Source organism: Niabella hirudinis (genome assembly GCF_051201075.1).
GTDB lineage: Bacteria > Bacteroidota > Bacteroidia > Chitinophagales > Chitinophagaceae > Niabella > Niabella hirudinis.
The window spans coordinates 1-49982 of record NZ_JBPEHJ010000018.1 but is presented as its reverse complement, the minus strand read 5'-3'; the positions used below and the strand labels follow the sequence as shown (position 1 = coordinate 49982).

Below are 49982 nucleotides of genomic sequence, written 5' to 3'. Positions count from 1 at the left end.
GCCCGCTAAGATACGCAAGGGTTGCAATGGATCCACTAGCGCCATCCCTTCGTTGCGGCCTTTGCGAATTCCCCGCGCACTTTGCGTTAAAAAAAAACACATCTCATTCCATTACTCACCCCATTTGCGGAGCAATTTCAACCGCAAGGCCCGCTAAGATACGCAAGGGTTGCAATGGATCCACTAGCGCCATCCCTTCGTTGCGGCCTTTGCGAATTCCCCGCGCACTTTGCGTTAAAAAAATAGTCCGAGAAATGTTATGCACTCCATATTGCAACGGATCCCGATATTGGACAACAACAGGTATCACTTTCCTTTCTTCCAGTTCCACCATTTCAGTTTATCCGCTTCCCGCATATATGAAGCTATTGCGCCAAAATAAACCGCTCACCGGAGTCATATAATTCATTTTTTACATAACTTTATACCAACGGTCAGGAAAAATAATTGCTCGTTGGTGAAACTATTCACCTAAAACTACCACTATGAAATCACCTAATACCTACCTGCAATTTGTACGAACTGTAAAAAGGAAAATATTGCAGAGCCGCTACCAGGCAGCAAAACTGGTAAATCATGAGTTACTTTTATTGTACTATAGCATTGGGCATAGTCTGCACGAAAAAATGACCGCTGCCAATTGGGGAGATAAGGTGCTGCAACAAATCGCGATTGATCTACAGAATGAATTGCCGGGACTGCGTGGCTTTTCCTACAGAAGTCTGAAAAATATGCGGCAGTTTTACAATTGCTATCAGACTGCAGTAATCGGGCAGTCTGTAACTGCCCAATTACCGAACCAATCTGAAAAAAGGCTACACGCTACTTCTTCCAAAAAGGAAATTGGGCAGTCATTAACTGCCCAATTGGATTCCTCATTCATTAACACTGTTTTTACGGCACTTAGCTTTACACACCATATCTTACTTATAAACAAATGTAAGGATGCGGAGGAACGTATCTACTATATGCATCAGGCTGCAGCCCATCATTGGACCGTGAGCCTGTTGCAACATCATATCGAAAGCAATCTTTACCACAAGAAAGGAAAACTTCCTAATAACTTCCAGAAAGCGCTACCCAAAACAATAGCAGCAAATGCACTAAACACTTTTAAAGACGAATACCTGCTGGATTTTATCAATATCACACCGGAGGATGATGAACGCGTGTTTGAAAACAAGATCATTAACAACATAAGACAATTCATTCTATCCCTGGGAACAGGCTTCTCCTTTATGGGCACACAGTACCGGCTCGTAGTAGATGAGGAAGAGTTTTTCACCGACCTGCTTTTCTTCAACCGTGTGCTGCAATGCCTGGTAGCGATCGAATTGAAACGAGGCAGGTTCAAACCCGAATATGCCGGCAAGCTTAATTTTTACCTGAATCTGCTGGACGATCAGGTGAAGCTGCCGCATGAGCACGCCAGCATCGGCATCATTCTGTGTAAAGAAAAAAACAATAAAGTTGTTGAGTATGCTTTTAAAAGCATGCGCAAGGCGATGGGCGTTGCTACCTATACAACCCGTAAACAACCGCCTTCCCGGTTAAAAAAAATACTACCGGATGCAGCCTCCCTGAAAAAATTATTATAGAACACATACGACGACCTTTTCTAAATAATGAAAACCCATCCTGACATACAGCTGTCACTTCCCCGTTTTAGCTTTGATCCTCCAAATAAAAAATCCGTTATTTCATAACAACTATTTCACCTTAATTAAACAAAGTTTTTATTTGGTTTATTAGTTTTTTGAAATTACTTTTGAGCCGGGGCAAAAAAACCAGGTTACCTTTTTTCAGGAATTGTATTAATCAGACATGCGCTTTGTCAATAACTACAACACTTTAAGAAAGTAATCACCAGCGGTGTCGCACTAACAAACGTTTGAGCCACAAACATCTCAAAAAAAATTTGGAAGTAGTTTCGAAACACCGTTAACTTTGCTAACACTGTTAGGTAAATTTGTTTTTTATGAGTGTAGCAGAGCGAAAACTGAGGGAAAAAGAAGTGATCCGGAAAAAGATCATTGACGCAGCGTTGCAGCTGGTAAAGAATGAAGGCTGGGAGTCACTGTCCATACGGAAGATAGCCGATGCTATTGAATACAGTGCCCCTGTGATCTATGATCACTTTGCCAACAAGGAAGCCATTCTTTTTGAAATTTCGCAGGACGGTTTTAAACTCCTGCTGGCAAACATTCATAAAGCCATTTCAAAAAAGGAATCGCCACGAGAGGAATTGAAGGCGTTGGTGGATACGTACTGGAAGTTTGCGCTCAAGAACAGGAGTTATTTCAAACTCATGTTTGGTGTGGGGATGCCCTGTTGTGGCGAGGGGAAAATGAAAACAGAATTTGGAGCCTTACAGGATATAATTTATGAAATCATAAAAAAAATAATCATTGAAAAGAAAACCAATATTGAATCCGCGTGTTATAAAACGCATGCATTTTGGTCGGCAATACATGGTTTTACTTCAATCATGATCGCAAGAAGCGCCGATGTTCCGCAAACAATGAACGTATCGGTACTCGATCAAATGGTAGTGAACATTATAGAAAATCTTTAAGCCAAAAAAGACGACAACTCAAATAGTAATTATTTTTTAGTGCATTCCCCTTCGGGATGACAACGGGCAATGGTTGCCATTCCGTAATACGCGGGAACTGCGCGTATAAACAGGATCACTGGCCCCGGCAATACCCTGGGCGCCTTTCTCCGGTATGTACCCCGGCAGGATTTATATTTCTTTGACTCAAAAAACAACTCTACAGATGAAAGCAAACAACCATACCATCCACGCAAGCATTATTGTACCCGCGCTTATTGCGCTTTCTATATCGCTACAGAGCTGCACCAGCGGCTCCGCCAATCCAAGCCAGGCCGCCCAGGCCCCCGCACTGCCGGTAATGGGCACCCCGGCATCACCCGTAACCGTTTACCAGGAGTTTTCCGCCTCGCTGGAAGGCAAGGTAAACGTAGAAGTAAGGCCACAGGTAGACGGTTACCTGGAGAAGATCTTCGTAGACGAAGGCGCTTACGTAACCGCAGGTCAACCGCTGTTTAAGATCAATGCACAGTTGTACAATGAAGCCCTGAACAACGCACGCGCCAATGTACTGGCCGCACAGGCCAATGTACAAAAGGCGCAGGTTGACCTGGACCGGCTGAAACCACTGGTAGATAACGCCGTGATCTCCGATGTGCAGCTAAAGACCGCAAAAGCCAACTACAATGCCGCAACCGCAGCGCTGGCGCAGGCCAGGGCCATGGTAGGCAACGCGCAAATCAATGTAGGCTATACACTGATTAAAGCGCCGGTGAACGGTTATATCGGAAGTATTCCGTTTAAAACCGGTAGCCTGGTAGGACGTGGTGAAACACAGCCGCTTACCGTACTCAGCGAAGTGAACACGATGTACGCCTACTTCTCCATGAGCGAGCCCGACTTCATTGCCTTTAAAAATAAATACCCGGGTGAAACCATTGAGCAAAAGCTCAAGAACGTGCCTTCTGTTGAATTGCTGCTGGCCGATAATTCTGTTTATCCGCAGCAAGGAAAGATAGAGCTGGTTCAGGGGCAGTTTGACAAAACCATCGGCGCCATCAACTTCCGCGCGGCCTTCCCCAACCCCAATAAAATATTAAGAAGCGGCAATACCGGTAAGATCCGCCTGCCGCAGCTCTTTAATGAAGTATTGGTGGTACCACAGGAAGCCACATTTGAGATCCAGGATAAAGTATTTGTATTTACAGTAGACAGCAGCAACAAGGTAACCAGCAAACCCATTGCCGTTTCCGGTAAAACCTCCTACTACTACTTTGTAAACAAAGGACTTTCCAAGGGCGAAAGGATCGTGCTTTCCGGAACCGGTAATTTAAAGGACGGTGTACAGATACAGCCGCAGGTAGTTTCGGCCGACAGCGTGTTAAAGGCCAATCCAATTTAACGGGTTTACAGGGCTGCCCGGACAGTCGTCCACACGTCATTTCGACTGAAGCGAAGCGAAATGGAGAAATCTCATCTCCTGATATTGTGCCAGAGATTTCTCGGCTCCACTTCGTTCCGCTCGAAATGACGATGTACCGGCTTTTTGATCAACCCTCCCAACAACGCTTATTTTTTGCGGAACAGCACACCGCTGTAAAAGCAATACCCTGATAAAGCAGCAGTCCCTGCCGCCTGGGGATCTTTTACCTCAATTATTTACGCACAGCATACTTACAACTCGATATCATGCTAAAGAAATTTATACAACGACCCGTATTATCTACGGTTATTTCCATCATTCTCCTCTTGCTGGGTATCCTCTCCCTTTTTGCGCTTCCGGTAACCTTATTCCCGGATATTGCGCCGCCCAGCGTGCAGGTGACCGCCACCTACCCCGGTGCCAACGGTGAGGTAGTAGCGCGTTCCGTGGCCACTCCGCTGGAAGAAGCCATTAACGGTGTGGAGAACATGACCTACATGACCTCCAACTCCAGCAACGACGGTACCATGACCCTGACCGTATTTTTTAAACAGGGCACCGACCCTGATATTGCTTCGGTAAACGTGCAGAACCGCGTTTCCAAAGCCGTAAACCAGATCCCGCAGGAAGTAGTGCAGTCGGGCATCTCCACCCAAAAGGTGCAGAACAGTTTTATCATGTTTACCGGGCTTTATAGTGAAGACAGCGCCCAGTATGACGAACTGTTCCTGGAAAATTATCTTAAGATCAACGTGATCCCTCAAATACAGCGGATCCCCGGTGTGGCACAGGCACAGGTATTTGGCGCTAAGGATTATTCCATGCGGATCTGGCTGAAACCGGATCGCCTGGCGGCTAACAATCTTTCGCCACAGGATGTACTGGCAGCGGTTAGAGATCAGAGTCTGGAAGCAGCGCCCGGCCGGTTGGGACAAAACAGCGATGAGGTATTTGAATATGTGTTAAAATATAAGGGCAAGCTAAACCAGCATGAGGATTATGAAAACATCGTGGTAAAAGCAAACCCCAATGGTTCGGTATTAAAGCTGAAAGACCTGGCCCGCGTGGAGTTTGGCGCCTTTACCTACAATGCCAATAACCGCCTGAACGGGAAACCGGTTTCCGGCTTTGCGATCTTACAAACCGCCGGATCCAATGCCAATGAGATCCTTACAGAAGTAGAAAAGCAACTGGGAGAACTGTATACCACCATGCCCAAAGGCATCAAACCCGTTACCATGTACAACTCCAAGGAGTTCCTGGATGCCTCCATTCACCAGGTAAGGGAAACATTGATCATCGCCTTTGTACTGGTGTTTATTGTCGTGTTTATCTTCCTGCAGGATTTCCGCTCCACCCTCATACCGGCCATTGCCGTGCCGGTGGCCATTGTGGGAACCTTCTTCTTCCTGCAACTATTCGGCTTTACCATCAACCTGCTTACGCTGTTTGCGTTGGTGCTGGCTATTGGTATTGTGGTGGATGACGCCATTGTGGTAGTGGAAGCCGTGCACGCAAAAATGGAGCATAAGGATATGCCGGTGCGCAAGGCCACGGTACAGTCCATGAACGAAATCTCCGGTGCCATTATTTCCATCACATTGGTAATGGCCGCGGTATTTGTACCCGTTGGATTTATGCAGGGTCCGGCCGGTGTGTTTTACCGGCAGTTTGCCTTTACCCTGGCCATCGCCATCCTGATCTCGGCGGTAAATGCCTTAACATTAAGTCCTGCATTGTGTGCATTGTTCCTTAAAAACCCGCATACACCGGGCGAAAAAGGACATCTGCACGAAAAGAAAGGATTTATGGCCCGCTTCTTTACCGCGTTCAATGCCGGTTTCCGTACATTAACGAACCGGTACATCGGCAGCTTGAAGTTCCTCATCCGCAGGAAATGGGTAGCCATTGGGGCGCTGGTGCTCATTGCCGGCACCAGCTACTGGCTCATCAAAAGAACACCTTCCGGGTTTATTCCTACAGAAGACCAGGGCTTTGTACTGTACGCGGTAAATACCCCTCCGGGAAGTTCGCTGCACCGTACGCATAAAGCAACAGAAGCAATTGATCAGATCATTAAAAAAGAAGAATCCGTAAACAATCTTTGGGTAGCCGATGGATTGAACTTTATCAGTAATGCCTCCGCCTCTCCTTATGCCGCAGGTTTTATCCGGCTGAAGGATATAGACAAACGTGGTAAGCTCACAAACCCGGATGCCATCGCTGCGGCGCTTACCGGCAAGGTAACCTCTGTAAAAGATGCCAATACCTTCTTCTTCAACTTCCCTACCGTACAGGGTTTTGGTAACGTGAGTGGATTTGAGTTTATGTTGCAGGATCGTACCAACGGCCCGCTGGAAAAGCTGGGCAATACGGCCGGTGCCTTTATCGGCGCGCTGATGCAGCGTAAAGAGATCGCGTATGCCTTCACCACTTTCGCCGCCGGCAACCCGCAATATACCATCGAGACCGATTTTATAAAAGCCAAACAGTTGGGCGTATCTGTAAGCGAACTGATGCAGACCATGCAGATCTACTTTGGTAGCAGCTTTGTATCCGACTTTAACCGGTTTGGTAAATACTACCGCGTAATGGCGCAGGCGGATATTCCTTATCGTAAGGACCAGTCTTCATTGGATGGCATTTTTGTAAAGAACAACCTGGGCGAAATGGTGCCGGTTAAAACCCTGGTAACGCTCAAGCGCGTATTTGGCCCGGAAACCGTAACCCGTAATAACCTCTTTAATGCCGTTACCATTAACGGGGTACCCAAACCGGGCTTTAGTACGGGGGATGCCATCCGCGCTATTGAAGAAACGGCGAAGACGGCCCTGCCCAGGGGTTACTCGTATGAGTGGACGGGTATTACCCGCGAAGAACGGAGTGCCGGAAGTCAGCAGGTATACATCTTCCTGCTCAGCATCATCTTCGTATACTTCCTGCTGGCCGCACAATATGAAAGTTATGTGCTGCCCCTTGCGGTGATCCTTACCGTACCGGCGGGTATACTGGGTGTGTTTCTATTTATCGGCTTTGCCGGACTGGAAAATAATATTTATGTACAGATCGGGTTGATCATGCTCATCGGGCTATTGGCCAAGAACGCCATCCTTATTGTAGAGTATGCGGTACAGCGGCGAAGGAAAGGAATGAGCTTGGTAGCCTCGGCGCTGGAAGCCTCAAGGCTGCGCCTGCGCCCGATCCTGATGACCTCCTTTGCTTTCATCGTGGGTATGTTGCCGCTGGTGTTTGCAAAAGGCGCCTCTGCCATCGGTAACCACTCTATTGGTTACAGTACCGTAGGTGGGATGCTTACCGGTGTAGTGCTGGGTGTGTTTATCATTCCCGTGTTGTATATCATATTCCAGTATTTGCAGGAAAAGATCGTATCAAAAAGAGCGGAGGATGATGAGGACTGGGAATTGTAGTTCGACAGGCTCACTACAATAAGCGTCATCCTGAGCCTGTCAGCCTGAGCCTGTCATCCTGAGCCTGTCATCCTGAGCCTGTCAGCCTGAGCCTGACGAAGGCTGACAGGCCCGCAACATTCATCTTCCATGTTATCACAAATCAACTATGAATTATTTAAGTATGAAAAAAAGATATTCCCTACAATACCTGCTGCCGGTGATCGCAATGCTTGTTACCGCGGCATCCTGTAAAGTAGGACAGGCTTATAAACGCCCGGAAGTGGCGCTTCCGCAGGACTTTCGCGCGATGGCAACGGCGGATACCAGCAGCATTGCGGATGTGGAATGGAACCGGTTCTTTACAGACCCGGCCCTTCAGACGCTCATTAGCAAAGGCGTTGGTTATAACTACGACCTGCAAATTGCACTGAAGCGCGTAGCCGCATCTGAGCAAACTTTAAAGCAGGCCAGGCTGCTGCAGCTGCCGCAGCTTAGCTTTAGCGTTACGGGGCAAACCACCAATCCGTCTAACAACAATGTAAACGGGTTGAGCGTGGGCAGCTTTCTTAAAAAGCAGCATGTGGAAGATTTTAATGCCGCGCTTACTCTTACCTGGGAGGCCGATATCTGGGGCAAGATCCGCCGCCAGCAGGAAGCGACCATGGCCGGTTACCTGCAAACCTACGAGGCTTCAAAAGCCGTGCAGACGCAGATCGTAGCCAGTATTGCCCAGGGCTATTATAACCTGCTGATGCTGGATGAGCAACTGGGCATTGCAAAAAAGAACCTGGCATTAACCGATAGTACGCTGAACTTTACCCGCCTGCAACGCAATGCCGGTGAAGTAACCACCCTGGCGGTACAACAGGTAGAGGCTCAAAAGCAATCCACAGCCCTGCTTATTCCGCAGCTGGAGCAAAACATTGCCATACAGGAAAATGCATTGAGCATTTTAACCGGCAGCTTGCCCGGTCCTGTGGAGCGCAGCAAAGGTCTTTTTAATTCCGGTGTGCCGCAATGGTTAACACCGGGTATTCCTTCTGCCGTACTCAGCCGCAGGCCGGATGTGCGGGCTAAAGAAATGGAACTGATCGCCGCCAATGCTCGGGCTGGTATTGCCCAGGCCAATATGTACCCCAGCCTGTCCATTACTGCACAGGGCGGACTAAACTCCTACCTGGCTAATAACTGGTTTAATATACCGGCATCGCTGTTTGGCACATTGCTGGGGAATGTGACCCAGCCCATATTTCAGCAGCGGCAGTTAAAAACGCAGCTGGAAACGGCCAGGATCCAGCGGGAACAATCGGTATTGGAATTCCGGCAGTCGGTATTGACGGCCATTGGTGAAGTATCCGACGCACTGGTGGCTACTGAAAAATTAAAGGAGCAAAAGACCATTGCTACGGACCAGGCAGATACCTTAAAACTAGCCATTAAAAATGCGCGCCTGCTGTTTAAAAGCGGTATGGCCAATTATATAGAGGTACTCTCCGCGCAGTCCAATGTATTGCAGTCGGAGCTGAACCTGGCCAACATACACCGTTTGCAGCTGAGTGCCGCGGTAGATCTTTACCGTTCCCTTGGCGGTGGATGGAAATAGTGCAGCACATTTCCCTTACCCTCTTGCGCCCTTTGCGTAATCATTGCGCCCTTGCGGTAAAAAAAGGAAAATGTTTTGCATCCAAAAACAAGTGTTATGCAAACAACTGATATTAATAATAAGCGAACAAGGGTGGTGCTCATCGCCATCCTTGGCTTACTCACCGCTATTGGTCCGTTTTCGATAGATATGTACCTGCCGGGTTTCCCGGCTATGGCAAAGGACCTGCATACCTCTATCAACACCATTGCCTATTCCCTGTCCAGTTTCTTTATTGGACTGTGCGTGGGTCAGCTTATCAGCGGGCCGTTGCTGGACCGTTATGGGAGAAAACGCCCATTGATCATTGGACTGGTTTTATATATTGCCGCATCCATTGGTTGTGTGCTGGTGCGTACACCGGAGGCGCTGATCGCATTACGGTTTATACAGGCATTGGGTTGTTGCGTATCCATGGTAGCACCCCGCGCTATTACGCGTGACCTGTTTCCATTAGAGGATAACGCCAAGGTATTGTCCCTGCTTATTTTGTTATTAGGTGTATCCCCTATCCTGGCGCCTACTTTTGGCAGCTATGTGGTGGCTTATTACAAATGGCAGGATGTATTTATTATACTGGCGTTGATTGCCGCTGCCACGCTGGCCGCAGTGATCTTCCAGTTTAAGGAAAGCAAGGCGCCGGATACTTCGGTATCCTTAAAACCACGCCCCATCCTTAATGCCTTTGGCAGTGTGCTTAAAAATCCGCAATTTTTTACCTATGCCTTTGCAGGCGGCGTATCCTTTGCGGGGCTTTTTGCTTACCTCTCCGGATCACCGTTTTTGTTTATGGAATATTTTGGAGTTTCTAAAACTGCATACGGTACCATCTTCGCTATTATTGCCGCCGGGCTTATCGGCAGCAGCCAGTTGAACGCGGTGCTGCTGAAAAAATATTCCAGTGAGCAATTAGTGACCGCATCGATCCTGTTGCAAACGATCATCGGGTTTGTGTTGCTGGCGGGTATTACCACCGGCATCCTGGGGTTGTATGGCACTATTGCCGTTATCTTTCTTCTTTTCTGTACCCTGGGCATCAGCTCTCCCAATACCGCGGCGTTGAGCATCCTGCCTTTTAGTAAGGAGGCGGGCAGTGCATCGGCACTATTGGGTGCGCTGCAAATGGGACTGGGTGCACTGGCGGCGGCGCTTACCGGTGTGTTTGATAATAAAACACCCGCGCCCCTGGCCATTATTATTGCCACCAGCGGGTTGCTGGCATTGGTGGTATTACTGGTAGGACAAAGAAGAGTAAAACAAATGCCTGCGGAAGCAACGGCAGATGTAGCAACAGAGCAAGAGGAAGAAGAAATTTGCATCATCGCATAGTTGGTAAGTATATAGAGAGCAGATTTGTTTTTTGAGTGTATCTGTGCAACCAGCGGGCTTTGTTCCCGCTGGTTTTGCTGAGCGGATCCCGGTGAAAACCGGGAATAGTCGAAGCATCTCCTCCCTGATGCCGGACTGCCCGTAATTGCGAGCCCCTTCCGCTCTCTCCCGGCGCTCCCGGCCTGTGCTTACTCATCATTTCGGGCGCAGCCGAAAAATCTTTACGCCATCATTATTGTTAACAAATAAATTTCAAAATTTCCTTTGCAGGGATGATTCCGTAAAGATCGCTCCGCTACGGTCGAGGTGACGATGATCTTTCTTGCCTGAGCGTAGTGATGTTGATTTTCTTAAAGGAGGAGCGTCTACGAAGCGACAACATTCATCCTTACGGGTCACCCTGAAGATATCATCCCGGACTTGTTCCGGGATCTGTTCCCATTTCAGGATTAGCAAAATTTATGTATAGATGCTGAAACAAGTTCAGCATGACAAAAGAATGATTGACCCAACTGGCGCCGGCCTCACCGACCTGTGCTTATGCGTAAATATCCACGCCGCGGGATTGGATATAGGCGGCTTCCAGCAGCTTCATTAAATAAAACCATACGGAAAACTCATCCATCTCCACGCCCAAGGCGCGGTCCGTAACGCCGTGGTACAGCGCCATGTGCATGCTGGATTTCCACTCATCGCAGGTTTGATACGCAAAAAATTGTTCTATTACTTTGCGGATGTTGCCCTGCTCCTTTTCTATAAAATAGCTGGCAAACTTTTTTTGTCCGGGTAGGGCTTCGTCTGCAAGGATGCTTAAATCTGCCTGCTGGTCTGGCTCCAGATCATTGGTATAAATATAATGCGCGGCATCAATGACCGAACCGATGGCCATGAACGCGCAACAGAGCTTAAAAGGAGGTATTTGGGTTTGCCCCTCAAACTGCTCTATAAACAGAAAGAGATGTAAAAGCCATTTGCGAAACTCGTGTATATCCCCGGCATGGTAAAAACAAAGGGCAAACACGCGGTACGGATTGGTGGTGGCCTCCAGGCACCAGCTTTCTGTGTGAAAGGGGTCGGTTGTTCTTAGGAATTGCATACGTTATCGTTTTGGGGTGAAGGAAAAGACCTGTTAGGTCTGTTTGCCGCGGTGGGCAGACCTAACAGGTCGGGCCCGGTTTTAGATCGCCATCTACATGCAGCACCTCCCGTACATCTATTAAATGCGCGGCTTCCATTAGCCGGGTGAGGTGCAGATACAGGTTTAATAAATGAAGGGTATGGTCACTGGCATAACCGGAGAAGGCATTGCTTAATACCTGCTCCATGCTTTGCTGCCACGCCTCTGTGTTTTGGTATTTAAAAAAACGATGGAATACCAAATAGGGATTTTGATACTCCTTTTTCGATAAGGTTTTGGGCAGGTATTCCCATTCTGCAAAAGCAGCGCCGGGACGGGTATAGAGCCGCTTATCCATAAACTGTTCCGGCTTCAATTGCAGTTCACTGGTTTTGTTTTGCCGATAAAGCGCCCGTGCAGCAAGCATTACGGAGTGGATGGCTTTAAACAGATCCAGCACCGATGCGGGTGATTCCTTTTTATGCACTTTATTACGAGCGGCGGATAGCAATACCTGCCGGATGGTTTTGCGATAGGAACCGATGTCTGTAAAAACGAAACATTCTGCAAATACCTGGTACGGATCTGTAACCACTGTAAAGGCCCAGCAATGGGTTTTAAATGGATCATTTTGTGTTTTGTTTTTCATCTGTTTTTTGTTTTGGGGTGATTTTTTTGTTGTCGTTTCGAGCTTGTCGAGAAACCTCAACAAAACCCTTTAACCTTACTACAACTACATGATTTCGGAGGGGTCCCTCCCTGCTTGTGGGCGGGAGCAGGACGGCATAAGGCCGAGGAAGGCGGTCATAATTTCCCCGGTGATGGTGGCTATTACCGTAATGGTGGTTACGGTGTTACCAGCAGGATCATAACCTACGGGCGTGCCTGCATCCCATACCCGCTGCAGGTGGGTGCTGCGTGGCACGGGCGCTGGTGGCTGCTGGTACGCATCCCGTATACAGGCTACAATTTGCGGTATGGAAATGGTAAACTTGCCGGTAAGCGGGTGGCGCGGCACTTTGTAATAATGCCGCTCTAAAATATGCGCCAGCACTTTGGCGCTGAGGTACCAGCCCTGGCGCAGCAGCTTTTTCTGTTTTTTTACCGGCAACTGCCATATAAGCCCTTCCTGCAATTGTTGCAGCCAGGTTTGGGTATCTGCCAGCAGGAACAACACTTGCAGCCATTGTGCTTCATTAAATACGGTGTTGGTGTTTGGTGCGGGTGTAGCAACGGCATTGTTCATAACAATAGGTTTTTGGTTGGGCACCGCACAAAAAAAGGCGTGGTGCTCAACTTACCGAACTGAGGCCGTCGGAGACCTGTACACGGATAAGAGAGCCCACGCCTAGGTCGTGAGCTATTCTGCTTATCATCCCGTGTACTTGAAAGTTCCGACGTTTCAGTTCGAGATTCAAAGCGAATGCTTCAAATAATTTTTATGAAGTAATCGCAAAAATAATGTCATTTATCAATAACAATTCAAATATACAGAATTTGTGTTATGACACAAATTATTTTTTAATATTTTTTTTGACCTTCATTTTATTAATGGAAAGTCAAATCGATAAAGAACTTATTGCAATTGGAAAAAGATTGCACCAATTAAGAAAACACAGGAACCTTACCCAACTTGATCTTGAAGTGGCTTCTGGCATCCCTAATGCTGATATCAGTAGAATTGAGAACGGGAAAAAAAATATTGAACTAATTACCCTAATTAAATTTTCAACAGCCCTCAAAGTAAAACTAATAGAACTGTTCAATTATGACGGAAAGCTTCCGAAATAATTCTTACTCCATTATCTTTCATCCAAAAGTTTCTTTCCGAAAAGGTCATATTGAAAAAGGATAGAAATAAAAAGGACCAATTAACCCGTCCCCGACTTTCTATTGCTTTGCTAGTTGTTCAATATACTTTGATGCGCCATCTTCAAAAGCTGTTATATTTCTTCCAAAGAATTGTTTATAGTTTTTAATTAAATCTTCGTAGATCTTAGGATTGTTATCGTCTTTAAAATTTACAACTTCTATTTCAGTATCGACATCAACCATCCTAGACAAAAGTTGTCTCATTTCAAAATCGGCTTGAGGCAATGAGTAACCGATAAAAACTATTTTTTTTGCCTCTGAAAGTTCAATTCCTGCATTCTGCCAAATTATTTTATATTGAGGGTTAGATAAATCTTTCAGAAAAGTCGGCATTATAAGATTAGCAACAAGATAGTGAGACTTTTGCTTCCCAAAATTCCCGTCGCAATGTCTGCAAGTTGGTTGCGCAATACTTGCATATGGGTCCATTGCTATTTTCTCATTAAACTTAACATAAATTCTTTGGCACTTAGGACACTGCAGCCAATTTAAAGAACCGTGAAGTTTTAGAAATTTTACATTGAAACCACCTTTCCCTAAAATCTCAAGCCCTGGCTTTACTGAATCGTCAAATTCATCGTAAGAACTTATATAGCAACAATAATCTACAACTCCCAAATCACTTTGATCTCTAATTTTGTTGTAAAGCGAATTATCCAAAAGTATGTCCCAGTTAGTACTAATTATTGAAATCGGGTCAATTGTCCTGTAACATTCTTGTCTTGATTTGGATACTTGTACAACATAACGAGCGAACTCATTAATGTAATTCTTATCTGACTTTTCAAGCAAAAACTGAAGCGTTAATCCAATAAGCTCAAATACTAATTTTCGTTTGTTTGAAATTTCCTGAACACTTAAATTTTTAAATGTTGTATTGTTGGCGATACAGCTATCTAAAGGGGTAAAAATATCTTCTAATGGAATAGTTTCTTGCAGTTCTGTTGGAATGCAAAGAGTATCATTTAAGAATTCTACAAATTCTCTAATTTTATTTTCCTTGAAAACCTCTGGGTTAGAATTGTGTACGTCAAATATTTTCTTTACCAGTTTCTCTTGAGATGGTGCATTTGCTTCAACGGAAAATCCTGCTCCAACTACAAATACCGTCTTGTTTTTTTTTCGTTTTGTCATTTTTATAAAATATCCCACTTAATTTTGCTACCAATTCTCCGACTAGCGCAATTACCAGACGGACCTAGTCATTTGTAAACTTTCCAACACGACTAGCTAGTAGCTTTTATTTGTTAAAAATGCATTTATTCCGCGACCATTTTGGCATTTGCTCTTTAGCAGCTTCAATTTTCTCCAAATGGTTATTGGCCAACATAGTTAATCTTTTCAATTACGAAAAAATACATCTGATCGAATAAAAGAATTAAATTTCACTCAAACCCCTCCGTTCTACGTTTAGCAACACTTTGTCAACGGTTCGTGCTTGCAGCAGTCGTTAATTACGTTAGCCGACTTGGGATTCCGCATATTGACCTTTGATATTCGCATGAAAGAATTTTCCAAATGATGCTGCAGATTTCATTTCATAATAAACACTATCCGGAACATCAAAATACTGCCACACAACTCCACTTTTAAATTCGATTTCTAAAGTAGAAATACTTGGATCAAAACCAAAACTGGTTATCATGCTCGATTCAACATATTCTCTAATCATAGTTAAAACTTTTGTTGTCTTATTCTTGTTACTACTATTTTGTAATTATCATCGTTAAGTGGATGCTGCTTTGTCCAGCCTTCCACCAATTTAGGATCCTCGCTTGTTGGTCTCGGGCTATTTAATTTGATTCTCACTCGTGAAGGAATTTTAATAGCCTCGCCAACGATAATTGCTTCTCCTGTCCGTAAAGAAGGTAGCAAATCGATCAGACTATTCAAATTGTCGGGCGCAGAAGATTTTACAATTGACTGATCTCCCGAATTAGTAAGCCGTAAAGCAATGAAAGTTCCTACTTGTGCCAAAATTGTTTCTGAAATTTCAGATGGCCTTTGTGATATCACTAATGCGCCTAAACCAAATTTCCTGCCTTCTTTAAAAACTTGTTCAACTGCTAATTTTGAATAGCTGTTGTTGTCATTTTTACTAAGGTAAGTATGTGCTTCTTCGTATGCTAGCAATAGCGGTCTTTGCTTGCCTGTATATGCTTCGTTTCTCCCCCAAAACATACTATCGTAAACAAACCGTGTAATTAAACCAACAGTAATATCTAATACCTCAAAGGGAACTCCGCTCAAATCCAATATCGCAAGTTTGCTATCGCCTCCTATCCAAGCATTTAATAAACTACACAAGTCCTTTGTACCAGCAACTCCCTTAAATTCTCCTGGATTGAACAGAAAATCAAATCGGCTATCTTTTAATCGCGACAGGACTTTCTTTTCATAGGAATAATATTCACTATGTTTGGATTTAAATGGCGGTTGGTTATTTACAGAATAGGGTTCAAATTTGGCCGGTTCTAGATTATCATAGTTACCCTCATCTGTTTGTTTAGCAGTTGTTTTGTTTTGGTCGTCTTTATTTGCAGATGTAAAAGTTGCATTTAACCACCAATTCATCCTCCACCATAGCTCCCTTGAGCTAAACGGTATTGGAGAGTCTGAGGTTATAAAATTTTTGTCTACTGTTCCTGAAACCAAAACACTATTATCCTTTTTCAGAGTGGTAATTAACTCTCTAAACAGCCTATATTCTGGTCGTTGATCATCAGTCGGCTTTGCTCCTACAAGAAAATAGGCCAACTCATCAAAGTTCATTAACCAAAAAGGAATGAACAGTGGATTATTTTCATCATTAATTTTAAATACCTTAGCATCAGGAAACGCAGAAGCATATTCGCCATGTGGATCAACTAATACAACTCTTGAACCACCATAATCATCGAGAATTGCTTTAAGAACACTAACAGTCGTATTTGATTTTCCGCTTCCTGTTGAACCCAATATAGCACTATGACGTAATACTAATTTATGAATGTTTGTGTAAACCGAAAGATTTTCAGAAGATGAATGCTTTCCTATTTCTATTGAACCTGCATCTTTCTTACCATAAATATCAAAAAGATCTTTTTCGATTACCAAATGTACTTCATCGTTTATCGTTGGATATGTTCCAACACCTTTTTCAAAATCATCATCCCCGATTTTTTCTCCAACAAGCTGAACTGTCAAAAATCTTGAACCAAAATTGTATTTAAGTTGAGAATCTTCCAACTTATTCGGAGTATTACTAACAGAAGAAACAATTCCATAAATACAAATGTTTCCAATTGGCATTTTCACAAAAGTGCCAATTTGTCCAATTTTATATAATCTACCATTGATAATAGGTGCAGCAGAAGGAATGTCATTAGAAACTTCAACTTCTACAGTACTTGAATCAACACGGATTATTTTCCCCAAGTATGTAACTTCGCTTGTCATTTTGTAATCGTTTCTATTGCTTCTTTTTTACCTGAATTTGTAATTAAAAAATTAGCAAGCGCATTAAAATCTCCTAATATAAACTTATTTTCAGTTTGATTCCAGTAATGATCAAACTTCTCTGCAGGTGACTTGAGTTCCGTTTTTAAAAATTCCCATTCTCCTAAATTCCCATTGATAATTGCTTTAGTCGGACCAAAAACATTTAAATTCATATAGGACGACGTATGCCTGTGAAGATTCTCAACTTCTGCGTCTTGGAAAAAGAAGACCAATGCTGTAAGCCGATTATTCTGTCGTAAGCAATTAAAAATAATCTCGTTTATATGTTGATCGGAAAAAGAGTAACCAGTAAAAACAAATAGCAATTCTCCGCTTAATAAATAGTTTTTTAACCTGTCAAAATATGCGATAAACGGCTGCTTTTTTGATGAGTCGTATTTTTCCTTTGAGGGATAAATCACTAACTCATTTTCCTCGTCCTTTATGTTGTCTATTTTACCAATTCTTATTACTTTTTGAGATTTAGTTTTTGTGTCTTCTTTCCAAAACCAACTTAAAGAACCGTGAATTTTCCAAAGTCGAATCCAGTTCTGTGTCAAATCGTTTTTAGTTACAAACTGATCAATACTTTCTTGCCAAAAAAAGGGTTCGTACGAGCCAACGAAACCATCAAAGTATGGAATTTGACTTGCCTCCAAAGATTTTTCAATTATTAAATCATAATTTGTAGTAAAAACCTCTTTAGAAAAATCTCTGTTTAATAAACTTAACCATGCGAAAAATTTCTTGGTATTGTCAATATCTGCAATAGCTTCTTTTTCTGCAATGATGTCATAAATTACGGTACAAATTTCTTTATCTAGTTCTCTTGCTCTTTCTCCGCTTACCTTAAGATACTCTTTTTTCGATTCGCCAGTTAATTCTCTTATTCTTCTAATTTGGTTTAAAATATCTTCTATGTTAACTTTCCGTGGCCGAAGCGTTGGTTCTAGGTCAGCTTTTATTATTTTGAAATTTTTCAGCTGCTCCCCTTCCAATTTTTCTTCAATTCCTGTCGTCAACTGCTCAACGTTAGGAATTTTCAATGCACATGAAGTTCCTGCGCCAAAGAAGAAGCCAATATTCTTTGAATAAGAAAGTTGTGTTTTAAGTTCCCGTATTTCTCTAACTAAGTTTATTTTGTCCATATGGTTATCTGTTTACTGATTGGAGCAGTAAGGCGCCCGCTTGGTATGCCAATTAATAAACGCTTATAGTCGTTTGTAAACGCCTAAATACGAATACGCCATCGCTTTTATTGTTTAAAATTTTATTAGTTCCGCAACCGTTCTGGTTTTTGAGCTTCAGCAGTTTAATTTTTCCAAATGGTTGTTTTGCTAATATAGGACTTTTTTACAACTTACTAAAAATCATTACCGGCGGTTTGTACAAATATATACTTCCACAACAGCGCATTTTTACGGAAAACCGTAAGGGAGATTAATTACTAAGATTTAGGGAATCGGGCGGGCTGGGCTGGCGTGCACTTGCATTGGGGGAGATTAGGACCGGGGAGACATGGGGCAAGCATTTACATTTGGAGGACGCGGGACACGGGCGCTAAACTGATGCCCTATGCACCGCAACACAAGTGAGTGATCCCGCTTTCAACGGGACAGGCTCAGATCGATGCCACCTGTACTACAGCACAAGAGTGCGATCCCGCTTTCAGCGGGATACAGCCACCACCGGTACTGCAGCCGGGACAATATTTATACACCAACGGAAAAGCATTTTTACGGAAAACCGTATGGGGGTAGTGTCTCTGTAGCTGATGGGTAATGCTGATGGCCGTATGGCACTCACATAAAAAATGCAGCCGTTTAAAGTCTGCAAAACAAACTCAAAAAAAGTTCCGGAAACCCATATAAGAACGGCAACCGGAGGTTGTAAGGCGGCGATGCTATGGTGCGGCGATGCTGGGGTACCGGGCTATCTATTTTTCTATGAACCGTTTTGTTTGGGCAACCGCTTTTGCCTTTCTGTTTTTCAATGGTTTGTCTGTTTTTTAAATACCGGTTGCTATGCTCATATACTTATTTTCTAATAAATAGTAAAAAATGATTAGCCTTATGCTGCCCGTGGGATCCCGCTTTGATGCGGAAGACCGGGGCAACGAGCGGGTTTATAGACCGTGCCTACGGCACTCCCCGCTCCGGTAGCATGGCAGCTTCCACGGAATAAATTCCGGTGTTGTAACTATATGCCGGGCCGATGGCCCTTTGGGGCGGTGGTGCAGGTACTGCTTCGGTGGGGCCGGGGAGACCGGCGAGTAGGCAGACAGATCAGCGATCTGCGCCAAACAAAACTCTTTTATTCTCTACCCACCTTGCTCCAAACGCTCTTTGAAAAGTATTTCAACTATTTTAGTTCCCGTCGTTTCCTTTTCCTGGCCGCAATAACAACCAAAAAAATCAACACCCAACAAGCGATACCTATTAAACCATTTACCCTCACGCTTAAATAGCCGGAATCTCTCATATATTTCGAAAATATCATAAAGGCAAGCAAAATGCAAACAGAAACTAAAACGAAGTATCGGCTTTTGTAAAATCTATTCATATAATAAATATAATTCGATTGAAACAAAGTAATTTTATTTTTCTCAAATACCTGATTATCTGACAACCCGGTTATACGCATTTTTACGGAATACCGATGGCACTCCCCACTCCGGTAGCATGGCAGCTCCCCCGGAATAAATTCCGGTGTTGTAACTATTTGCCGGGCCGATGGCCTTTGTGGAGAACGGGCACTACGAGAAGCCGCATGGGTTGGCCCCGGAGCGGCAAGCGGACAACCCTATGGGCGTGCCTGATTATTCCCGCTCTGTAACCGGTTTTGTCTGGCGGAATAAATTACAGATTTTATAAAATGTGGGCAGGCCTGCAAGACCGGGCCGATGGTTTTTATAACAGGAGCTGTACCATATTAGAAAGCTACCTATAAGTTATTTTTTACTCCATGTTTTTGCAGGATTTCTTTTAGGGTTTGGATATCGCTCTCCGAAATGCTCCTTAGAGGAATGATGCTTGTTAAATCCCCGGCCTGCCAGATGAGCATCCACCGTTTGGTTTTGGTGCCTTTGAAAATTTTATCCCAGGTCATGGTTGCATTGAACGATTCGCCGGTAATGGTTAAATTTTGATCGCCGAAAACATATTCAATTTGTTCACACAGCCGGTGATTGTTTTTAAAACTCCGTTTGGATCTTATATATACACTTATAGGAAGCACAACCAGAAACAAAACAGGAAAGATTAACGCGTTTGGCATACTGGCTTTTGCTGTGTCTGGAAACAACAGTAAAAGGGGAATGACTGAAATCATCAGCGCGGTAATCATTCTGAAGATCGATTTTTTATAAAGGAGGTAAAAATCAAACCGGACAATATCGCTTTCGGTGAGTTTTGTAACAAGTTTCAATGAAATAGTTTTTTCTAAAATACTTACTTTTTCATACCTGGTGAAAATTTTCCGAATTAACGTATACCTCTATATTGGTAGCATATAAAGATCCGGACGATGGGCCTTACAAAGGCTATACTACACATGCTTATTTTAAACATGCACCTCCAATTGCTCTATATTGAAGTACTGAGGTTTAAAAGTACCAGTAGTAAGATATATCACATCAGGACGGATACAAAACAGATGCTCCCGATGGTCATCGCATGCGCGTCAGGTTAATTTTTGCCCTGGGAGCTGCAGCGCAGCGCACCGGTAATCATTGCGGTTGGTACAAGCCATGCACAGGAAATTACCGCCGCGCTGCGGCTACGGGAGGTTTTGGGCGCTCATCGTTATAGGGGTCAACGGCGCGCTGCGCCTGTTTGCCATTAAAAGATGCGATCCTTTTGGGCGTAAAAGGCTTACCCGTACTACATTTCATGGCAACATGAGCTGTTCTTAACCTGACGCGCATGCGATGGTCATCAGGACACTGCAGCACAAGAGTGCGACGCAACCTGGCCGCTATAAGCACTACAGCCGGGCTAATAAAAAATACGATTGATTATTGAAGCTATACGGGGTGTTAATTAAAGATGCCGTTCATTTCCGTTAGTATAACGGGCTGGCCGCCGGTTACCATTATGGTATGCTCGTGCTGGGCCATATAGCCGCCGTTGTTGCCTACAAGCGTCCACCCATCGCTGAGCTCGGTGGCATAGGTGGAGCTGGTGGATATAAAGGTTTCGATAGCTACCACGGAGTTTTTCTTAAACCGGCGTTGGTCATACCGGTTTTTATAGTTGAGTAATTCCTCCGGCTGCTCGTGCAGGCCGCGGCCAATACCATGCCCGCCCAGGTTTTTGATGACCATAAACCCGCTCTTTTTGGCCTGCGTTTCCATAAGGTGGCCCACGTCTGCAATCTTTACCCCGCCTTTAATATGGTCGATGGCCTGTTTTAATATGGCCCTGGAAGCGGCTACCAGTTTTTGATGCTGATGAATGTCGTTTCCCAGAACAAAGGATGCGCCGTTATCCGCCCAAAAACCGTTCAGCTCCGCAGATACATCAATATTTACCAGGTCGCCTTCTTTCAGGATCCGCTTAGCGGAAGGAATGCCGTGGCAAAACTCATTGTCCACACTGATGCAGGCACAGCCCGGAAACCCATAGGTGAGGGCGGGCGCGGGCCGGGCGCCAAAGCCGGCCAGAATTTTAGCGCCGTAGTCATCCAGCTCTTTTGTGGTCATGCCGGGCCGGGCATGGTCCATCATTTGCTTTAGTGTGTATGCAACGGCCTTACCTGCGTTTTGCATGCCTATAAGTTCGGATTCTTTTGTTATTGACATCGTGTTTATTTAGATCAAAACGGTTCCGGTTGCAAATTTACCATTTTATTTGCCCAAGCGCCGGGATCCGGGATCTTTTACTCAAATAGCTTATCAATTTGGCTCCACACCCCCGCCACGCTAAAAACCGCTTGCGGTACTGTGCTGACCTGCACCTGCAGAATAAGCCGGCTACCCTTTATGTGGCAAACTAGCCTGTTTCATAAAAAATTGCAACGTAAAATAGTGCAACAAATTTGTTGCACTATTTTATCTGTATTTAACATTGCAACGATTGTACCTGCAACAATAAATACTATTTTTATTGCAACAATAATTGGCTGTTATGAAAAACTTTAGAAAACAATGGGGGCTTACCCAGGAAGAACTGGCGGCATTGATCGGCGTTACCCGTGGCCTGTTATCGATGTATGAAAGCGGGCGTCGCCAGCTGCCTGGCCCCGCAAGTACCCGGCTGGCGGAACTGCACCTGCTGCTGCAACAACCGCCTGCAAACAAAACGCAGGCCACCGCCCTGCAACAGCACCAACTGGCGCAGCAGGCAAAAACAGCGAAGCTCCTGAACCACCGGGCCGGCAAGGCAGCCATGGAAGCGGCCCGTGCTGCCCGCATGCTGGATAAAATGCAGCAACGCTATGGGTACCTATCCCAAAAAATGCAGCTGATACAGGCCATGCTACCCGGTGCGGCGCCAGACTCGATGCAAAAAGCTACGCTGATTTATATGGAGTCAAAGCTGATGAGCGCGATGGAACGCTGCTCCCCGGCCCGGCAGGCATTGGTAGCCTGCCAACTTGCAGCCTGCACAGCGCTGGAACAAGCGGCTTTAACGGCTTGCAGGCATATAAAGCAAGCCTGATCCGGAAGCCTTTTTACGCCAAAAAAACCGGGCGGCCGGCCCTGTTACCGCTTCATCAATTTACCCGCGCATTTTTACCTCCATATCCTTTGCCGGCAGCACTGCGCTCTGGTTTGCGGTGTGGTCTGCGGCTGCTGTTTTCCCCCTCCTAACATTTATTTCGATGCAAAAAATGCAGTAAATTTGCCGCCTTATGGAATTAACAAAGAATTTTGAGCCAGCAGCTATTGAGACCCGGTGGACCGGGCATTGGAAGAAAAAAGGGTATTTTAACAGCACCCCGGATGAACGCCCGGCCTATACCGTGGTCATTCCGCCCCCCAATGTTACCGGCGTGCTGCACATGGGACACACTCTCAATGAAACCGTGCAGGACATACTGGTGCGCCGTGCCCGCATGAGCGGCTTTAACGCCTGCTGGGTACCCGGCAGCGACCACGCATCCATTGCCACGGAGGCCAAAGTAGTGCAGATGCTGAAGGAGGAAAAGGGCATTGATAAAAACAGCCTGACCCGCGAAGAATTCCTGAAATACGCTTTTGAATGGAAAGAAAAATATGGCGGCATTATCTATAACCAGATCGAGCGCCTGGGTTGCAGTGTAGACTGGAGCCGGGTAAGCTTTACCATGGACGATCACTATTACAAAGCCGTTATAAAGGTTTTTGTAGACCTGTATAATAAAGGGCTCATTTACCGGGGCGCCCGTATGATCAACTGGGACCCGGCCGCCAAAACAGCCCTCAGCGATGAGGAAGTGGAATACCGCGAGGTGCAGAGCAAGCTGTATTATGTACAATACAAGCTGGACGGCGAAACGGGCACGATTGGGGAGCCCCTTCTGAAGATCTGGACAGCAAAGGAATTGCTGGCAAAAGCAAAAAACATTGTTCGGAGCCTTGTAAACAAAATCAAATCGGATCCGTCTAATGCCATTGATAAAACGGTTATTGGAAGCGTAACACCGGAGGGTGCGGTATTCCTGTCAGCACTTACAGGCATTGAAATTAATGAAGGTTATGTACACGCAATAGACAGAAGCAGTTTTAATCATATACTCAATAACCATGGCAACCCGGCTATAGAAGAAGGCCGGGGGCAGATTGCGATAACAGAGCAGGACTTTGAATTGATCATTGATGTATTGAACCAACCTGATGAGGTAGTTGCATCAGGTTCGAACAAACAACAAAAAGAAACGATCACTTATTGTAAAACATTTGAAGACGGCACCATTATTTACTTAGAGGAGATAAGAACCGGCCGGGAAGAACTGATGCTGCAAACTATGCGCAAAATGAAAGGGAAGACTGGATTAGAATCTTCCCTTACAAGCGGGCGAGCTGTGCCTTCCGACAACCCGGAGATTCCGGGAATGGAATCCTTCTCTCACACGTCCGAAACGACTCCCGCTGATGCAAAGATACCAAAAATTATTGATTTTGATATTTTAGCGGACAAAGAAGATATGCGCACCGCTAATCAATTTATTACCATTGCCACTACCCGCCCGGAAACCATTTTGGGCGATACCGCCATCTGCGTAAACCCCAATGATGCGCGCTACCAACATTTAAAAGGTGCCTATGCTTTTGTGCCCCTGCTTAACCGCCGCATCCCCATCATCTTTGATGAATATGTGGATATGGAATTTGGTACCGGGGCCCTGAAGATCACTCCGGCACATGATATCAACGACTATAACCTGGGGCTGAAACATAACCTGGAGGTGATTGATACCCTGAATGAAGACGGCACCCTGAGCAAAGCCGCCCAATTATATGTAGGGGAAGATCGCTTTGCCGTGCGTAAGAAAATTGTGGAAGACCTGGACAGAGCGGGTAACCTGGTAAAAACAGAGGACATCGTTAACAAGAACGGTTTTTCCCAGCGCAGCAATGCCGTGGTAGAACCCCGCATCTCTACCCAGTGGTTTGTAAAAATGAAGGAGCTGGCCGAGCCTGCATTAAAAGCAGTAGTGGATGGCGATATAAAAATACACCCCGGCGACCGTTTCCTGGCCACCTATAAATACTGGCTGGAGAACGTGAAAGACTGGTGCATCAGCCGCCAGTTATGGTGGGGTCAGCAAATACCGGCATGGTATGCGCCCGACGGAACCTTTGTGGTGGCAGAGAATAAAGAAGCAGCTTTTAGTCAATGGGCAAAAGTAAATAGTGAATCCGCAAAAGGCATGGACCATTCACCATTCACTATTGACGACTTTAAACAGGATAGCGATGTCCTCGACACCTGGTTCTCCTCCTGGCTCTGGCCCAGTGAGGTGTTCCATGGTATTACCAATCCCGGCAATGCCGATATCAGCTACTACTACCCCACATCGGTGCTGGTAACGGGGCAGGATATTATTTTCTTCTGGGTAGCACGGATGGTTATGGCCGGCCTGGAATACGAAAAGGAAATCCCCTTTAAAGATGTATACTTCACCGGCATGGTGCGGGATAAGCTGGGTCGTAAAATGAGCAAGCAGCTGGGTAACTCACCGGACCTGCTCAAGCTCATTGACACATACGGCGCCGATGCTGTGCGTTTTGGCATTATGATCTCTGCCCCCGCGGGCAATGACCTGTTGTTTGACGAAAGCTCATTGGAACAGGGCCGCAATTTTAATAATAAGATCTGGAACGCGCTGAAGCTGGTGCGTATGTGGCAGAACAATCCCAATGGTATTACGGAAGCTACCACTGGTGAAGCGGATACTGCTGCCTCCTGGATGCGCAACCGTATTGAGCAGGCAAAGGCCGAAATGGAAAACCTTTTTAGTGAATTCCGCCTCAGCGAAGGATTAAAAACATTGTATTCCCTGATCTGGGACGATTTCTGCTCCTGGTACCTGGAATGGCAAAAGCCTGCACAGGGCCAGCCCACGAGCGGCGCTAAATTGCGGGCCACCATCGCCTTCTTTGAAGAGCTGCTGCAATTGCTGCACCCCTATATGCCGTTTATTACCGAAGAGATCTATCACCAGTTGCAGGACCAAAGCGATGATCTTTCTGTAAAACAATATGCGCCCACAGAGGCTACAGATAACCGCATACTGGCACAGGGCGAACTGCTGAAACAAACCATCACTGCTATCCGTGATGCGCGGGTGAAGAACAACATTAAGAGCAAAGAACCGGTGAAACTTTTTGTGCAAACGGCACAGCCGGATAACTATACCAATGTTGACTTTGCTTGGATCCTGGGACGTCAGGCCAATGTGGAAGCCATTGCCATTACAACAGAAACGGTTGATAAATGTATCAACGTTTTAGTAGGTAAAGACAAGCTGTTTATTTTGCCCGCTACGGAGCTGGATACCACCCTGCAGAAAGAGCAGCTGCAAAAAGACCTGGTATACCTGCAGGGCTTTCTGGCATCGGTTGATAAAAAACTCGGCAATGAGCGTTTTGTACAAAATGCCAAACCGGAAGTGGTAGCCATCGAACGCCGCAAGAAAGCAGATGCGGAGGAAAAAATAGCGGCACTGGAAGCAAGCCTGAAAAGCCTCTGACAACGCCCTATTGAGGAATATTCAGCGTACCGCAAAGTTGCGCATAGCTTAGGCTATTGATGGAACGTCCGTTTGCCAGCGCAATGGCAACACTACCCGGAATGATCACGTACCGGAACGCATGAGCAGGGCTAATTTCTCCGGAACTGCTATAAGCATTCATACTGCTTACGAGTTTGATCCTTAAATTTCCTACGGTGGCAATTGCCGACCAGGTATCCGTATTGGTTGCTGTTCCTATTTGATATAATATATTGATAGGCAGTTGCGCCGTCTGATTGGCAGGCCATAAACTGGTGTTATAACCATTCAACTTACCGTAAACAAGAACCGTTCCTTTGTCCAGGATAGCCTGGGTAATAGCTGGGGCGGCCTTATCAAATACAAATTCGTATATGCCGAAATGAGGACTTACTGCATACGTAGATGGGGTAAACCAGTCAGAATATTGAACATTAGCTGTTCCCGCCGGCCCCTGCGCCCCTGTAGTGCCCTGTTGCCCGGTAGCACCGGTAGAACCCGTGGCTCCTGTTTGGCCCTGGGCGCCTTGTGCTCCCGTTTGGCCCTGGGTACCTTGTGCTCCCGTAGCACCCTGTGGACCAGCAGGGCCGGTATCTCCTTTTTTGCAACTGGTAACACTCCCAACAAACAATGCGAACGCAATAAAAAGAATCGTTTTCATAATTTAACTTTTTGGTTTAAAAAAACAATTGAAGTTATTGCAGTCTTCAAAGTAATAAAATACCTAATTACAGTTACTTAGCCGCCGGCAAAAAAACCCGCCATTCTTTCATTTTCCCGATCCACTGATGCTGCAATAAGGGTACAATAATTGCAGAAAAAGAAGAAGCGCTATTAAACAGTAAATTCCCCTGCTCCATGAAATATTTTCATTTTTTGCTCATCCCTATATTTACAATTTGTTTATCCGTCACCGCGCGGGCGCAATGGAAAGGTTTTAGTATTGGTCCTTACGGGGAATATGCGGTTCCACAGGGCGAATTTGGCAATAACTTTAATTGGGGCGCCGGTGTGGGTGGCGCCGCCGACATCCGGCTCATCAAAAAGCTGGCGCTTACCGGCTCTGTTGGCTATATGTATTTTCGGGGAGCGGAGCGCACCGATGAAGCAGGCAACCCCTACCGGGTGTATGACCTCAAAGCCGTTCCTGTTCGCGCGGGATTGAAATACCGCCTTATTCCATTGTTGTACGTAAAGCTGGAAGCAGGCAGCGCCAAATATAGTGGCAATCATTATGATGGTTCCGCCTTTATCCTGTCGCCGGGTGTTGGCCTGCGGGTACTGGGTTTTGATCTGCAGGCCAGGTATGAAGCCTGGATGAAAGACGGCACAAAAAGCTTTGTAGGCTTTAAAGCGGGATGGAATTTCTGACAACCTGGAGGCTGCTGTAAATATTTTTTTTCATGGACACAAAGACACCACGGCACCAGGATACACTAAGAATTTTATAGTAGCCACTGAAGCACTGAAAAAACAGTAAGTTTTATTCCCTTCTTCGTGTGTCTTCGGGCCTTTGAGTCTTCGTGGTTTCGCGGCCATAAAGACACAAGGACACGATGATGCACGAAGCATTCGACAAAACCGCCGCGCCTTTGCTCCTCCGCGTCTTTGCGTGAAATAAACCAACGGCGCCACAAAGACACCACGGCACCAGGATTCACTAAGAATTTTATAGTAGCCGCTGAAGCGCTGAAAAACAGCAAGGCTTATTCCCCTCTTCGTGTGTCTTCGGGCCTTTGAGTCTTCGTGGTTTCGCGGCCATAAAGACACAAGGACACGATGATGCACGAAGCATTCGATAAAACCGCCGCGCCTTTGCTCCTCCGCGTCTTTGCGTGAAATAAACCAACGGCGCCACAAAGACACCACGGCACCAGGATACACTAAGAATTTAATATTAGCCACTGAAGCGCTGAAAAACAGTAAGTTTTATTCCCCTCTTCGTGTGTCTTCGGGCCTTTGAGTCTTCGTGGTTTCATGGCCCTTACTTATCCAGGCTAAACAAACTATCTACAAACTCGTGTTTATCAAACACCAGCAGGTCTTCCATTTTTTCACCCACGCCAATAAATTTCACCGGTATTTTAAACTGGTCGGCAATCGCCAGCACCACGCCGCCCTTTGCCGTTCCATCGAGCTTTGTAATAGCCAGTGCCGTTACATCCGTAGCAGCCGTAAAATGCTTGGCCTGCTCCAATGCGTTTTGCCCGGTAGAGCCGTCCAGCACCAGCAATACTTCCTGGGGGGCCGATGGTATAAATTTCTGGATCACCCGTTTGATCTTGTTCAGCTCATCCATCAGGTGGGCTTTATTGTGTAACCTCCCTGCGGTATCAATGATCACCACATCGCTGCCCCGGCTTACCGCACTCTGAGCGGTATCAAAAGCAACAGCAGCAGGATCGCTGCCCATTCCCTGCTTCACAATCGGCACTCCCACCCGCTCACTCCAGATGGTCAGCTGATCCACCGCAGCGGCACGGAAGGTATCCGCTGCACCCAGTAGCACATTCTTGCCGGCTTTTTTAAAATTATAGGCCAGCTTACCGATGGTGGTTGTTTTGCCCACGCCATTTACACCCACTACCAAAATAATATAGGGTTTGGCAGGCAGTTCACTTTCAAAAGTATAGCTTGATCCGGAAGGCGCCTCCACCAACACTCCTTCAATCTCTTCCTGCAGAATCCGGTTCAGCTCGCTGGTGCCCATATATTTATCTTTGGCCACCCGCTTCTCTACCCGTTCAATAATACGTACCGTGGTTTCAATACCCACATCGGCGCCCACCAACGCTTCTTCCAGGCTATCCAGCACTTCCTCATCAACCGTGCTCTTCCCCGCAATCGCCTTGCTGATCTTTGAAAGAAACCCTTCCTTGGTTTTCTGCAAACCCTGATCCAGCGACTCCTTCTCTTTCTTTCCAAATAACTTTCCAAAAAAACTCATTCTCTTTGTTTCAGGTTTAAGCCCACCCGGATAACCCGGATCGAACGGGATTTAAAGTTTGAAGTTACGACCAAAACCATAAACGTCAAACATCAAACTTCTAACGTAAAAAGCAAAAGCCATCCGTTTAAAAAAACGAACAGCTTTTAATATGATAATGAAAGCAGGAGCTTATTTCTGAGCTAAAAAATCTTTAACTTTCTCCTTGTGCACGATTTGCTCCTTAAAGGTATAGGCACCTGTTTTTGGGCTACGGACTGCACGGATCACCTTCGTCCAGTTTTTAGACTCTGCTGCTGCTTTAGCATCTTTTACCTTCGAGTTCTTTGAAGCTGCTTTTGCCATTTTATATTAATTTGAAAATGTGAGAAACGTGGGAAATGTGGAGATGTGAGAATGTGAAATAAAGACCATTTACACATTTGCACACTTACACACTTTCACATTTAATTTATTTAATTTCTTTGTGAACGGTTACTTTCTTCAGAATAGGGTTGTATTTCTTCAACTCTAAACGCTCAGGGTTGTTCTTTTTGTTTTTTACGGTAATATACCGGCTGGTCCCGGGCTGACCGCTGGTCTTGTGCTCAGTACATTCCAGAATTACCTGTACCCTGTTTCCTTTTGCTTTCTTCGCCATTGTATAATGCTTTAAACTGCTTTAGTTAGATTTTTTCGCCTCTTGCACGCAATTGTTTCACTACAGCGTACAAACCATTTTTATTGATGGTGCGCAGGGCATCAGTAGATAATTTCAATGTGATCCATTTATCTTCCTCTACCAGGTAAAATCTCTTTTTTTGCAAGTTAGGCAAAAAACGGCGCTTAGTCTTAATATTGGAGTGAGAAACCTTATGTCCTCCAATGGGGGTTTTACCTGTAACCTGACATACTCTTGCCATAATGAATAAAATTTAGGAGTGCAAAGGTAGGGAATTAATTACAATTTTTACCACAAACCCTCACATTATTTTTTTACAAAAAGGATAGCGAACCAAAAAGACACAATCCGTTCATAATAAAACAATTGCAAAATTACTATTTCTTCGGGAACGGGATCATGATAAAAAACGAGGCATCCGCGCCAAGATTAAGGCTGCTGCGGTCAAAATGCAGCGCCAGGTCCTCCTCCGTTACTCCGGTATAACGGTTTGTCCGAAAGACGGTCTGTGAAAAATCCGTCTTAAAATAAGCCGCGCGGGTACTAATAGTTACCGCAATACGCCGGGAGATCCGGTATCCCGCCAGCATCCCCGGCGAAACAGTAAAAGGCGCGGGGGAACTTTTCCCTTTTTTTGTTATTGAATAGTAGGTATTTGTTTGTTGTTTGCGTGCTGCGGCATGGAGACCGGCCGTATTGAAACTGGTAACGCCCAGGCCCAGGCTGCCCCAAAAAAACCAACGCTTGTTTTCAAAACGATATACCGGGCCGGCAAGCGCCCGAAACGAGCCTGGGTCATCAACAAAATCCCAGTTATGACCATAAGCAGGGCGCTCAAATTCAAAATCGGAATAGTAAGCCTCCAGCGACTGATTTAATACGTTTACCTGCTGTTCATTCACCGATACGGGATCAATATTAAAAGCAATCATTAGTCCCCACCTTTTTGCCGGAAAAACATAAATGGATGGGTTGATGGCCCCGTAATGGTCCCGGTACCCCAACAGCCCGTCCATCGGGTTCCGTGTTATATAATTTTTTAAAGAAAAATTATACCCTCCGCCCCCGCCCAGGCTCATCAGCTTTTGGTAGGTGGGTACAGACTGGGAAAACAGTTCAAAAAAACAAAATACTGCAACCACGGTAAAAAATGTGCTTCGCATCGTATTATTATTGCAGGTAAACAGGTTCAGTGGTTTCTTCAAGCTTGCTGCCGTCCTTCATATAAACTGTAACGGCAAACCGGTGCAGCCCCGGGGTTTGGGGCGGCTCCATCAGCAGCAGTTGCGCTTCAACTTCAACCGTTTCCATTCCGGTTGCATTATAATCGGGATACCGAAAGGTTTTTACATAATCTTCAATCCCCCGGTATGAGCCATTATAAACCCGGAACCTGCCGGTTATATCATCGCCGGCCGGGCCGGCACTCCCTTCTTCGGCCAGATCCACGATCGAAATGGAGCGGATACTATCCATCGGCTGATAATCGGCCAGTTTACAGCCGCGCTTGAATGCATAGGCCGTACTCATAAAAGCAGATAATGGATTTGCCTGCGCAAGGGAAGTAGCGGCCAGCAGTTTTATCTGAATGCCATACGCATTTTTATTGATGGTCATAACACCACTCCCCGCCCTCAATTGTGTACCCTCCAGGTGCTTTAATTCCAGCGTTGAAAAACGGTATTTATAGTACAAGATATTTTCATTACATACGCAACCGGCCAGCACCACGATGATTTTCGGCAACAATAACAACAGTACTATTTTGTACCCCAAACGGTATCTCATAAGAAGTTTTTTGTTTAAAACGCAGAAAGTGAAGACAATGCAACAATCACCCGGATTTACATTCATTATCGAAAATCCAATCTGCGTTCATCACGAGGTCGCATCAAAAGTCTTTCATCTGCCTTGCCGGACATGTTTCGGCATCTAATATAGTTATCTCCTGAATTTTTCGCCATAACCGCCACATTTTGCCCGTTACCGTAATTCAACTAAATTCGCAATCTCACTGATCTTTTAATTCTTTAAATAATTACATTTTATGGCATACGATGTAGTAGTTGTAGGTAGTGGCCCGGGCGGATATGTAGCCGCAATACGTGCTTCCCAACTGGGTTTAAAAACCGCAATTATTGAAAAAGAAAGCCTGGGGGGGATCTGCCTGAACTGGGGATGTATTCCAACCAAAGCTTTATTAAAAAGTGCACAGGTTTTTAATGATATCCGGCATGCGCAGGAATTTGGCATTGAAGCATCGGGCACCCCCAATTTTGAAGCGATTGTAAAACGCAGCCGCGGCGTGGCCGATAAAATGAGCAAGGGCGTACAGTTCCTGATGAAGAAAAATAAAATTGATGTGATCATGGGCTTTGGCACCTTAAAAGCCAAAGGCCAGGTAGAGGTAAAAGGCGCCGATGGAAAAACAACCCTGGTGGAAGGAAAACACATCATCCTGGCTACCGGCGGCCGTAGCCGCGAACTGCCCGCTCTGAAACAGGATGGCAAAAAAATCATCGGTTACCGCGAGGCGATGGTACTGCCTCAGCAACCCAAAAGCATCATTGTGGTGGGAAGCGGCGCTATCGGTGTGGAGTTTGGTTATTTTTACAACAGCCTGGGCACCAAAGTGACCATTGTTGAATTTTTACCCCGCATTGTTCCGGTAGAAGATGAAGATATTTCAAAAGAACTGGAAAAGAACCTCAAAAAACAAGGTATTACTGTTATGACAAGCGCCGAGGTAACCTCTGTGGATACTTCCGGCAGCGGCGTAAAAGCAAAAGTAAAAACAGCAACCGGCGAAGCCATCCTTGAAGCGGATGTATTGCTGAGCGCCGTAGGCGTAGCCGCTAATATCGAAGGCATTGGACTGGAAACCCTGGGTGTAAAAACCGATAAAGGAAAGATCCTTGTAGACAAATACTACAAAACCAATGTAGACGGGGTTTATGCCATTGGCGACTGCGCTCCCGGCCAGGCCCTGGCGCACGTAGCCTCAAAAGAAGGCATCATCTGCGTAGAGAATATTGCCTTTGGAGAAAAGAAATACAAACACCAGCCGGAGGCGCTCGATTACGGAAATGTTCCGGGCTGTACCTATTGCTATCCGGAAGTGGCCAGTGTGGGCTTTACCGAAAAACAGGCCAAAGATGCCGGCTACGAAGTAAAAGTGGGTAAGTTCCCCTTAAGCGCCAGCGGAAAAGCCAGCGCTGCCGGGCATACCGAAGGTTTTGTAAAAGTGATCTTTGATGCCAAATACGGCGAGTGGCTGGGTACGCACATGATCGGTTATAATGTAACGGAGATCATTGTGGAAACCGTTGTGGGCCGCAAGCTGGAAACCACCTACCATGAAGTACTGAACAGCATTCACCCGCACCCCACTATCAGCGAAAGCGTAAAAGACGCTATTGAAGTGGCTTACGGGGAGGCCATTCATTTATAACAATATTTACAGAGGGGTTAAAAAGCCTTCCTTCGGGGAGGCTTTTTTTATTATGGACCAGGATCCCCAGGCAAACACCCATAAATCCTGCAGCAAAATGAGGTCCAAAAGTCGCTTAACCGCATGATGTCGTTCTGAAGATGTCATCCCGGGGCCGAAGATGTCATCCCGGGCTTGACCCGGGATCTATTCTTGTTTCAGCATCTATTGACGAACAATCATCTTCAGATGCCGAAACAATCCCGATCGCTTTAGCATACGCGTCAGGTTAAGAACAGGTCATGTTGCCATGAAATGTAGTACGGTTAAGCCTTTCATGCCAAAAAGATCGCATCTTTTAATGGCAAACAGGCGCAGCGCGCCGTTGACCCTTATAACGACGAACGCCCAAAACATCCCGTAGCCGCAGCGCGGCGGTAATTTCCTGTGCACGGCTTGTACAAACCGCAATGATTACCGGTGCGCTGCGCTGCAGCTCCCAGGGCAAAAATTAACCTGACGCGCATGCGATTGCTATCGGGACGGCATGACAAAACAGCAACTTTTGATATAGCCTCTTTTTCATGAGCCGGTTGTAGTATTGCTGTCAGCGGTCTTGCATTGCCCGCCCGTCCGAACGGCTTTAACCGGGCGGGCTTGTGCTGCAGTGCAAAACCGGACACTAAAAAAAGCAGGCAAAATCTGCCTGCTTACCCCGTTCACAAATCTTAAAAAAAATCAACCTATCTGCCCAAACCAATATTGTAGGCCACCCCTACCCCAATGCTTCCGGCATTGTACTTTTGGGTAGCATTGCCAATATTGATCTTGCCATCATCCCCGGTAAACACCTTGGTATAATGTGCAAACACATTCCAGTTCCGGTTGTGCCATCCTAATTCAGGTTTCAGGTAAAACCCGCCATCCGGACGGTTTACATTACTGTTGGCGGCCACTTTTTCATCACCGGTAATAAAACCATACCCCAGGTCCGTACCTACATAAATCCCCTTTACCTGCGGATAATAGCGAACCAGGGCGGCCACCGGCACTACCCCAAAACTGTTGTTTTGAAGCGTGGTATTGCCCAGGTCATTGTCTTTACCAAAAAAGTGATTGTAACCGGTAGCAATACCAAGACCCACATGCGGTGTAACCAGGTTCTGGTAAGATACATCCACGCCCAGGTTTGCCACAGCATTTTCATTGGGCACTGCGGCACCTCCCATTACACCCACTTTAAGGGTATTCTTCATACTTTGCGCCTGTACAAAACTGATGGATAAAATACCCATCGCTGCTGCTAAAACTACCTTTTTCATAACTATAAGATTTAATCTATCATAGCCATAAGAAAAAACAATACCAATTTTTTACAGATACGTTTTTTCATATACGCCCGGCGGACTCCTGTTAGCTGCATATCCCTGTAAATCAGAGCCGGAAGAACCGGGATCCGTTTTAAACAAGATTAACAACGCTTTTAAGAAACAATCCGGAACAATCACTGGTATGCTTTCAAAAATTACACGGTTCCATTTCAATTTTATTTATCTTGTTGGGCAAAAACGAATGATTGTTGCGGATCCCGGCCAGCAAAAGCCGGCGAAAAAAAAGAAGCTGTACCAGGTGCTCTATTTCCAGGTCATCGTTGCCATTGTAGCCGGCATTACACTGGGGCATTTTTTTCCGGATACCGGCAAAAGCCTAAAGCCCCTGGGAGATGGTTTTATCATGCTGATAAAGATGATCATTGCTCCCGTTATTTTTCTTACCGTAAGCACCGGTATCGCCGGTATGAATGATCTCAAAAAAGTAGGCCGGGTTGCAGGAAAGGCTTTTATCTATTTTATCACCTTCTCTACACTGGCGCTCATCATCGGACTTATCGTAAGTAACACCATTCGTCCCGGCGCCGGCATGAACATTGACCACCGTACCCTCGATGCCAGCAGCATTGCCAAATACGTATCGCAGGCCAAAGACCAAACGCTGGAGCATTTTATTTTTGACATCATTCCGCAAACCCTTATGAGCCCGCTTTCGGGCAACAATATCCTTCAGGTATTGTTTGCCGCTATCCTGTTTGGTGTAGGACTGGCTTTAACTGCGGAGAAAAGCAGGATCGTGATCGATTTTTTAAAAGCGCTTACCTATCCCGTTTTTAAAGTAGTGGAAATTTTGATGAAGCTGGCCCCCATCGGGGCGCTGGGCGCCATGGCCTTCACCATTGGCCAGTACGGCATCCGGTCGGTTATGAACCTGGGGTTGCTGGTGGGCACCTTTTATCTTACTTCTATTTTATTTGTGGTTCTTATACTGGGCGCTGTAGCCCGTTATAACGGTTTTTCCATTTTTAAATTCATGCGGTATATCAAGGATGAGCTGCTCCTTGTACTGGGCACCAGCTCTTCTGAAGCCGCCCTGCCTACGCTGATGCAAAAACTGGAGAAGGCCGGCTGCGCCAAATCGGTAGTAGGACTGGTAATACCTACCGGTTACTCCTTTAACCTGGACGGCACCAATATTTATATGACCCTGGCGGCCCTGTTTATTGCCCAGGCCTGCAATATTCCGCTTACCTGGGAGCACCAGGTGCTCTTATTGCTGGTAGCCATGCTTAGCTCCAAGGGCGCAGCCGGTGTGTCCGGTGCAGGCTTTATAACGCTGGCAGCTACGCTGGCCATCGTTCCCGAGGTACCCATTGCCGGCATGACGCTGATCCTGGGCATCGATCGCTTTATGTCGGAATGCCGTGCCCTTACCAATCTCGTGGGCAATGGGGTGGCAACAATCGTTGTAGCCAACTGGGAAAAACAACTGGATAAAGAACAGCTGGCCGCGGCATTGAACCAGGCCCCTCCCCTTTAATACGGCAAACCCGTCTTTCATCAAATCTTCACAATCGGCATTTAAGTTTGTATCGCAGACCAATGATCTGCTGTTTAATAAAAAGGGGAATATGAAATGGAGCCTGGCATTACTGATCTTGCTTTTTGCAACACAATCACTAACTGCACAATCAGGAAAAGCGCATATTACCATTAAGCCGGTAAAACCGGTAAGGCCGGTAGCCGTTAACCATGGCATGGTCGTACGCACCGTAGCGCACGCCACACATGACGGGCGGGTGGTTAGTAGTGTAGCATCTTCTAAATCGAATGGGAAAAAGAAGTATAATAAAATTCACAATAAAAGAAAATATCCGGTTGCTCCTAAAAAAGCAACAACATTTGTACCCTAAGACAGCGGGAACCAACAGCCCGATTTCTTTTTAATCAGTACCTTTATATCAGGTAGCTTAATTGCTACCTGGTATTTTTTCTGTTATGAAACCCTTTTTTCTTTATTTATTTTTGCTGGGAGCGGTATTACCGGTTTATGCCGGAAAGCGCATTGCGGGTAGTATGGGTATTGAAAAAAGCGGAGCACTGTTAAGAGATACGATTCCCCTGGAAAAACAGGAAATCATTGCTGATAAAAAAGAACCGCCGGGCCGTCAGAATAACTCCGGGGTAAAACCGATCAAAGAGGTACCCAGGGCAAAAAACCAGGCAAAACCCAAAATGGTGGTAGCCCCCAAGGTTAAAATGCGCCCCGTGAAGATCATTAAACCGAAAATTAACGGGAAAGGATTAGGTCGATAAAAGAAACGGATATTGTGAAAAAATTATTTATCGCTTTACTATGCTGTACAGGAGCCTTACCGCTTTTTGCCCAGGATAGCACCTCCGCCAGTGCGGCAAGCGCCGATACGGTAAAAGAAAAAACAACATTAACAGTTGCCGCACTTTATGGAACAGGTATCGATTATTATGGTCAAACCACAGAACAACGCCTCCCTTATCTTGCATTAAATGCAACCCTAAGAATTCCTGCCGGCGTTTACCTCTCTGCCACCGGCTTTCACCTGTTTTCCGACAGCCTGTTGTTATCTGCATCGGCCCTGAGCCTGGGGTACAGTTTTAACATCAGTTCCAGGTTATCGGGAGATGTTAGCTATACCCGCTCCTTCTACCCATCCAATTCCCCGTTCCTCCAGGCATCCAGCCCCAACCTGGGCACTGCCTCATTGAGTTATGATCACTTTTTAAAAACCACGCTCGAAGCAGATCTGGCTTTTGGCCGGCAAACCGATTATTTTACCACGCTTTCCAATTCCAAATCATTTGACGTTAACCTGTCGGGCGGCAGGGCCATCCTCAACTTTACGCCCGAGCTGGCCATTACTGCGGGCACCCAGCAATATTATGAAACCTACCTTACGGAAAAGGGAAACCAGGGCAATGGCAAAGGCAATGGAAATGGAAATGGAAACGGAAAAAGTAACGGAAACACACCCCAGCCTCCCGGCCAAACGGTTACTACTACGATTGACTATAAAAAATACGGGCTGCTTTCTTATAATCTTAAGCTGCCGGCATCCTATAACCGTGCCTCTTATCTTATTGAAGCCGCTCTTAAATTATCACTGCTGGGCAACAACACGCCCAACAAGGGCCGCATTAATTCCTTTTTTACCTTAAGTGCCTATTACCAGTTTTAAAACAGCAATATGCGTGTATTGATCGTAGAAGATGAACAATTACTGGCCGCAGAAATTGAAGCCGCCCTTCAAAAAAACCATTTTCTTTGCGAAACGGCCTATACCGCCGGAGAAGCCCTGGACCGCACAGACACCGGCAGCTATGACTTTATTTTGCTGGACATTGGGTTACCGGACCACGATGGCTTCTGGCTCCTGCAGGAAATCCGGAAAGATCATGCGGATACGGCCATCATCATGCTCACGGCACGCGGGGCCGTTGAGGACCGCATCCGGGGGCTGGATATGGGGGCCGATGATTACCTGGCCAAGCCCTTCTCCCTGCTGGAGCTGCAATCAAGAATGCAGGCCATCATCCGCCGAAAATTTAACCTCAATGATCATTCGGTTGTCCTGGGGGCCTTTGTCATTCATCTTAAAAACAGAACCATCCATTACGGGGACACCGCAATCGTCTTATCCCGAAAAGAGTTTGACCTGCTGAATTACCTGCTCCTCCATAAAAACCGGCCGCTTTCCCGCATGCAGCTGAGCGATCACCTGTGGGGCGACAACGCCGATGATGAATATGACTCCAATTATATTGATGTGCACATTAAAAATATCCGGAAAAAACTGAATGCCTATGCCGATACCGACTGGCTGGAAACGGTAAGGGGAATTGGCTACAAAATAAAAACGGACAGATGAGGCTGTATACGAAACTCACCCTGTTTACGGTAACGGCCACCATTGCCGTTCTGGGCCTTTTTGTGTGGCTGCTTCCCCTGCTGATGCAGAAGATTGCTTCCGGCAACACCAATAAAAACCTGGCCGAACAACGGGCAAAAGTACGCAGCGCAATACGGGAAAACGGCATTGGATATTACCTCCAGGGCGATTCTGCATACGGCAGTTATTCGATGCTTAAGGACGAATACATTTCGCTGGAACCTTATTATACCGGCGCCGACCTCACCCACCTGCAAACGGCAGAACGCATTATCGATGGCGATACAATTAATTACCGGATCCTCATCGATACCTTTACCACCCTGCAGCGGCCCTACCTGCTCGAGATAGGAAAAAAGATTACCTCCATCCAGGAAGATAGCATCGCTTTGCAAAGAGCCACCATCGGGGTTTTGATTGTGCTTACCCTCATCATGGCCCTGATACAACTATTTTATACCCGGCACCTGCTAACCCCCCTGGAACAAATCATCAGTACCCGGCTCATCAAAAAAGCTTTTCCGTTTAAGGAGCCGCAGCGACCTCTGGCTACCTCTACCTACGATTTCAAATACCTGGATCAATCCATCTCCCGGCTGATGCAGCAGGTAAATCATGCGTTTGAAAAAGAAAAAGAATTTACCTCCAACGCCTCCCATGAGCTCATGACCCCCATCAGCATTATGCAAAGCAAGATTGAGAATATGCTGACGAGCCCCGGACTGCCGGCCGAAACCGTATTGAAACTGGAAGACACCATGCGCATCATTAAAAGGCTAAAAAAGATCACAAATGCCCTGTTGCTCATTTCGCGCATCGAAAATGAACAGTACGACCGGAAGGATGCTGTAGCTATAAAACCGATGATCCGGGAAGTGCTGGAAGAGCTGCAGCACCGGGCGGATGAAAAAAGCCTGACCGTTGACGAAAGACTGACGGATCATATAACGCTGTACCGGATCAATAAAGACCTGCTCTTTCAGCTGTTATACAATCTCGTTCACAACGCCATCCGGTATAACCGGCCCAACGGCCGCATCACTATCAGCGACGGGTACGCAAACGGGAGCTATTATTTGTGTATTGAAGACACCGGCATCGGCATTGAGGCGGCACAACATGAGCGGATCTTCGACCGGTTTAAGAAAAACACGGCACAACGGGAAGGCTTTGGCCTGGGTCTTTCCATTGTAAAATCCATTGCAGACTACCAGGACATTCGTATTACCGTTGATTCGGAAAAAGACCGGGGCTCCCGGTTTGAACTGCATTTTTCAGGCGCCCGCCTTGCACCATAAGTCAACCGCAGTTTCTTCATTTTTCGTTCATCTGAGGGTCTTAGCTTCGTTGCAATAATGTAAAATCCTCAATATGAAATTTTTATTTTTACCTATGGCAGTCGCCGGCATCCTGGCACTTGCATCCTGTTCAAAAAATGACAGCAACAGTAATCAGCCTTCAGACGGGCAGGCAAGAGTACAGTTTGTGCTTACCGATGCACCGGCAGCCTATGACGCCGTAAATATCAGCATAAAGGAAGTTCAGCTCAATATGGGTACCGAAGGCTCCGAAACACACTGGGTAAATTACCCGCTAAGTTCCAGTCTTGCACAGCCGGTAAATCTTTTAGACCTGAGAAACGGGGATTATATGTATATGGGCGAACCCCTGTCGCTTCCTCCCGGCTCCATTTCCCAGATCCGGCTGATCCTGAATGACGGCAATACCGTTGTGGTAAATGGCGAAACACATCCACTCTCCACTCCCTCAGCGCAGCAAAGCGGCCTCAAAATCAAATTCAACCAAACCCTGGAACCGGATGGCATTTATAAAATTTGGTTAGACTTTGACGCCTCCCGCTCCATTGTAAAAGCAGGCAACAGCGGAAAATACAATTTAAAACCGGTTTTATATGCCAAACTGGAAGCCGCAACATTTGGCGCCATCAAAGGATTTGTACTGCCCTCTGAAGCGGGAACAACGATTTACCTTTTAAAAGGCGCCGATACCGTAGCCAGCGCCCTTCCGGAAAAAACAGGTTCACAATACGGCGAAGGATATTATAAATTCGTAAACCTTGACGCCGGCTCTTATAATTTGTCCTTCAATGCCGTTGACTCTACCAACTTCAAAGATTCTACGGTAAATAATGTGGTAGTAGCCGCCGGTAAAACTACGGATCAGCCCAAAGTAATATTGCATCAATAACATTGATTCGTAAAATCTTTATCGAGGAAGTCCGCATGCTGTATGCGGACTTCTTTTGTTATACCGGACAGAGGGACGGATCTGATAAAATGTAAAATATTAAACACCCAATGAAAAATGCAGAACTGAGGCCCGTTAAGAAATATGTTCCCGGCGCTGTAAGCGCATCGTGTTTATAGTTCCATGCACGGTGGAATACCGGCTCCGCCCTGCCTGGTGGGATGCCGGTAAACAGGGGGCGCCTGCGGAGCCCAATCCCGGTCATTTAATGAATTGCTATAAACACGCCGCTCCTAACGAGCTTAATACGGCGGGGCGAAGCATAAAATGCCATCCCGTCCGGGCAGCAACGCCGCTAAAATATATTACCTGTTTCATAAAATATATTACCTATTTCAGGGCTGAAACAGCTGCCGGTTGCCTTTGAAAAGGTTTCTTTTGTATTTTTACCGGTAACGATTGTTCACTATAAAATTTACACAATTACAATGAAAAAGATTCTCCTGGCAATTGCGCTACTGGCAACATCCCTGCTGCATGCACAACCGAAACAATTGTTTAAAGAGACCCCCGACCAGAAGGCCAAACGGATGCAATGGTGGACCGATGCCCGTTTTGGAATGTTCATACACTGGGGCCTGTATTCCCAGGCTGCCAGACACGAGTGGGTAAAACAACGGGAACGCATCACCACAGAAAATTACCAGAAGTACTTCGATCATTTTAACCCCGATGAGTTTGATCCCAAAAAATGGGCGAAGGAGGCCAAAGCCGCCGGAATGAAATATGCCGTGCTTACTACCAAGCACCATGAAGGCTTCTGTTTATTTGATTCGAAATACACCGATTATAAGGCCACCAATACGCAGGCCAAACGCGATCTGGTAAGGGAATTTGTAAATGCATTCCGTGCGGAAGGTATCAAAATCGGCTTTTATTATTCCCTTATCGACTGGCACCACCCGGACTTCACCATTGACCGCACCCATCCGCAACGGCTGGGCAGCGATGCATCGGAAGCCGATTATGCAGCTTTGAACAAGGGCAAGGACATGCGCCGGTATCGCCAGTACATGCAGAACCAGGTAAGAGAATTGCTGACCAACTATGGCAAGATCGATATCATGTGGCTCGACTTTTCTTACCCCGGCAAAAACGGAAAAGGGCATGAGGACTGGGGCTCCATTGAACTGCTGAAAATGATCCGGAAGTTACAACCCGGCATCATTGTAGACAACCGGCTGGATCTGAACAATTATACTGACGGCTATGATTTTGAAACGCCGGAACAGGTAAAACCCGCCGCGCTGGTGAAGTTTAAAGGAAAGTATTGGGAAACCTGCCAGACTTTTTCGGGCTCCTGGGGATACTACCGGGACGAAAACACCTGGAAGACCCACCGGCAGCTGCTGGACCTGCTCATTACATCCGCTGCAAACGGAGGCAACCTGATCCTGAATGTGGGGCCCACCGCCCGGGGCGAGTTTGACTACCGCGCCAATCATGCACTGGACAGCCTGGCTTACTGGATGCATGCCAACAACAAAGCCATTTATAACTGTACCTATCCGCCGGCGCAATACCAGTTGCCGGAAAACCTGGATATCAAACAGACTTATAACCCGGTTACAAAGCGGCTTTTCCTGCATCTGTTCAACTACCCTGAAGGTAAATTGGTATTGCCCGGGTATGCCGGCAAAGTGCGTTACGCACAGTTTACCCATGATGCCTCCGAAATTATTTACAAAACCGAGAACGGGGATCTTATTCTAAATTTGCCCAAACAAAAGCCCCCCTATGAGATTCCGGTTGTAGAACTATTCTTAAATTAAAAATACATTGACCACCCAAAAACTGGTCCTGTAAAAAGCTGGAAATAAATAAAGGCCGGGAAGATGGAAAGGCGGAAAGATATAATCACTTACCGTCTGACCCCCTTCCCGGCTTTCTGTCATTTTTGACACAATCCTTTCCTTTTTGTGTCAATAGTTAATTTTAAATAAACCGGTTGATGATATTTTCATAATACTCCTGCCGGCCGCTGATCGTTTCCGGTTCTCCTTCAAGAGCCAGATCCCGGAGCGCTTCCAGGTTTAGTTTTCCCGCTGCAAAATCTTTGCCGGCGCCTGCTTCAAAAGAGGCATAACGCGCTTTCCTTAATTCCAGGTAGTCCGATTTCTGCAAAATGGCATCTGCGGTAATAAGCGCCCGGGCAAAGGAATCCATGCCCCCGATATGCGCATGAAAGAGATCAGCCGGGTCGGTTGAGTTGCGCCGTATTTTTGCATCAAAATTAATACCGCCGCCGCCAAAGCCGCCTGCCTCCAGGATGATCAGCATGGTTTCCGTCAGTTCATTAAGGTTGTTCGGAAACTGGTCTGTGTCCCAGCCATTCTGGTAATCGCCGCGGTTGGCGTCAATAGAGCCCAAAAGGCCGGTATCCGCCGCCACCTGCAGTTCATGCTGAAATGTATGACCCGCCAGCGTAGCATGGTTTACCTCGATATTTAATTTAAAATCATTGAGCAAATCGTACTGCCGCAAAAACCCGATAACCGTGGCCGCATCATAATCATACTGGTGCTTGGTAGGCTCACAAGGCTTGGGCTCAATAAAGAATACGCCCTTAAATCCCTGCTTCCGGGCATAGTCCCGGGACAGATGCAGGAAGCGGGCCAGGTGTTCCTGTTCTTTTTTCATGTTGGTATTCAGCAGGCTCATATAACCTTCCCGGCCACCCCAGAACACATAATTTTCACCCCCCAGTTTTATGGTAGCGTCCAGGGCTGCTTTTACCTGTGCGCCGGCATGGGTTACTACCCTGAAATCCGGGTTGGTGGCAGCGCCATTCATATACCTCCGGTGTGAAAACAGGTTGGCCGTTCCCCATAATAGTTTTACGCCCGATGCCTGCTGTTTTTCAAGGGCATACCCGGTAATGGCATCCAGCCGCCGCTCATTTTCGGCCACATCGTTCCCATAATCTACCAGGTCCACATCATGAAAACAATAGAAGGGCAGCGACATCTTTGTAATAAATTCAAAGGCCGCATCCATTTTGTCCTTCGCCCTGTCCAGCACATCGGCTTTCTGATCCCATGCAAAAAGATGCGTGGGGCCGCCAAACGGATCGGATCCGTTTCCGTTAAAAGAGTGCCAGTAGGAACAGGCAAACCGCAGCCATTCCTTTAGCGGCTTGCCGGCTACCACCCGGTTTTCATCATACCAGCGAAAAGCCAGCGGGTTATCGGACCCCGGCCCTTCAAATTTTATTTGACCGATTCCTTTAAAATACTCGGTTGTTCCTGTAACTACCTCCATACTGTTTACTATTTATTTTGAAAAATTTGTTGATCCGTTTGCTGAAGCCAATCCTGGTAAATTGTTTCATAGCGCTGGCGCTGCCCGGCTTCCGGAGCCATAACGGCTGCCCGGTGCAGCTTTTCGAAAGCATTGGCCTCTGTATAAATCCCCAGCCCGATGCCCGCTCCTATTGCTGCGCCCACACTGGCATCGGTATCATACAGTTCCAGGGTAAGCCCCGTCACGTTCACAAACACCTCGGCAAACACCCGGCTTAAAAACAGGTTGGCCTTTCCGGCCTTCACCACTTTGGCCTGCAGGCCGTTGCTGCGCATAATATCCAACCCGTAGCGGAAGGCAAATGCGATACCTTCCTGCACCGCGCGATAGAGATGTGCGGTGGTATGTTTATTGAGATCAATGCCCGCAAAGCCTGCCTGCAGGATCCTGTTTTCCAGCATCCGTTCTGCCCCATTGCCAAAGGGAAAATACAGCAGCCCGTCTGCACCGGCAGGAACGGCGGCGGCCATTTCATTCATTTGTGCATAAGAATACTTTGCACCGGTACTATCCCGGATCCACCGGTTGCTGATACCCGCGCCGTTGATGCATAGCAACAGGCCGATACGCGTTTGCTCCGGAAGATGATTTACATGGGCAAAGCCATTGATCCTTGAAAGCGGATCATAAACCAGCTGATCCGTTACCGCGTAAATAACGCCGCTGGTGCCCGCCGTGGTGGCAATTTCGCCCGGCTTCAACACATTTAAGGAAAGTGCGTTGTTCAGCTGGTCCCCTGCCTTATAGGTAATGGGCGTTCCGGGCTTCATCTGAAGCTCCCGGGCCATGGCCGCGCTTAGTACGCCATGTGTGGAGAAAACCGCCTGCGTGGTTCCGAAAAGACCGGGGTTAAACCCAAAAAAATCAAGAATATCCCGGGAGAGGGCCTGTTCCTTAAAATCCCAGAAAACGCCTTCTGACAGCATCGAAACGGTGCTGGTAACGGTATTGCTCAGCCGCAGGGCAATATAATCACCCGGCAGCATGACCTTATCAATTTTTGCATACACATCCGGCTCATGATCTTTAACCCAGGCCAGCTTGGCTGCAGTAAAATTCCCCGGGTAATTCAGCAGCTGCTGCAGGCACCGTTCCGCGCCAATAGCATCCACTGCCGCTACGCCCTCCTGCAGTGCCCGGCTGTCGCACCATATAATGGCATCCCGCAGCAGGTTCTGTTGCGCATCCGTAAGCACCAGCCCATGCATCTGGTACGTGATGCCGATGGCTTCCACCGCCTCCAGGTTTGCCCCGGCGCGCTCCCGCAACCAGAGGATAGCCGTTTTTACATCCGCCCACCACTGTTCCGGGTCCTGCTCGGCCCAGCCCTGCCGGGCTGATTTTATTTCGCGCTCAACCCCTTCCGGGCAGGATACCGAAGCCACCACTTCCTGTGTATCCGCATCCACAAGGGCGGCCTTAACAGCCGATGTACCCACATCTATCCCCAATAAAAACCGCTTTTTTCTTTCAGCAATCATGCTCCTCCGTTTTGCGCTCCTCCCACACCGGGAAAGCAATGCAATATACTATTTTATGTTTAAATGTAATCGATTTCATTTTTTCGGTAAAATGGAATAAAAAAAAGTACATTTGCTCCTATGGATAAACAGGTAACCATTTATGATCTGGCGCGGGCGCTCAATCTATCTACCGCCACCATCAGCCGGGCATTGGACAATAGCCCGCTGGTAAAACTCCATACGCGGGAAAAAATCCGGGCCATGGCAGAACAAATGGGATACCGGCAAAACCTTATTGCCAGCAATCTGCGCAAACAGCAGTCCCGCACCATTGGCGTATTGCTGCACGAAGTGAACAGCAATTTTGCCACCTCGGTGCTTTCGGGCATCGAAAAGATTACCGCAAAGGAAAAATATGATATCCTGATTGCCCACTCCGGGGAGGATGGAGCACGGGAAATAGCCAATACCCGTAATCTTTTTAACAAACGGGTAGATGGGTTGATTGTGTCCCTGGCCATGACCAGTTCCGACACCGATCACTTTACGCCTTTTTTTGAGCAGGGCATTCCCGTTGTTTTTTTTGACCGGGTTATAAAAAAAATGCCTTGCAGCAAAATAGTGATCGACAATATTAAAGCCGGCTACCAGGCAACGGCCCACCTGCTGGACCAGGGATACCGGCGCATTGCCCATATAACCGCCAGCCTGCAACGGAATGTTTATGAGGAACGTTTTAAAGGATATAAAAAAGCGCTCGCAGATCATGGCATTCCATTTGATCCGGAGCTGGTGGAAAACTGCAGCCTGAACCGGGAAGACACGCTGGATGCGGTGAACCGGCTATTGACAAAAAAGCCCGATGCCTTTTTTATTACCAACGACTTTGCTGCCGCAGTTTGTATCGATGCCTTAAAAGAAAAAAACATCCGGGTTCCCGGAGATATGGGAGTAATCGGTTTTAATAATGACGTCATCGGCAGCCTGGTCAGTCCCAAATTATCAACAATCGACTACCCCGGCCTGCTGATGGGGGAAACGGCCGCCCAGACGCTCATTGATAAGATCAAAACAAAAAAAAGCGGGAAGGCGACAGTAGAAAGTAAAAACATTACCATTCCCAGCGCCCTGGTCATCCGCGAATCTACCGGAAAAAAACACAGGGCTGGCAAACCTGTTAAAGCGTAATCCGGCACATTCATCTGTTACACACCAACACCTTGAAATAATACCCGAAACAGTGCATAAAGCACCAGCCCCTGCATGTATCATCCAACGCCCTGCGGATTTTTAAAAAAATGACGCGGAGCTCAATTGGCACCAGTAATGGAAGGTGCCCATCATTACCAAAACAGGATTCATCCATTTTTAAACTTCAAAGTGGTTTAAACTTTAGGAAGTAATGGTATTCCCCGCAGATTTACGCCAATTTTTGCGCAGTCCGAAACTTCGCATGCGCGTCAGGTTAATTTTTGCCCCGGGAGCTGCAGCGCAGCGCTGATCCTGTTAGTAAACGACAATACGGGTAATAAAGGTGCAGCGCACCGGTAATCATTGCGGTTTGTACAAGCCGTGCACAGGAAATTACCGCCGCGCTGCGGCTACGGGCAGTTTTGGGCGTTCATCGTTATAAGGGTCAACGGCGCGCTGCGCCTGTTTGCCATTAAAAGATGCGATCTTTTTGGCGCGAAAGGCTTACCCGTACTACATTTCATGGCAACATGATCTGTTCTTAACCTGACGCACATGCGAAACTTCGGGATCGCAGAAAATCAATCAGCGGGAATCAGCGGTGTATTGAATCTGCCAAAAATCAGCGGGAACCTTAGAATCCTCACTATTTGGGAGAAAGTTTAAATAACTTCAAAAACGAAACCACCGCGTCACTAATATTAGTGACAGCCTTTTTTCATAAATCATGTTTTTAGATGATTGGCGGGCCCTGCCTGCCGGCATACTTTTACATCGTTAATTGCATGCAACAAAAACAACCTGTCCTATTTAAGTCCTCAAAAAAACCATCCGGGCCATAATGAAACAGGAGTAAAAGTATTGATCATTTTTAAACCATAAAAAGTAAGATATGAAACACGTATCATCTTGTTTATTACTCATGCTTATCCTGGTACTATCCAATTGTACCAAACAGAGCCAAACCGATTCCAGGTTATCCATAGAAAAAACGCAACTGGAAAGAACCGCCTTCCCATCAAAAACAGCATTATTTACGGAACAGAAGGATTCGAATGCATCTGATTCGCCCATACCGCAAAAATTCTTTGACCAGGTGGCTGAGCTGGTAGCCCCGGTACAGGAAAAATTAAACAGCATTTTAGAAAAAATTGACCCGGACTTAAACAAGGCGTACCAGGAAGATGCACAAAAACTGGGCACCATAAAATCCGATGCAGAGCGGGATAAATTTTTTGATGTCATGAAAGACAAATACCATGATTTTATACTAAAAGGCTGGACCGAAACAGGGGTAGATGAAAAAGCATACCAGGAAAAAATACGAGGCCTGCTGCCGGAAGATCTGCGGGGTCTTATCAAATTTGATGCTGAGTTTTTGATGTTCTATTTTGATATCATCCGCCCTCATGGTTCTATGACATGGATGCTCCCTCCCAACTCAGATCACTACCCTCCTGATCCTGATGACAACAGCACCCCCACCCCGCCTCCAACATCGCCCTGCACATGGGGAGCCGGAAACACCTATTACCCGGGCATTCAAAGCACCAATGCCTATGTCGATAAACTAATGGCATCTGATGGCTATACACGTCCACTTGGAGCAAATGGTATTTACGCACTTGCGCTCTCCTATCCGTTCCCATGGGGAAGATCGCTTGCCAGCATTAGTCTTAAAGGCAGTGTTAACTTTGCCAATGCCGCCTGCACCAATGTAAAAGTTCAGAAAACGGTTAATTGGGACGCAACGGTGTATGGGTTCACATTTTATGGGCATGCCAGCGTAGGTACGGCCGAATACAACACCGGGTATAATGCAGAGAATGTAACGGCCGTGGCTCCTGTGATCTGGTTTCTCAGGGTCGAGCGCAAAAGGGTGATCACCGAAAATTATACCGTACCCAAAACCGATTGGAAAGTAAATTTTGGTGCTAATATAAAAGCCACTGCTTTTTCGGAGGGTGTTTTTTCGAATGCCGGTGGCAGAACCTGGCTCTCTATAACCGGGTGGACCATAACCGAAATGTGCTGCAAATAACGGCATAAAACAATCTGGATATACCAATAACAAAGAGGCCGTCTTCTATGTTGAAAACCAGGTCCCGAGTGTTAAAATTTCAATGCTGCATCAGCTTTTAGCTGGTGCAGTTCCTTTTCAGTCCCTACAAAAACAATCTTCTCTTAGCAAACATTTTTTACAAGCTGCAATTTCATGTGTTATTTTTTACAGGTTGCCAAATGCAAACTCAAAAGAGTGGTCTTGGCTCCAAGCCACAGGCAGCCTCCTGCATTTAATGGCGGACCTGAGTGCTTATAAGCCAAATTAACCATATCCTCAAAAGTTGCTTTACAGCATGATGTCGTTCTGAAGATGTCATCCCGGGCCTGACCCGGGATCTATTCCTGTTTCAGGGTCTATTGAACGACAATATGCATGGATGCCGAAATAATCCCGACCCTTCGCACAGGCGTCAGGTTAATTTTTGCCCTGGGAGCTGCAGCGCAGCACTGACCCTATAGATAAGCGACAATACGAATGACAAAGGTGCAGCGCACCGGTAATTGTTGTGGGTTGTACAAGCCCGGCGTACGAAATCACCGCCGCGCTGCGGCTACAGAAGGTTTTGGACGCTCATAGTTATAAGGGTCAACGGCGCGCTGCGCCTGTTTGCCATTAAAAGATGAAATGTTTTTGATCTGAAAGGCGTACTCCTGCCGCATTTTATGGTAATTGACGGCTTCCTAACCTGACGCGCATGCGATCGCTATCCTATCGTGTGGACACATTTTTTGGGGTTGTACCGGGCGATCATTCTATAACTGTGCCCGCAGGGTGCTATATGCAAAGCCCCCGGCTAAAGCGCAATGTCATTTAGTTAAGGTGTAACGAAAAGAAAACCATTGAGTTATGAGCCAAAATTAATTGGTTCTTTGTAGTGACTAAATACAAATACTCAATGGTTGGCGCAAATGTAAAAATAATAGAGGAGCTAAGATGTTTTTTGAAGACAGTATCTGAGAATCCGGATATCAGGAAGTTGGTAACAGAAGATGAGGGGGATTTTAGCCGACAGAGAAAATTAACGCTGGATCGGGTTGTGGGCATAATCATAAATATGCCGAAACGAAGTTTGAGTATAGAGATACAAACGTTCTTTGATAGTTTGAAAAAAGATTTGGAGAGCGCAACCAAGGGCGCGTTTAGTTTGCAAAGAAGTAAGCTAAAACCACTGTTTTTTGAAGTGTGGAATAAATGGCTGGTAAATAATTTTTATCATTATTATGGTGATAAGGCAAAGCGTTGGCGTGGCTTTCGGGTGCAGGCTGTAGATGGCAGCCCCCTTTATCTGTTAAACAGGCCAGATCTTATTAAACATTTTGGCACGCATAATAACCAACATGGGGGTACAGCGCTGGCAAGGATAATGCAAGTG

43 protein-coding genes are annotated in these 49982 nt (G+C 46.3%); 22 read left to right on the top strand and 21 right to left on the bottom strand.

Annotation, left to right across the window (positions count from 1 at the left end; genetic code table 11):
• Positions 1-485: 485 nt before the first annotated feature.
• From GGU45_RS20965 to GGU45_RS20940, 6 genes are all read left to right on the top strand, one after another.
• On the top strand, positions 486-1598 hold the full coding sequence (locus tag GGU45_RS20965; protein ID WP_435228124.1) for a PDDEXK nuclease domain-containing protein: 1113 nt from the start codon (positions 486-488) through the stop codon (positions 1596-1598).
• 380 nt (positions 1599-1978) lie between these two features.
• Positions 1979-2575 (top strand): TetR/AcrR family transcriptional regulator, encoded by a 597-nt coding sequence (locus GGU45_RS20960; RefSeq protein ID WP_435228123.1) that lies wholly within the window; start codon positions 1979-1981, stop codon positions 2573-2575.
• Positions 2576-2780: 205 nt separating this feature from the next.
• Positions 2781-3956: an efflux RND transporter periplasmic adaptor subunit gene (locus GGU45_RS20955; protein ID WP_435228121.1), complete on the top strand. Its 1176-nt coding sequence runs from the start codon at positions 2781-2783 to the stop codon at positions 3954-3956.
• A 287-nt stretch (positions 3957-4243) separates the two neighbouring features.
• Positions 4244-7405, top strand: a complete 3162-nt coding sequence (locus tag GGU45_RS20950) for an efflux RND transporter permease subunit (protein ID WP_435228119.1) — start codon at positions 4244-4246, stop codon at positions 7403-7405.
• Positions 7406-7553: 148 nt separating this feature from the next.
• Positions 7554-8990: an efflux transporter outer membrane subunit gene (locus GGU45_RS20945; RefSeq protein ID WP_435228118.1), complete on the top strand. Its 1437-nt coding sequence runs from the start codon at positions 7554-7556 to the stop codon at positions 8988-8990.
• A 96-nt stretch (positions 8991-9086) separates the two neighbouring features.
• Entirely contained in the window at positions 9087-10358 is a 1272-nt protein-coding gene (locus tag GGU45_RS20940; protein ID WP_435228116.1) for a multidrug effflux MFS transporter, read from the top strand.
• Between the two features lie 538 nt (positions 10359-10896).
• On the opposite strand, the gene GGU45_RS20935 is transcribed toward GGU45_RS20940, so the two are convergent.
• From GGU45_RS20935 to GGU45_RS20925, 3 genes are all read right to left on the bottom strand, one after another.
• Positions 10897-11454 carry a hypothetical protein gene (locus GGU45_RS20935; RefSeq protein ID WP_435228114.1) on the bottom strand — a complete coding sequence of 186 codons (558 nt, stop codon included), beginning with the start codon at positions 11452-11454 and terminating at the stop codon, positions 10897-10899.
• A gap of 61 nt (positions 11455-11515) precedes the next feature.
• Positions 11516-12124 (bottom strand): hypothetical protein, encoded by a 609-nt coding sequence (locus GGU45_RS20930; protein ID WP_435228112.1) that lies wholly within the window; start codon positions 12122-12124, stop codon positions 11516-11518.
• Positions 12125-12208: 84 nt separating this feature from the next.
• Positions 12209-12721 carry a hypothetical protein gene (locus GGU45_RS20925; protein WP_435228110.1) on the bottom strand — a complete coding sequence of 171 codons (513 nt, stop codon included), beginning with the start codon at positions 12719-12721 and terminating at the stop codon, positions 12209-12211.
• Between the two features lie 305 nt (positions 12722-13026).
• On the opposite strand from GGU45_RS20925, the gene GGU45_RS20920 reads away from it, so the two are divergent.
• On the top strand, positions 13027-13266 hold the full coding sequence (locus GGU45_RS20920; RefSeq protein ID WP_435228108.1) for a helix-turn-helix domain-containing protein: 240 nt from the start codon (positions 13027-13029) through the stop codon (positions 13264-13266).
• A gap of 99 nt (positions 13267-13365) precedes the next feature.
• On the opposite strand, the gene GGU45_RS20915 is transcribed toward GGU45_RS20920, so the two are convergent.
• From GGU45_RS20915 to map, 7 genes are all read right to left on the bottom strand, one after another.
• Positions 13366-14481: a hypothetical protein gene (locus GGU45_RS20915; RefSeq protein ID WP_435228107.1), complete on the bottom strand. Its 1116-nt coding sequence runs from the start codon at positions 14479-14481 to the stop codon at positions 13366-13368.
• 325 nt (positions 14482-14806) lie between these two features.
• The gene (locus GGU45_RS20910) at positions 14807-15019 is read right to left on the bottom strand and encodes a KTSC domain-containing protein (RefSeq protein ID WP_435228105.1); all 213 of its coding nucleotides are present in this window, start codon (positions 15017-15019) and stop codon (positions 14807-14809) included.
• A gap of 2 nt (positions 15020-15021) precedes the next feature.
• Positions 15022-16785 carry an ATP-binding protein gene (locus tag GGU45_RS20905; RefSeq protein WP_435228104.1) on the bottom strand — a complete coding sequence of 588 codons (1764 nt, stop codon included), beginning with the start codon at positions 16783-16785 and terminating at the stop codon, positions 15022-15024.
• Entirely contained in the window at positions 16782-17975 is a 1194-nt protein-coding gene (locus tag GGU45_RS20900; RefSeq protein ID WP_435228103.1) for an SIR2 family protein, read from the bottom strand. The genes GGU45_RS20905 and GGU45_RS20900 overlap by 4 nt, the downstream gene beginning before the upstream one ends.
• Positions 17976-19770: 1795 nt before the next feature.
• On the bottom strand, positions 19771-20172 hold the full coding sequence (locus tag GGU45_RS20895; protein WP_435228101.1) for a YcxB family protein: 402 nt from the start codon (positions 20170-20172) through the stop codon (positions 19771-19773).
• A 415-nt stretch (positions 20173-20587) separates the two neighbouring features.
• Entirely contained in the window at positions 20588-20719 is a 132-nt protein-coding gene (locus GGU45_RS20890) for a hypothetical protein (RefSeq protein ID WP_435228099.1), read from the bottom strand.
• A 144-nt stretch (positions 20720-20863) separates the two neighbouring features.
• A complete protein-coding gene (gene map / locus GGU45_RS20885; RefSeq protein ID WP_435228097.1) occupies positions 20864-21628 on the bottom strand; it encodes a type I methionyl aminopeptidase in 765 nt (254 codons plus the stop codon).
• Between the two features lie 325 nt (positions 21629-21953).
• Between map and GGU45_RS20880 the strand changes: the two genes are divergently transcribed.
• Positions 21954-22487 (top strand): helix-turn-helix domain-containing protein, encoded by a 534-nt coding sequence (locus tag GGU45_RS20880; protein WP_435228096.1) that lies wholly within the window; start codon positions 21954-21956, stop codon positions 22485-22487.
• A 193-nt stretch (positions 22488-22680) separates the two neighbouring features.
• On the top strand, positions 22681-26004 hold the full coding sequence (locus GGU45_RS20875; RefSeq protein ID WP_435228095.1) for a valine--tRNA ligase: 3324 nt from the start codon (positions 22681-22683) through the stop codon (positions 26002-26004).
• 7 nt (positions 26005-26011) lie between these two features.
• On the opposite strand, the gene GGU45_RS20870 is transcribed toward GGU45_RS20875, so the two are convergent.
• On the bottom strand, positions 26012-26686 hold the full coding sequence (locus GGU45_RS20870; protein ID WP_435228093.1) for a hypothetical protein: 675 nt from the start codon (positions 26684-26686) through the stop codon (positions 26012-26014).
• 197 nt (positions 26687-26883) lie between these two features.
• Between GGU45_RS20870 and GGU45_RS20865 the strand changes: the two genes are divergently transcribed.
• The gene (locus GGU45_RS20865; RefSeq protein WP_435228091.1) at positions 26884-27396 is read left to right on the top strand and encodes an outer membrane beta-barrel protein; all 513 of its coding nucleotides are present in this window, start codon (positions 26884-26886) and stop codon (positions 27394-27396) included.
• 613 nt (positions 27397-28009) lie between these two features.
• Here the strand turns inward: GGU45_RS20865 and ftsY are convergent.
• The 6 genes from ftsY to GGU45_RS20835 form a co-directional block, all read right to left on the bottom strand.
• The gene (ftsY, locus tag GGU45_RS20860; protein WP_435228089.1) at positions 28010-28972 is read right to left on the bottom strand and encodes a signal recognition particle-docking protein FtsY; all 963 of its coding nucleotides are present in this window, start codon (positions 28970-28972) and stop codon (positions 28010-28012) included.
• 171 nt (positions 28973-29143) lie between these two features.
• Positions 29144-29317: a DUF4295 domain-containing protein gene (locus GGU45_RS20855; protein ID WP_114788942.1), complete on the bottom strand. Its 174-nt coding sequence runs from the start codon at positions 29315-29317 to the stop codon at positions 29144-29146.
• Positions 29318-29423: 106 nt separating this feature from the next.
• Positions 29424-29612 (bottom strand): 50S ribosomal protein L33, encoded by a 189-nt coding sequence (rpmG, locus tag GGU45_RS20850; RefSeq protein WP_018628657.1) that lies wholly within the window; start codon positions 29610-29612, stop codon positions 29424-29426.
• Positions 29613-29637: 25 nt separating this feature from the next.
• Positions 29638-29874, bottom strand: a complete 237-nt coding sequence (gene rpmB / locus GGU45_RS20845; RefSeq protein ID WP_435228087.1) for a 50S ribosomal protein L28 — start codon at positions 29872-29874, stop codon at positions 29638-29640.
• A 136-nt stretch (positions 29875-30010) separates the two neighbouring features.
• On the bottom strand, positions 30011-30796 hold the full coding sequence (locus tag GGU45_RS20840) for a hypothetical protein (RefSeq protein WP_435228085.1): 786 nt from the start codon (positions 30794-30796) through the stop codon (positions 30011-30013).
• A 7-nt stretch (positions 30797-30803) separates the two neighbouring features.
• Positions 30804-31421, bottom strand: a complete 618-nt coding sequence (locus GGU45_RS20835; RefSeq protein ID WP_435228083.1) for a DUF5034 domain-containing protein — start codon at positions 31419-31421, stop codon at positions 30804-30806.
• 259 nt (positions 31422-31680) lie between these two features.
• Here GGU45_RS20835 and lpdA point away from each other — a divergent pair, with 259 nt between their 5' ends.
• Entirely contained in the window at positions 31681-33084 is a 1404-nt protein-coding gene (lpdA, locus tag GGU45_RS20830) for a dihydrolipoyl dehydrogenase (protein ID WP_435228081.1), read from the top strand.
• A gap of 722 nt (positions 33085-33806) precedes the next feature.
• On the opposite strand, the gene GGU45_RS20825 is transcribed toward lpdA, so the two are convergent.
• Positions 33807-34385, bottom strand: a complete 579-nt coding sequence (locus GGU45_RS20825; RefSeq protein WP_435228080.1) for a hypothetical protein — start codon at positions 34383-34385, stop codon at positions 33807-33809.
• Between the two features lie 250 nt (positions 34386-34635).
• Between GGU45_RS20825 and GGU45_RS20820 the strand changes: the two genes are divergently transcribed.
• From GGU45_RS20820 to GGU45_RS20785, 8 genes are all read left to right on the top strand, one after another.
• Positions 34636-35934: a dicarboxylate/amino acid:cation symporter gene (locus GGU45_RS20820; RefSeq protein ID WP_435228078.1), complete on the top strand. Its 1299-nt coding sequence runs from the start codon at positions 34636-34638 to the stop codon at positions 35932-35934.
• A 91-nt stretch (positions 35935-36025) separates the two neighbouring features.
• Positions 36026-36307 carry a hypothetical protein gene (locus GGU45_RS20815; RefSeq protein WP_435228076.1) on the top strand — a complete coding sequence of 94 codons (282 nt, stop codon included), beginning with the start codon at positions 36026-36028 and terminating at the stop codon, positions 36305-36307.
• Between the two features lie 85 nt (positions 36308-36392).
• On the top strand, positions 36393-36710 hold the full coding sequence (locus GGU45_RS20810; RefSeq protein ID WP_435228075.1) for a hypothetical protein: 318 nt from the start codon (positions 36393-36395) through the stop codon (positions 36708-36710).
• A gap of 14 nt (positions 36711-36724) precedes the next feature.
• On the top strand, positions 36725-37609 hold the full coding sequence (locus GGU45_RS20805) for a hypothetical protein (RefSeq protein ID WP_435228074.1): 885 nt from the start codon (positions 36725-36727) through the stop codon (positions 37607-37609).
• Between the two features lie 9 nt (positions 37610-37618).
• Positions 37619-38299 (top strand): response regulator transcription factor, encoded by a 681-nt coding sequence (locus GGU45_RS20800; RefSeq protein ID WP_435228072.1) that lies wholly within the window; start codon positions 37619-37621, stop codon positions 38297-38299.
• Positions 38296-39618, top strand: coding sequence for a sensor histidine kinase (locus GGU45_RS20795; protein ID WP_435228071.1), 1323 nt, complete (start codon positions 38296-38298; stop codon positions 39616-39618). The genes GGU45_RS20800 and GGU45_RS20795 overlap by 4 nt, the downstream gene beginning before the upstream one ends.
• Before the next feature lie 73 nt (positions 39619-39691).
• Entirely contained in the window at positions 39692-40528 is an 837-nt protein-coding gene (locus GGU45_RS20790) for a DUF4382 domain-containing protein (RefSeq protein ID WP_435228069.1), read from the top strand.
• Between the two features lie 488 nt (positions 40529-41016).
• Complete coding sequence (locus GGU45_RS20785) at positions 41017-42360, top strand: alpha-L-fucosidase (protein ID WP_435228067.1); 1344 nt, start codon at positions 41017-41019, stop codon at positions 42358-42360.
• A 163-nt stretch (positions 42361-42523) separates the two neighbouring features.
• Here GGU45_RS20785 and xylA read toward each other — a convergent pair whose 3' ends face one another.
• Both xylA and GGU45_RS20775 read right to left on the bottom strand, forming a co-directional pair.
• Entirely contained in the window at positions 42524-43849 is a 1326-nt protein-coding gene (gene xylA / locus GGU45_RS20780; RefSeq protein WP_435228065.1) for a xylose isomerase, read from the bottom strand.
• Positions 43850-43857: 8 nt separating this feature from the next.
• Positions 43858-45372, bottom strand: a complete 1515-nt coding sequence (locus tag GGU45_RS20775; protein ID WP_435228063.1) for a xylulokinase — start codon at positions 45370-45372, stop codon at positions 43858-43860.
• A 120-nt stretch (positions 45373-45492) separates the two neighbouring features.
• Here GGU45_RS20775 and GGU45_RS20770 point away from each other — a divergent pair, with 120 nt between their 5' ends.
• The gene (locus GGU45_RS20770; RefSeq protein ID WP_435228061.1) at positions 45493-46542 is read left to right on the top strand and encodes a LacI family DNA-binding transcriptional regulator; all 1050 of its coding nucleotides are present in this window, start codon (positions 45493-45495) and stop codon (positions 46540-46542) included.
• A gap of 895 nt (positions 46543-47437) precedes the next feature.
• Positions 47438-48586 (top strand): hypothetical protein, encoded by a 1149-nt coding sequence (locus tag GGU45_RS20765; RefSeq protein WP_435228059.1) that lies wholly within the window; start codon positions 47438-47440, stop codon positions 48584-48586.
• A gap of 557 nt (positions 48587-49143) precedes the next feature.
• Here GGU45_RS20765 and GGU45_RS20760 read toward each other — a convergent pair.
• The gene (locus GGU45_RS20760; protein ID WP_435228058.1) at positions 49144-49269 is read right to left on the bottom strand and encodes a hypothetical protein; all 126 of its coding nucleotides are present in this window, start codon (positions 49267-49269) and stop codon (positions 49144-49146) included.
• 236 nt (positions 49270-49505) lie between these two features.
• Between GGU45_RS20760 and GGU45_RS20755 the strand changes: the two genes are divergently transcribed.
• Positions 49506-49982 (top strand): transposase (locus GGU45_RS20755; RefSeq protein WP_492226446.1); only part of this gene is annotated, 477 nt, incomplete at its 3' end.

Coding starts and splice junctions, on each gene's coding strand:
- GGU45_RS20965 (WP_435228124.1), top strand. CDS start 486: ATGAAATCACCTAATACCTACCTGCAATTTGTACGAACTGTAAAAAGG.
- GGU45_RS20960 (WP_435228123.1), top strand. CDS start 1,979: ATGAGTGTAGCAGAGCGAAAACTGAGGGAAAAAGAAGTGATCCGGAAA.
- GGU45_RS20955 (WP_435228121.1), top strand. CDS start 2,781: ATGAAAGCAAACAACCATACCATCCACGCAAGCATTATTGTACCCGCG.
- GGU45_RS20950 (WP_435228119.1), top strand. CDS start 4,244: ATGCTAAAGAAATTTATACAACGACCCGTATTATCTACGGTTATTTCC.
- GGU45_RS20945 (WP_435228118.1), top strand. CDS start 7,554: ATGAATTATTTAAGTATGAAAAAAAGATATTCCCTACAATACCTGCTG.
- GGU45_RS20940 (WP_435228116.1), top strand. CDS start 9,087: ATGCAAACAACTGATATTAATAATAAGCGAACAAGGGTGGTGCTCATC.
- GGU45_RS20935 (WP_435228114.1), bottom strand. CDS start 11,454: ATGCAATTCCTAAGAACAACCGACCCCTTTCACACAGAAAGCTGGTGC.
- GGU45_RS20930 (WP_435228112.1), bottom strand. CDS start 12,124: ATGAAAAACAAAACACAAAATGATCCATTTAAAACCCATTGCTGGGCC.
- GGU45_RS20925 (WP_435228110.1), bottom strand. CDS start 12,721: ATGAACAATGCCGTTGCTACACCCGCACCAAACACCAACACCGTATTT.
- GGU45_RS20920 (WP_435228108.1), top strand. CDS start 13,027: ATGGAAAGTCAAATCGATAAAGAACTTATTGCAATTGGAAAAAGATTG.
- GGU45_RS20915 (WP_435228107.1), bottom strand. CDS start 14,481: ATGACAAAACGAAAAAAAAACAAGACGGTATTTGTAGTTGGAGCAGGA.
- GGU45_RS20910 (WP_435228105.1), bottom strand. CDS start 15,019: ATGATTAGAGAATATGTTGAATCGAGCATGATAACCAGTTTTGGTTTT.
- GGU45_RS20905 (WP_435228104.1), bottom strand. CDS start 16,785: ATGACAAGCGAAGTTACATACTTGGGGAAAATAATCCGTGTTGATTCA.
- GGU45_RS20900 (WP_435228103.1), bottom strand. CDS start 17,975: ATGGACAAAATAAACTTAGTTAGAGAAATACGGGAACTTAAAACACAA.
- GGU45_RS20895 (WP_435228101.1), bottom strand. CDS start 20,172: ATGATTACCGCGCTGATGATTTCAGTCATTCCCCTTTTACTGTTGTTT.
- GGU45_RS20890 (WP_435228099.1), bottom strand. CDS start 20,719: ATGAAATGTAGTACGGGTAAGCCTTTTACGCCCAAAAGGATCGCATCT.
- map (WP_435228097.1), bottom strand. CDS start 21,628: ATGTCAATAACAAAAGAATCCGAACTTATAGGCATGCAAAACGCAGGT.
- GGU45_RS20880 (WP_435228096.1), top strand. CDS start 21,954: ATGAAAAACTTTAGAAAACAATGGGGGCTTACCCAGGAAGAACTGGCG.
- GGU45_RS20875 (WP_435228095.1), top strand. CDS start 22,681: ATGGAATTAACAAAGAATTTTGAGCCAGCAGCTATTGAGACCCGGTGG.
- GGU45_RS20870 (WP_435228093.1), bottom strand. CDS start 26,686: ATGAAAACGATTCTTTTTATTGCGTTCGCATTGTTTGTTGGGAGTGTT.
- GGU45_RS20865 (WP_435228091.1), top strand. CDS start 26,884: ATGAAATATTTTCATTTTTTGCTCATCCCTATATTTACAATTTGTTTA.
- ftsY (WP_435228089.1), bottom strand. CDS start 28,972: ATGAGTTTTTTTGGAAAGTTATTTGGAAAGAAAGAGAAGGAGTCGCTG.
- GGU45_RS20855 (WP_114788942.1), bottom strand. CDS start 29,317: ATGGCAAAAGCAGCTTCAAAGAACTCGAAGGTAAAAGATGCTAAAGCA.
- rpmG (WP_018628657.1), bottom strand. CDS start 29,612: ATGGCGAAGAAAGCAAAAGGAAACAGGGTACAGGTAATTCTGGAATGT.
- rpmB (WP_435228087.1), bottom strand. CDS start 29,874: ATGGCAAGAGTATGTCAGGTTACAGGTAAAACCCCCATTGGAGGACAT.
- GGU45_RS20840 (WP_435228085.1), bottom strand. CDS start 30,796: ATGCGAAGCACATTTTTTACCGTGGTTGCAGTATTTTGTTTTTTTGAA.
- GGU45_RS20835 (WP_435228083.1), bottom strand. CDS start 31,421: ATGAGATACCGTTTGGGGTACAAAATAGTACTGTTGTTATTGTTGCCG.
- lpdA (WP_435228081.1), top strand. CDS start 31,681: ATGGCATACGATGTAGTAGTTGTAGGTAGTGGCCCGGGCGGATATGTA.
- GGU45_RS20825 (WP_435228080.1), bottom strand. CDS start 34,385: ATGAAAAAGGTAGTTTTAGCAGCAGCGATGGGTATTTTATCCATCAGT.
- GGU45_RS20820 (WP_435228078.1), top strand. CDS start 34,636: ATGATTGTTGCGGATCCCGGCCAGCAAAAGCCGGCGAAAAAAAAGAAG.
- GGU45_RS20815 (WP_435228076.1), top strand. CDS start 36,026: ATGAAATGGAGCCTGGCATTACTGATCTTGCTTTTTGCAACACAATCA.
- GGU45_RS20810 (WP_435228075.1), top strand. CDS start 36,393: ATGAAACCCTTTTTTCTTTATTTATTTTTGCTGGGAGCGGTATTACCG.
- GGU45_RS20800 (WP_435228072.1), top strand. CDS start 37,619: ATGCGTGTATTGATCGTAGAAGATGAACAATTACTGGCCGCAGAAATT.
- GGU45_RS20795 (WP_435228071.1), top strand. CDS start 38,296: ATGAGGCTGTATACGAAACTCACCCTGTTTACGGTAACGGCCACCATT.
- GGU45_RS20790 (WP_435228069.1), top strand. CDS start 39,692: ATGAAATTTTTATTTTTACCTATGGCAGTCGCCGGCATCCTGGCACTT.
- GGU45_RS20785 (WP_435228067.1), top strand. CDS start 41,017: ATGAAAAAGATTCTCCTGGCAATTGCGCTACTGGCAACATCCCTGCTG.
- xylA (WP_435228065.1), bottom strand. CDS start 43,849: ATGGAGGTAGTTACAGGAACAACCGAGTATTTTAAAGGAATCGGTCAA.
- GGU45_RS20775 (WP_435228063.1), bottom strand. CDS start 45,372: ATGATTGCTGAAAGAAAAAAGCGGTTTTTATTGGGGATAGATGTGGGT.
- GGU45_RS20770 (WP_435228061.1), top strand. CDS start 45,493: ATGGATAAACAGGTAACCATTTATGATCTGGCGCGGGCGCTCAATCTA.
- GGU45_RS20765 (WP_435228059.1), top strand. CDS start 47,438: ATGAAACACGTATCATCTTGTTTATTACTCATGCTTATCCTGGTACTA.
- GGU45_RS20760 (WP_435228058.1), bottom strand. CDS start 49,269: ATGCGGCAGGAGTACGCCTTTCAGATCAAAAACATTTCATCTTTTAAT.